Genomic DNA, 57,014 nt, shown 5'->3' with positions numbered 1-57,014 from the left:
CGCGTGTGACCACTACACTTCCGCTGCGTTCGCCCGCGAACCGGGCTGTGCACGTCGAGCGGACGGTGACCACCAGCGACGGCGTCCGGTTGGCCGTCCGCGACTACCAGCCGGCCGAGGCCGTCACCGCCCCCGAGCACACCGTCGTCCTGATGCACGGCCTGCTGCTGACCCAGGAGAGCTGGGCTAAGCAGGTCACTACGCTGCGACGGCAATGGGGCGCCCGAGTGCGCGTCATAACCTACGACCACCGCGGTCACGGCCGTTCGGCCGGCGCCGCGATGGACACTTACCGCATCGAGCGACTGGCCGCCGACCTTGCAGAGGTACTCACCGCCCTGCGCGTCAGTGGCCCACTCACGCTGGCCGGGCACTCGATGGGCGGGATGACGGCGCTCGCGTACTTCAGCCTTCCGGCTGACCAGCGGCCGGTCGAGCCGCAGGGCCTCGTCCTGGTGGCCACTGCCGGCGGGCGACTCACCGAACGGGGGTTCGGCCGGCTGCTCGGCAGTCCCGCGACGGGCATGCTGTTCGGTCTCGTGCAGCGCATGCCCCGGCGGGCTACGGATCGGGTGATCAAGGGCGTCATGCGGCCGGTCCGGGAGGCCGTGATCAACCACTGCGCCTCTGACGGCGTCGACGCCAACGGGGTAACCGCGGTGACGGCCTCGGCCCTGCGCACCATCTCGCTGGCGACCGCGGTCGGATTCCTGCCGAGCCTGCAGGGCTTCGACCAGTACCACACGCTCGCGTCGATCGCGGCCAAGACGGTAGTCATCAGCGGCGGGGCCGACTTGGCAACCCCGGCCGCGCACTCCCGCGACCTGGCGGCGGCCATCCCCGGCGCCACCCACCTGCATCGCCCCGACGCCGGGCACATGCTGCTCCAAGAAGCGCCGCAGGTGGTGGCCGCCGCGCTCAACTCCGCGATGGGCATGCGCCGACGGCAGGTATGCACCGGGAGTCGACGCAGCCGCCAGCTCGTGTCCTGAAGCGCCTCGCGAGTGGCCTCATAATGTCGGCTCGTGGCCCGCGAGCGGCCTCAAATGGTCGGCTCGGCCCGCGAGCGGCCTCAAAATGCAGGTTGGGCCCGCGAGCGGCCTCAAGATGTCGGCTATGGAGCCGCGAGTGGCCTCAAAATGCAGGCTGTAGGGCCCTTTCCCGCGAATTTGAGCGCGCTCACGCCGGGCCCCGCGAATTTGAGCGCGCTCACGGCGGGCCCCGCGAATTTGAGCGCGCTCACGGCGGGCCCCGCGAATTTGAGCGCGCTCACCGCGGGGCACCCTGCGCGGAGCGCGCTCACGGCGGGGCGTCCTGCGTTGAGCGCGCTCACGGCGGGGCGTCCTGCGTTGAGCGCCCTGCGCGGCGGGCCCTCTCCGCGCTGCACCCCCGCGACGGGCATCCGCCCTCTCCGCGCTGCACCCCCGCGACGGGCAGCCGGCCAAACCGACGCGCAACTCCGCGGCGGCAGAACGCGTTTAGGCCAACGGAACTCCGCGGGCGAGCGCCTGCACGAGGAGGTCTTTGATCTCGGCCAGGGAAGTTTCCAGCGACTTTTCCAGCGCGCCGATTCGCCGGTTCGTGTCCTGGGCGAGGTCCTCGATGTTGCCCATCCGGCCGCTGTATTCCCTCAGCGCGTCGCCGAGGACGCTTTGCGTGGCGCCGACGGTCTTGATCACCGATAGCGCATCGGCGAGCGACGCCTCCATGGTCAGGATGCGTCGCGCGAGGTTGTCCGGGGTGGTCACCCTGGCATCGTAAGCGCTGCGCAGCCCGCCCGCGGTTCTTCTCGAAGGACTACCGTGACCTATCAAGATCAATAGCGCGAGAGAGGCAATCGTGTCAGCGGCGAAGGTGGATTTCAGCTCGGTCCGATGGGGCTCGGTGGAATGGACGAACCTGGTCACCCTGTACCTGCGGGCGTACGAAAGCCGTTCCCGGCGGCCGATTCTGGGTGACACCGCGGCTGCCGAGGCGGTGGAACGCATCGATTACGACTTCAAGCGGATACACCGGTCCTCGTTGCCGGCGGCCAACCAGTTCCTGGTCGCCTTGCGCGCCAAGCAACTGGACGATTGGTGCGCCGATTTCCTTGCGCGCCATCCCGACGCTGTCGTGCTGCATCTCGGTTGCGGGCTCGACGCGCGGGCGCTACGGCTCGACCCGCCGCCGTCGGTGCTCTGGTTCGACGTCGACCAACCGGGGGTCATCGAGTTGCGCCGCCGACTCTACGGCGAGACCGCGCAATACCGGATGATCGGCTCGTCGGTGACCGATCCCCGGTGGCTGGATTCTGTTGCTGCCGGACACCCCGTGCTGGTGGTCGCGGAAGGCCTGCTGATGTATCTCCCCGAGCTCGAAGTCCGGCAGTTGCTCGACCGCCTGATCGGCCGATTCGGCTACGGGGAACTGCTTTTCGACACGATTTCACCGCTGGGACCGCCGCTGTCGAAGGCCTTCACGAAGGGCATCGTCAAGTGGGGTGTCGGCAACGCCCGCGTCATCGAGGCCTGGAATCCCGCGCTGCGATTCCTCGAACGGACGCCCGCGGTGGCCGGCTACCAGAGGATCGATTCGAGGCCGGTGCGGTGGATCTACCGCCTGATGTCGGCGCTGCCGGTGGGTGCCTATGACGTGCTCAACCGGTTCGAATTCGGTGCCGCGCCTTAGTGGATCTGCACGGACAGCTTCTTGACCAGCACGTCGTTGAGGTAGGCGTTAGCCGCTGGGCCGCCGGCGTTGAGCGCCGCGATGGTGGCCGGGTCGTCGACGATGATCAGGACACCCCGATACGCGTTGAAACTTGTTGGCAGGCCGTTGTATCCGCCACCTCCGGCGGCCGGGTCGGTGCGACACAGCACCATGACGGCGGTCGACTCGGCGCGCGCAAAATCGCCGGGGTCGTTCAGCGCCACCTCGGGCGGGTCGGTGGGGCCGCGCTTGTAGTTGGTGTTGTAGGTGAATCCCAGGCCTTCCAGATAGCTCGTCGGCGGAGACACCCGCGCCGCCACGGTGGTGGCCGCACCGGAGAAGGTGACCACGGTGGCCGATTTGCCGCCGAAGCTCGGGTGCTGCGACTTGATTTCGACCTGTTGCGCTGCCGCGTCGGAGATCGACGACGTGGCTTGGTCGGAACGTCCCAGCGCCCGCGCGATCCAGGTCAGCTGCGCCTGCCACGTCCAGTCCTGCGAGACATCGGCCGGGCGAGTCAGCGTGGGCGCGATGGCGGCCAGCTTGTCGTACGTGACCTTGTCGACGTCGCCGGTGTCGATGATCAGGTCGGGCGTGGCCGCTGCCACCGCGACCGGGTCGGGTGCGCCGAGCACCGGGGGAGACGAATGTGCCATCGATGCAAGCCAACTGGGCAGTTTGCCGGGTATTCCGCCGATGACGGCGGGCTGCACGCCCAGCGACAGCACCGCGTCGGCATCGCCAGGTCCCAGGGCCGCGATCGTCACCGGCCGGTGATCGAGCCGGACGGTGCCGTGCGCGCCGTTGAGGGTCTGCGGTTGGTACGGCGCAAGCCCGCCGGCGCGGTGGTGTCCGAGCAGCGACACCGTCACCACCGCGACGACGACGCCCACGGCCAGCCCCAGCGCGCCCAGCACCAAGCCCCGTTTACGCCGTCGGTGCGGTGGAGCATAGGGCCGGGCCGGCGCAGGGATTACGAAGGGCGGCGTGGGTGGCGGTGCGGTCGGATACGTGACCGGATCGGTTGTCCAGGGTCGCGTGTCGGCGCGGCCGCGTGTCGGCCCGTTGTGTCCGGCCAGGGCGGTAGCCGCGGCGGCGGCCAACTCGCCCGCCGTGGCGAACCGGTCGGCGGGATTCTTGGCCATCGCGCGGGCGATCACCTCGTCGACGGCGGGCGACAGGCCGGGGGCCACCTCGCTGGGTCGTGGCACCGGGCGCATCATGTGGGCCATCAGCATGGCGGGCAACGAGCCGGCGTCGCCGTAGGGTGTTCGCCCGGTCAGCAGCCAAAACAGCGAACAGCCCAGCGAATAGATGTCGGCTCGTTGGTCGACCCCCTCGCCTTCGATCGCCTCGGGCGCGGCATACGCGGCGGTGAAGACCAGCGAACCGGTCGCCGTCAGCGACGTGGCGTCGTCCAGAGCACGCGCAATCCCGAAGTCCGCCAGCAGAACTCGCTCGTCGGGGGTACCGGGCCCGGAGATCAGGAAGTTGCCGGGCTTGACGTCGCGGTGCAACACGCGGCGCGAATGGGCGTAGTCGAGCGCCTTGGCGACGTCGGTGACGATGCGCACGATCCGGGCCGGGGTCAGGTTCGCGCTCGCGAGGTCGCCGGCCGTGGTGCCGTCGACGTATTCGATGGCGATCCACAACTGGCCGTCTTCGGTCTCGCCGCGGTTGAAGACCGTGACGATGTTGGGGTGGTTCAGCGTGGCGGCCAGGTCGGCCTCGCGGATGAACCGGGCGCGAAACTGGTCGTCGAGCGACAGCTCCGTGGACAGGATCTTCAGCGCGTCGCTGCGGGGCAGCGTCGGATGCCGTGCCAGATACACCGTGCCCATGCCGCCAGAACCCAGCACGCCCTCGATCCGGTAGCCGGCGACCACCGTCCCCACAGCTAGCGGCATCGGTGACTCACCCCGTCAGTTTCAACACCCGACGATGGCCGAAGTCGACGACGTAAACGTTGCCGCTGCCGTCGACTGCGACACCATGGGGTCCCTTGAGATCGGTGAGCGGCAGCACGCTCTGCCGGGACGAGCCCGCCGCCAGCTTCAGCACATTGTTGTTGCCGTTGTCGACGAGGTAGACGGCGCCCGCGCGGTCCACCGCCACCCCGTAGGCAAGTTTGATGTCGGCAAACGGAAGCGCCGTCGATGCGGAGGCGCCCGGCGCGATCGTCACGACACCATCGTCGCTGGCGGCAACGTAGAGGATGCCGGCGGCGTCCACCGCCAGACCGAACGGAACTCCTTTGGGCCGTGAGATCGGCAGTGCCGCCGGGGCCGACGAACCCGGCGCCAGCTTCCACAGCCAGTCGTCGTCAAGGGCGTCGGTGACGTAGAGGCTGCCGTCGCTGCCCACCGCCACTCCCGACGGTGCCCGCATCCGGGAAAACGGCAGCTCGGTCTGAGCCGACGCACCCGCGGCAAGTTTGAGCACCTTCTTGCCGTCGCGGTCGGTGACGTAGACGCTGCCCGCGGTGTCCACCGCAACCCCGGCCGGGTCGTCGAGGCCGGTGAATGGCAGCACGGTGGACTCCGAGGAGCCGGCCCGCAGCGCCAACACTTTGTTGCCGCCGTCGTCGACCACGTACACCGTGCCCGCCTGGTCCACCGCCACGGCGGTCGGTTCGCGGAGACCGCTGAACGGAAGCACCGTCTGAGACTGGCGTGATGTCGGGACGGATGACTGCGGGTCCGCGGCGGGTCGCTGCTGTTTGGCGGGAGCGGAATTGCCGCAACCCGCGAGGAGGACGGCGGCGACGAGGGCGGCGCCGGCGCGCCGCACCGCGGCCTTGCACTGACGGTCCACCTCAGCCTCCCTCGCCCGCCCGTTTCAGACACGATAAACCCCTGGCCGAGTTCCCGTTACGCATCGCCGCCCGCGTAGTAGGTTGAACCCCCGAGCGGACGAATCTGAAAGGACCTGCCGATGAGCGTGCTATCAGACGATCTGCGAACGTTGAGTTACGAAGCGGCGCTTTACTTCTACCCGCTGGTGTTGATGGACATCACCCGGATGCAGGCGCTGCACGGCGACGGCCCGATGGCCGGGCCCGCGAACCGGTTCCATCACATCCGAGCATTTCCGACCGCGGATTTCCGGGGCGTGGTGCGGCCCAACTTCGACACCTTGTATTCGTCCGCCTGGCTGGACCTCACGGCCGGTCCGGTGGCCGTGCACGCCCCCGACACCGACGACCGGTACTACATGCTGCCCATGCTGGACATGTGGACCGACGTCTTCGCCAGCCCCGGCAAGCGCACGACGGGCACTGCGGCGCAAGAGTTTATCGTCGTGGGGCCGGACGATGACGCGCAGCTGCCCGCTGATCTGCCGGCGATCACCGCGCCGACGCCACACGTCTGGATCATCGGACGCACGCAAACCAATGGGCCCGATGACTACCCGAACGTGCACAAGGTGCAGGACGGGCTCAGCATCACGCCGCTCTCGGCAGACGTCGAACTGACGGTGGACACCGTCCCGGCCGGATATGACATGACCACCGAGCCGCTGCGTCAGGTCAACGGCATGGACCCACTGGACTTCCTCCGCCACGGGGCCCGGCTGCTCGCAGTCAATCCTCCCCATGCCACCGACTTTTCCATCCTGGCCCGCCTCACGGGCCTGGGCATCGTCGCCGGAAGACCCTTCAGCCCTGTCGATTTCGATGACCAGCAGCGCAGCGAGATCACGTCGGGATGGACGGCCGCACTGCAGGACCTGATGTCGTCGCTGGGCACCGCCGGCACCCGCGTCAATGGCTGGATGATTCTGAACGACAACATCGGCGTCTACGGCAATGCGTACCTGCAGCGCGCGGTGGTGGCGCTCGTCGGGCTGGGCGCGAATCCACCCGAGGACGCGGTGTATCCGCTGCTGACCGCGGACGCCGACGGCGATCCCATCAGCGGGGCGCACGATTACGTCCTGCACTTCGACGCGGGCAAGTTGCCGCCGGTCGCCGGTTTCTGGTCGGTGACGATGTATGACGGCGAGGGCTACCAGGTCGCCAACGAACTTGACCGCTTCGCGATCGGCGACCGGGACCGACTGACCTACAGCCCCGACGGCTCGCTGGATCTCTATCTGCAACACCGCAATCCCGGTCCGGAGCGGGTCGCCAACTGGCTCCCCGCGCCCACCGGCGCACTGGGTGTCACCATGCGCCTGTACGCGCCCGACCGCTCGGCGCTGGACGGCAGGTGGTCCCCGCCGCCGGTGCGCAAGGTGTCCTAATGTCCGGGGCGGACCGCGCGCGGTTGCGGTGGATACTCGCCGCGGTTTCGACGGCATTGTTCTGCGTGCAGATCGACTACTTCGCGATGAATCTCGCGCTGCCGCGCATGGCGTCCGACCTGCACAGCAGCACGTCGGACCTGCAGTGGGTAATCAGCGTCTACATGCTGGCGCTGGGCGCGTTCATGGTTCCCGCGGGCCGCATCGGCGACATCTTCGGCCGCCGCCGCGCGTTGCTCGCCGGGATCGCGTTGTTCGGCGTCGCATCGGTATTCTGCGCCGTCGCGCCCTCCGCCGCGGTGGTCATCGCATTCCGCGCGGTGCAGGGGTTGGGCGCCGCCTTCATCTTTCCGGTGTCGGTCAGCGTCCTGACAAACGCGTTTCCCGCGGAGCGTTCCAGCCAGGCCATCGGAATGGCTTACGGCATAGCCGGTTTGGGAAACGCAGCCGGCCCGCTGGTGGGCGGCATACTGACCGACACGGTCGGCTGGCGCGCCGTCTTCTGGATGTTGGTGCCGTTGGCCGGGGTCTCGCTGCTCATGGGCCTGACGACGATTCCGGAGTCCAGCGACGAAACCGTGCCGCGGCGCGTCGATCTGGGCGGCTTGGCGCTGATCGCATCCGGAATCGGGTTGTTCACGTTGGCATTTGACCGCGCGCCGACGTGGGGTTGGCTGTCCGCGCCGACGGTCGCGATGTTCGTTGCATCGCTGGGCATTCTGGCCGGCTTCGTCGCCGTCGAGACCCGGGTGCGCTTCCCGCTGGTCAACCTGGCGCTGTTGCGCAATTCGCAGTTCACCATCCTGGTGATCGCGGGGACCATCGCGAACATCGCGTACACGGTGACGGTGTTTCTGTCGACGATGAACCTGCAGCTGGTCCGCGGGCTGAACCCGATGATCGCCGGCGTCGCCTTCCTCGGCCCGTCGGCGGGCGCCGCGCTGGGCGGGGTGATCTCCGGGCGCATCGCGACCCGGTATTCACCCGTCGTTGTCATGGGGGTCGGCTGCTCGGCGGCGGCGGTGTCGCTGGGGGTGCTGACCGCGTCGCAGCAGTGGGTGCTGTACCTGACCGCGCTGACCGCCTGCGGTTTCACCATGGGCCTGGTCTATGCGTTCACGACGATCGCGACGCAGGCCGCCGTCCCGCCCGAGCGGGCGGGTGAGGCCGCCGGTGTCGCGCTGACATCGCTGGTCACGCTCGCCGGTGTCGGCGTGGCGGTGTCGGGCACGGTGCTGGAACTGCTGGCGCAGCACGGCCAGAGCACCGGCACCGGTATCCGGCTCATCCTGGCGGTGATCGCCGGACTGCTGCTGCCCGCCGGGCTGACCGTGCTGCGCGGCGCGACCCGCGCCGATTAGCTTCGGACTGGTCGCCGAGTGCCGGGTTTCGGCACGCTTGAGAGCGTTTCGCCGTGCACTAACCCGACACTCGGTGGAAGCGGCTCGCGACGCACCTGAGAGGATCCTTGAGCGTGAAGCGTCCCAACTTCCTCGTGATAGTGGCCGACGATCTCGGGTTCTCCGACATCGGCGCGTTCGGCGCCGAGATCAACACGCCGAACCTGGACCGGCTGGCCTATGCGGGCTGCCGCCTCAACGATTTTCACTCGGCACCGGCCTGCTCACCCACCCGGTCGATGTTGCTGACCGGCACCGACCACCACATTGCCGGCATCGGCACGATGCTCGAGGTCGCGGCACCCGGATTCACCGGCGCGCCCGGCTACGAGGGCTATCTGAACGACCGGGTGGTGACCCTGCCCGAGTTGCTCCGCGACGAGGGCTACCTGACGCTGATGTCGGGCAAGTGGCACCTGGGCAACACGATCGAGACGTCGCCGTGGGCCCGCGGATTCGACCGTTCGTTCGCGCTGCTACCGGCAGGCGCCAGCCACTACAGCGCCGCCAAGAATGGTTTCTCGCCCATCCCGACGCTTTACACGGAGGACGACCGGTACGCGACGGTGGGCGACGACTTCTATTCGTCGGATTCCTACACCGACACCCTGTTGGGTTACCTCCGCGACCGACCGCAGGACGACGACCGCCCGTTCTTCGCCTACCTGCCCTTCCAGGCGCCGCACTGGCCGCTGCAAGCTCCCGCCGAATCGATCGCGACGTACCGGGGACGCTATGACGACGGACCGGACGCGTTGCGGGAAGCGCGCCTGGCCGCGCTCAAACGGCTCGGGCTGTGCCCGCCCGACGTCACCCCGCACCCGGTCGTGGCCGACAACGCCCCGGAGTGGGCCGACATGACCGACGAGCAGCGCGCACTGTCTGCCCGCACCATGGAGGTCTACGCCGCGATGGTGGACCGCATGGACTGGAACGTCGGGCGGGTGATCGACTACCTGACGGAGACCGGCGAACTCGACGACACGGTCGTGATCTTCCTGTCCGACAACGGTGCCGAAGGTGCGATCGTCGAGGCGATGCCACTGCGCGGGCCGCAGATCGCCGCGCTGATCGAGCAGCATTGTGACAACAGCCTGGACAACCTCGGCGGCCCCACTTCCTACATCTGGTACGGCCCACGTTGGGCGCAGGCCGCCACCGCGCCGTCGCGCCTGCACAAGGCGTTCACCACCGAGGGCGGGATCCGGGTGGTCAGCTTCGTCACTTGGGCGGGTTTCGCGCGGCAGGGGGAGATCGGCACCGCGTTCACGACGGTCATGGACCTCGCCCCGACGGTGCTCGAGCTCGCCGGGGTGCCACACCCGGGTACGACGTACCGCGGGCGCGACGTGGCGCCCATGCGCGGACGCTCGCTGGTCGCGTACCTGTCGGGGGCCGCCGACGCGGTCCATGACGCCGAGACGGGCACGGGCTGGGAGCTGTTCGGCCGGCGCGCGATCCGGCAGGGCGATTGGAAGGCGATCTACCTGGCGGCGCCCTACGGCTCGGGCGCCTGGCAGCTCTACGACCTGTCCCGCGACAGGGGAGAGATCGACGACCTGGCCGCCTCCCACCCGGACAAGCTGGCCGAGCTGCTGCGGCTATGGGACCGTTACGTCGACGAGACCGGCGTCGTCCTGGATCCGGTTTCGTTGTACGAAATCGATCTGGCTTAAGCCATTGTGCTGAAAAGGTTTTCGGCTGGCTGTTCTGCTGGTTGCCGTCGACCCGTATGCTGAGCGCTGATGGTTGAGTCAACCACTTGCGCGATCATCGGCGGCGGCCCGGCCGGTATGGTCCTGGGGCTGCTGTTGGCCAGGGCGGGCGTGCAGGTCACCCTGTTGGAGAAGCACGGCGACTTCTTGCGCGACTTTCGCGGCGACACGGTGCATCCGACCACGATGCGCCTGCTCGACGAGTTGGGCCTGTGGGAACGCTTCGCGGCCCTGCCGCACAGCGAAGTGCACAAGGCTGCGTTCGAGGTCGACGGCCGCCCGGTGACCTATATCGACTTCCAGCGGCTGAAGCAGCCCCATCCCTATGTTGCGATGGTGCCGCAATGGGATCTGCTGAACCTGCTTGCCGACGCCGCGCAGGCGGAACCCAGCTTCACGTTGCGCATGCGCAGCGAGGTCACCAGCCTCCTGTGGGAGCGCGGCGCGGTCGCCGGCGTGCGTTACCAGGGACCCGACGGACCCGGAGAGCTGCGGGCCGAGCTGACGGTCGCCTGCGACGGCCGGTGGTCCCTCGCCCGGCGTGACGCCGGGCTGAAGGCAATCGAATACCCGGTGAACTTCGACGTGTGGTGGTTCCGGCTGCCGCACGAGGAGGACACGGAGTTCTCTTTCCTGCCACGCACCGGCCCCGGAAAGGCGTTGGGTGTGATTCCGCGCAAAGGCTATTACCAGATCGCCTACATCGGCCCCAAGGGCGCGGACGACAAGCTGCGCGCGCAGGGCATCGAGGCGTTCCGTCGCGATATCGGCGCGCTGCTGCCCGACATGAGCCGCTCGGTGGCGGCCCTGGCGTCCATGGACGACGTCAAGCACCTCGACGTCCGGGTCAATCGACTGCGCCGCTGGCACACCGACGGTTTGCTCTGCATCGGCGACGCCGCGCACGCGATGTCGCCGCTCGGCGGTGTCGGCATCAACCTGGCCATCCAGGATGCCGTCGCCGCCGCGACCATCCTCGCCGACCCCCTGCGCCGGCATCAGGTCACCGATCGCGACCTCGCCGCGGTCCGGCGCCGCCGCCTGTTTCCGACGGTGGTGACCCAAACGGTGCAACGGATGCTGCAGCGGGGATTACTCGGGCCGCTCCTGCGCGGAGAGGATCCCCGTCCGCCCGCCGCGCTGTTCCGCATGATGGAACGGCTGCCGTGGCTGTCCTTCGTGCCCGCCTACTTCATCGGGGTGGGGGTTCGTCCCGAGCACGCTCCCGCGTACGCGCGCCGCTGATCCGGAGACTGCTCGCGTCATCGAATTTCGGACAACAACCGCCGGGCCGCTTCGACACTGGGACGGAGCCGGTCGACGGGGCCGACACCGGCCAATGCCATTGTGCGTTGCGGAACTTCGATTTCGACCACGATGTCGCCGGGCAGTGCGGCGAGAATGTCGCGCAACGGCAGTTCGCCGTCCCCGGGAACCAGCCGTTCGTACATGGCTTCCTCCATGTAGTTGTCCATGCGGGATCGTAGGGTTGTGTCGTTGAGCTGGGCGTAGCCGATCCACTCGGGACTCAGTGCCGCCACGTCGGCCGCTCCGGAGCCCGACCGCACCAGGTGCATGGTGTCGATCAACAACCGGAACTCTGGTCGCGCAACGTGTTTGAGGGCGTCTACTGCGGTCGCCAGGTCGCCGACGACCAGTCCGGGCACCGGTTCGACGACGACCTGGATGCCGCGCTGGGCGGCGAATTCGGTCAGCTCGGCGAACTGGTCGAAGGTGCGGCCGAGATCCGGATCGAGGCTGACAACGTTGATCCGTGGCACATCGAGCTCCGCCAGCGTGTCGAGATCCGCGCCGTGCGTGGACATCTCGGCGTCGGGCAACACGAGAAACCCGTCGCCCAGCGTGATCGTCACCCCGCGGTGGCTCATCGCGGCGAGCAACTCGCGTCGCAAGGCTGGATCGTCGCGCAGGGAGTAGGGGGCAAACCCCAGCGACACCAACGGCGCGCCCCGCACGACCGTGGAAATGTGGCGACAGCCGAGATCCGCGGCGACATCGACGAATTCGACTGGTGGAAGCGCGAATACGCTGAGCATGCCGATGCCGAGCGGGTTCATTCGGGCTGGCCCGCCAGTCGGGCCAACTCGTCGGCCGCCGGGGCGGTTTGGGTCGTCAGCGCGATCTGCCCGGAGCTGACCCGTTCCTGGATGGTGGGCGCTTCCAGGACGAGATCGTCACGGACGAAGGCGATGTGACCGTTCAGGTGCTCGGCGGTGTAGGACTCCCACGCCGCCGTCGAAGCCGGGTCCATGGTCAGGTGCACCTCGAAGTAATCGGCCGTCAGCGGCTTGGGCGGGTCCACCCGGATCAGTATCAGCGCGAGCGCCTCGGGGCCCAACGTGTAGAGAGTGGTGCGGGCCAGGTCGCAGGTGTTGAGGACGGCGGTGGGCGCAACCGGGGCGCCGGGATTGGTGGCCGGACATTTCTCGGGCGTGGTCATCTTCGACCCCCGCACCGGTCGGACCGGCAACGGCCGGATCCGCACCACCGGCGCCGCCGACGTCGTAGGGGGCGGTGCCACCGCGCTGGGCTTTGTGGTCGTGGTCGTCGCGGGGTGCCGCGCCGAATGGCAGCCGCACAGGGCGGCACTCAGCGCGAGCACGGCGGCCAGCGCACCGGCGGGACGGGCATATCGTTGCGCACTAGCAGATGCCATTGGGAATTCCGCGGTTCGGCGCTGTTTCCTGGGTGGGCATGGTCTGCGGGTAGGGCACGCGGTAGGGGATTCCCCGCTGTAGCGTTCCTAACGCCGCGTTCGGTACGCATTGCGGCATCTTCGACAGCGCCCCCAGCAGCGGGTGGTCCAGTTTGGGCGGCGACGGATTCGGCGGTGCGGCGAAGTTGAACGCCGAGGTCATGTCGCCGGTAATGCCCCGGCGCCAGGCGGTCAGATTGGGAATCGGTACGCCGAAACGCTTCTCGATCAACCGCAGCTGCGAGGTGTGGTCGAAGGTGTCGTGGACCATCAGCCCGCCCCGGCTGTACGGCGAGATGACCAGACACGGGACGCGGAAGCCCAAACCGATCGGCCCCCGCATGCCACCGGATCCCGCAACCGAGTTGATATCCGGGACCGTGAGGTATTCGCCGGGGGTTCCGGCCGGCGGGGTCGGCGGCACGACATGATCGAAGAAACCGCCGTTCTCGTCATAGGAGACGATCAACGCGGTCTTCTCCCAGACGGCCGGGTTCGACAGCAGGATCCGCAACACGCTGACAATCGCGGAAGCGCCGACCGCCGGGGGAAATGCGGGATGCTCGGACGCCAGGATGTTCGGAACCACCCAGGAGACTTGCGGCAGTTTGTTGGCCGCGACGTCGGCGACGAAGTCCAGCGGATAGCCGGGTGCCAGACCGCGGCGCGCGAGGTCCGACCGCGGGTCGGCCGACTGCTTGAACAGGCCCACAAACGAGCCGTAGATCGAGATGACCGGCTCAAGAGCCTTGTTGCGGTACACCTTCCAGCTGACACCGGCGTCGCTGAGGTTCTGCGGCATGATGCGCCAGCCGAACTTCTGCGCCGGGGCTATCAGGGGGCTTTCCAACTGCGGTCCACCCTGTTGACCGTCGGGGTCGATGGTGGCGCCCAACCAGTACAGGCGGTTGGGCAACGTCGGACCCAGCACCGAGCAGAAGTACCGGTCACCCACCGTGAACGCGTCGGCAAGCAGGTAGTGGATCGGGATGTCCTTGCGCGTGTAATAGCCCATCGCTGTGGGCGTATGTGCGGCCGTGCGGGTTTCGGCCTGCGCCGGCAGCCAGTTGTCGTTCGCGCCGCCGTTCCACGAGTTGTGCATCAAGACCCAGGTGTGTTCCGGGTCGTTGACGCACTCGCCGCCGAGAGCGGGACCGCGCGTGGTGTCGAAGCGGTAAGGCAGCGTGACGCCGGCCGGGTCGATCCGCTGCGTCCTTGGGTCCCAGCCCCATTGTGCGAACAACGGTGAGGGGGTACCGAAGCCGTCGACTCCGGACAGCGTCCCGAAATAGTGGTCGAATGACCGGTTCTCCTGCATGAACAACACGATGTGCTCGATGTCGTTCAGGTGGCCGGAACAGGGACCCGCCCCGTAGGCCTCATCGATCACCGGTGCCGCCATCGTCAACAACGCTCCGGCTGCCGCTGTGGACAGAAGCCGCCGCCGCGAAATGCCGTGCATCGGGCTCTCGCTCACCGGTCGGCCTCCCTGTCGCTAAAAGCCCAAGGTAGATGACCGTGGCTATCGGTCAGTACGCACGAAGCGGCGTGTCGCACCGGGATTTTCAACTTCGCGGCAAACGAAAGACCCGGCGAGGCAACCGACCTTTGCCCACACTACGAATATAGAGTAGTGTCCTGAGTCCAGATCGCCGATTCACGCCCGACGCCACGAAAGCCCCGCCTGATGGCCCAGCCCACGCCCACGGCACCGCAACGACGCAAGCCCAATCCCGGCGAGCGGCGCCGCGACCTGTGCGACGCGGCGATTCAACTATTGGCCGACGACGGGGCCAAGGGCGTGAGCCATTTGAAGGTCGACCGCAAGGCTGCGGTGCCCGACGGCACCACGTCGTTCTATTTCCGCACCCGGTCGGCCTTGCTGCGCGCGGTCGCCGAGCGACTGGCCGAACTGGACCTGGCGAGCCTGCAATCGGTCGTCGACAGTGCCGACGGACGGGGGGAGAACCCCTCGCCGTCACGGTTGTCGCAGGTAGTGATCCAGGCCGGCAGCGAGCCGCAGCTGTCCCGGACCAAGGCCAGGTATGAACTCACGATGCAGGCCAATCGCGACCCCGCCCTGGCTGCGATCATGGAGCAGGCCACCGACGGGTTCACCAAGCTGCATCGGGAGATCCTGGTGCAGCTGATGCCGCACGGTGCCCAGCTGGAATCCGCTGTGGTCGAAGACCTGAGCAACGTGACGCTGACCTTCATCAACGGATTGTTGATGCGGGCGGCCCACGGCGACCGGATCGTCGAGAGCCCCGAGCAGCTCGACGGGATCCTGGCGGCGATCGCCACTGGCATTCTCCGGAGCCCGGACAAGGGTCGGCTGACGCAGGCCGACGGGTTGCGTCCGGCGCCGCGCCGCCGAACGCCGTCTCGGGCAGCGAGTAGGAGGGATTAGTGACGTGACCGGGATAGCGAGCACTGAGAGCCAGGTTCGGTTCGATCCGTACGACGTCGAGCTCATCGCCGATCCGTATCCGATGTTCAAGCGGCTGCGTGACGAGGCGCCGCTCTACTACAACGCCGAGTACGACTTCTACGCGCTCAGCCGGTTCGCCGATGTCAACCGGGCCGTGATCGACCACGGCACCTACAGCTCCGCCCGTGGCGTGATCCTGGAGCTGATCAAAGCGAACCTCGAAATCCCTTCGGGCATGCTCATCTTCGAAGACCCGCCGATCCATGACGTGCACCGCAAGCTGCTTACGCGGATGTTCACGCCGCGCAAGATCGCCGCGCTCGAGCCGATGATCCGCGACTTCTGTTCCCAGCTCCTGGACCCGCTGGTGGAATCGGGACGCTTCGACTTCGTCAAGGATCTCGGCGCGGTCATGCCGATGAAAGTCATCAGCATGCTGCTGGGCATTCCCGAAGACGATCAGGAAATGGTTCGCGATCGCGTCAATGCCCAACTGCGCACGGAGGCGGGCAAACCGATGAGCCATAAGAGGGGCCTGTCCGTCGGCGAGCAATTCGAGGCCTACATCGATTGGCGAGCCGACAATCCCTCCGACGACATCATGACCGAGTTGCTCAACGTCGAGTTCGTCGACGAGACCGGCACCACCCGGCGGCTGACCCGCGACGAGATCCTGGTGTACCTCAACGTCGTCGCGGGGGCAGGCAACGAGACGACGACGCGGCTGATCGGTTGGACCGGAAAGGTTCTCGCCGAGCATCCGGACCAGCGCCGCGAGCTGGTTCGGAACCCCGCTCTCATCCCGCAGGCGATCGAGGAGCTGCTGCGCTACGAGCCGCCCGCGCCGCATATGTCGCGGTACGTGACCCGCGACGTCGTCCTCTACGGCCAGACGGTGCCCGAAGGCAGCGTGATGATGATGCTGCTCGGCTCGGCGTGCCGTGATGAACGCCAATTCGGTCCGGACGCAGACAAGTTCGATATCCACCGCGAGGCCCGGCCACACCTGACCTTCAGCGTCGGCACGCACTTCTGCCTCGGGTCCGCGCTGGCGCGGCTCGAAGGCCGCGTGGCCCTGGAGGAAGTCCTCAAACGCTTCCCCGAGTGGGAGGTCGATCTGACCAACGCCAAGCTCAGCCCGACGTCGACGGTGCGGGGCTGGGAAACCATGCCTGCGGAGGTGGCATCATGACCGGTCGTGTGGCGGGCAAGGTCGCGTTCATCAGCGGCGCAGCCCGGGGCCAGGGGCGCAGTCACGCGGTGCGGCTCGCCGAGGAGGGCGCCGACATCATCGCCGTCGACATCTGCGGCCCGATCGAGAACATGGCGTACCCGCCGTCCACCCCGGAGGATCTCGCCGAGACCGCCGACCTGGTCAAGGCGCTGGACCGACGCATAGTGTCCGCGGAAGTCGACGTGCGGGATTACGACGCGCTCAAGGCCGTTGTCGACGGTGGTGTGGAACAGCTTGGCCGCCTGGACATCATCGTCGCCAACGCGGGCATCGGCACCGTCGGCAAGAAGCTGCACAAGATTTCGGAGAAGATCTGGCAGGACATGATCGACGTCAACCTGTCGGGGGTGTGGCACACCGTGAAAGTTGGTGTGCCGCATCTGATCGCCGGTGGCAGGGGAGGTTCCATCGTGCTGACCGGTTCGGTCGGCTCGCACAAGGCGCTGGCCCACACCGGCCACTACATCGCCGCCAAGCACGGCGTGTTGGGGTTGATGCGTTCCTTCGCCGTCGAACTGGGCCAGCATATGATCCGGGTGAACTCGGTGCACCCCAGCCAGGTCAACACGCCGATGACCATCAACGATTTGACGTTTCGGCTGTTCCGTCCGGATCTGGAGAACCCGGGCCCCGAGGACTTCGCTCCGTTCTCGCAGATGATGCATACGTTGCCGATACCGTGGGTCGAAGCGGTGGACGTCAGCAACGCGGTCCTGTTCCTCGCCTCTGACGAATCTCGTTATGTCACCGGCGTTTCGCTGCCCGTCGACGCGGGCGCCTTACTCAAATAGGAGAATAAACACATGCCAGAATATGACTACGAGAAGCTGAAGAAGGAAGCCGAGCAGTACATCAAGTTCGAGAAGGATAAGAAGAACCGAATCGCCTACATCACTTTCGACCGCCCCGAGGCGCAGAACGCGACCACGCTGGGGATGCGGCAGAACTACGCCGATCTGATCCACAAGTGCAACGTGGACGACGACGTCAAGGTCGTGGTGATCCGTGGCGAGGGTGAGGACTTCGGCAGTGGGGGGGACCTGCCCGAGCAGCGCCCGATGTTGGAAAACCCGGGCCTGCCACTGCATCACGAGCTGGCGATCAACGACGACGACGTCAAGTATCCGCCGGGCGGCTCGTATCGTTACCTGTCCACCGTCACCGACTTCTACGCCAAGGCCCGCGCGGGAAACCGCCCCCTGCAGGAGCTCCGCAAGATCAGCATCATCGAGGCCAAGGGGTACTGCTACGGCTGGCACTTCTATCAGGCCGGCGACGCCGATCTGGTGGTCTCCTCCGACGACGCGCTGTTCGGCCATCCCGCGTTTCGCTACGTGGGGTGGGGACCGCGGCTGTGGTGGTGGGCCGAGACGATGGGCCTGCGCAAGTTCTCCGAAATGCTGTTCACCGGAAGGCCGTTCAGCGCCAAGGAAATGTACGACTGCGGATTCGTCAACAGTGTGGTGCCCCGCGACAAGCTCGAGGCGGAGACGGAGAAGTACGCGCTGGCGTGCTCACGGTCCCGTCCGACTGACACGGTGGCGGTGCAAAAGACCTTCCTGGAGCTCTACAAGCAGCACAAGGGCGAGTACTTCGGCAGCCTGCTGACCGGCATGGTCGAGGGCATGCTACCGATGATCCAGAACGACGCCCAAGAGGTCGACCTCACCGAGGGCACCTTCGAAAAGGGCCTGAACAACGTCGTGAAGGACAACGACCTGAACTTCCCGCCGGAGTGGCGGCTGAGCCGCTCCGGACGCCAGAAGCCCTGATCGCCTTGGGCGGGTGGGCATGTCGGCGCTGACGGGGTTCAGGGTCGTCGAGCTGGCCGAGTCGGTCGCGGGGGAATACTGCGGGAAGCTGCTGGCCGACTTCGGCGCCGAGGTGATCAAGGTCGAGGCGCCGGGGTCCGGCAGTCGGACCCGGCGCACGGCCGCAGGCGGGGCGCTGTTCGCCTACCTGAACACCAACAAGCGCTCCGTCGTGCTCGACGCGGGCGATGTGGAGCGGCTCGTCGGCACCGCCGACGCGGTCATCGAGGGCCGCTCCACCGGCCGCTCCGATCGGTATCCCGGCGTGGTGTTCTGCTCGATCACCCCATTTGGGCACGGCGCGGCCGCCGACTTCGACAACGCCAAGAGCATCAACGTGTTCCACGCGAGCGGGTGGGGTTATCACACTCCGAGCCATGCCGATCCCGCGGACCCGCCCCTGCAGGGCCCCGGTCGATACCTCGCCGACTACGAGGCGGGGCTGGATGCGGCGCTGTGCCTCGCGTCGTCGCTGTTCGGGCGGCTACACACTGGCGCGGGAGAGTTCGTCGACATTTCGGCGCACGCCGCGCTCGTGTCCCGCGCCGACTGCATTCTGGGCCGGCTCATCACCGGCGAGGTCCCGGCAGACGGTGACCGCGGCGATTACGACCAACAGGGCCCCGCATCGTTTTTCGCGTGTGCCGACGGGTTCGTCTATCTGTACATGACCAGCCGCGCCCACTGGCTCGGCGTCAAGGCGCTGCTGGGCCATCCCGCGTGGCTCGAAGAATTCGACGACGACTGGCTGGAATTCTCCGTCACAGCCGAGAAGGTCGCGGCATTTCAGCGGGGGTTTGCGGGTTGGGTCGTTGACCTGGCCAAGGAGACCGCGGCCGAGCAGGCCCAGCGGCTCAACGTGCCGCTGGTCCCGGTCAACGACGCCGCCGACCTGCACAACTCGCCGCAGTACCGGCATCGCGGCTTCTTCCGCGAAGTGGATCATCCGGTGTTGGGCGCTGCGGCATATCCCACCGTGCCGTATGTGCTCAGCGGGTCACCGGCGGAAATCACCTCCGCCGCACCGGCTCTCGGCCAGCACACCGCGGCGGTACTGGAAGAGCTCAACGCGCGACGCACGCCGCCCCGGGTATTGTCGCCGCAATTGAAGGCACCGAAGAACCGGCGCGGTGGCCCGCTGAAAGGCGTGCGTGTCGTCGAACTGACCAAGGTGTGGGCCGGCCCGTACGCGGGCAAGTTGCTGGCGATGCTGGGTGCCGAGGTGATCAAGGTCGAAACCGCGACCGCCCCCGAGGAGATGCGCGCCTACGGTGGTACCGACATCAACCACGCGCCGTACTTCCTGAGTATCAACCCCGAGATCCTCAGCGCCGAACTTGACATCAAATCGCCCGACGGCATGGCGGGGTTGAAGGATCTGATCGCCCACAGCGATATCGTGATCAACAACCTGCGCCCGGGCGCCATGGAGCGGCAGGGGCTCGGGTATGAGCAGCTGCGGACTCTCAAGCCGGACATTATCTCGGTGTCAATCAAGATGTGGGGCAACGACGGCCCGCTGGGGCATCAGACTGGCTACGCGCCGTGTTTCTCCGCGCTGGCCGGAGTGGCGTCGCTGGTGGGTTACCCCGGTGGGCCGCCCCTAGGTGCGAGCATGCGCTACGGGGATTCGACGGTCGGTGCGGCGGCCGCCTATGCGGCCGCCGTGGCGTTGCTGCACCGCGAGCTCACCGGCGCAGGCCAATTCGTCGACGTCTCGGCGGTAGAGACACTGTCCTCGATGATCGGTGATCGCCTGCTGGAGCAGAGCCTCACCGGAATGCGCCTCGCGCCCGAAGGCAACTACCACCCCGACATGAGCCCGCACGGCTGCTACCCGTGCGCGAACGGTGCGTGGATCGCGATCGCGGTCGCCGATGACGCCGAACGTCAACAACTCTGCGCGGTGCTGGGCGCCCACGACAACGAGGAGGAACTGGCCCGCCTCACCCGGCCGCACGACGCCGAACAGCTCGCGTCTTTGCTGCGCGCCGCGGGGGTGTCGGCAACCAAGAGTGCCACCGCCGTGGATGTCATTGGCGATCAGCGGCTTTGGGATCGTGGGTTGTATAGGTTCGTCTCCGACCGCCGCGAAGGCCAGCGGCCCATCGTGGGACCGTCATGGCGGCTGGCGCGCGACCCGGCGCGGATCGAACGCGGTGCTCCCGACCTCGGCGAGGACACCGAGTATGTCCTGCGCGAGATACTCAGTGCCGAGACGGGAGCCAGGACATGACGGCAGCATTGGCGGGTACCGCGGCGTTGGTGACCGGCGCCAGCAGCGGCATCGGGGAAGCGACGGCGAAGGTGCTGGCCGGTGAGGGTGCTGCGGTGGCCCTGCTGGCCCGACGCGCCGATCGGCTGCAGGACTTGGCGGCCGAGATCGAATCCGCCGGTGGCACAGCGCTCGTCGTGACGGCGGACGTCACGGACGCGGACCAGGTTTCGGGGGCCGTGCGGCGCGCCGTTTCGGAGCTGGGGCGCCTGGACACCGTGGTGAACAACGCGGGCCTGATGCAGTCGGGGCCGGCGGCCGAGGCGTCGCTGCGGGACTGGGACGACATGGTGGCGGTCAACATCCAAGGGGTGCTCTACGTGACCCGCGCGGCGCTGCCGCATCTCATCGACGCGGCAGCCGACTCGCCCCGTGGTGTCGCGGACCTGGTCACCGTCAGTTCGACCGCCGGTTGGGTGGCGCGAGGAGGCACCGCGGTCTACTCACTCACCAAGTTCGGTGTGAACGCGTTCAGCGAGGGCCTGCGGCAGGAGGTTCTCGGCAAGCGGGTTCGCGTCGGCGTGGTGGGTCCCGGGACCGTCGACACGGAGATCTTCAGCCACCTGTCGGAGGCATCTCAGGAGGCCTTCGAGCGCCAGACGGCGGGCATGGTCAAGCTGCGACCGGAAGACATCGCCGACGCGGTGCGCTACATGGTCACCCGCGATCGCCGCGTGGCGGTCAACCACATGCTGGTGCGCGCGGCCGAACAGACCTGGTGAGCGGTGGACATTCCCGCCGATCCCGCCGCGCTGCGCGCCGGCGGCACACGGTTTCTCACGGACGCGTTTCGGGAGTCGGGCGTGCTAGGCGCGGACAATGCCGTCGCGGACATCACGTCGTTCCGCGAGGTGGCTGGTGGCAGCACCGGCCGTAAGGTCGTGCTCACGATTGAATATTTGTCGCCCGCAACCGGTTTGCATGCCGAGTTGTTCGTCAAGTTCTCCCGTGATTTCGAGAACCCTGTGCGGGACCGCGGCAGGACGCAGATGGAGCCCGAGGTGCGTTTCGCGGCGTTGTCGCGCACGCCGGGTTTTCCGATCGCGGTGCCGAGCGTGCTGTTCGGCGCCTACGAGGCCGCTACGGGCACGGGCATTCTGATCACTGAGCGAATCAACTTCGGCTGCAACGGAATCGAACGTCAATATCACAAGTGCCTGGATTACGCGATGCCCGAACCGCTCGAACACTATCGCGCGCTGCTCACCGCCGTCGCGCGCCTGGCCGGCACGCATCGGTCCGGGCGTCTGCCGGCGGAGCTCACCGAGTCCTTTCCGTTGGATGTCCGGGCGGCGACGGTGGGCGAGCGGGGCCTGCTGAACATGGACAAGCTGGATCGGCGGCTGACCCAGTTGGCTGAATTCGCGCAGGCGCATCCCGGTCTGCTGCCGGTGGGTTCAACCGAATTTCTCGCACGTTTTTGCCAAGACGCCCCCCGGATCGCGCAGTCTGAGGGTCTTATCGCGGACCAGTTGGCTGCCGATACCGACTATGTCGCACTGTGCCATTGGAACGCCAACGTCGACAACGCGTGGTTCTGGCGCGACGCCGACGGGGTGCTGCACTGCGGGCTAATGGACTGGGGCTGCGTCAGTCAAATGAACATGGGCATGGCCATCTGGGGCGCCATGTCGGGAGCCGAAACCGACATGTGGGACCGGCATCTGGATGAATTGCTGACGCTGTTCGTCGCGGAGGTACGCCGTTGCGGCGGCCCGGATCTGGACCCGCAGCGACTGGCCCGGCACACGCTGCTCTATGCCGCGTCGATGGCAGTCGCCTGGCTGTTGGACGTTCCGGCGTTGATCCGCAAGCGATTCGGCGCTGACGTGCCGGCGAATCGTGTGGACCCACGCATCGCTGCCGACGAAAGCGTCCGCGCGCCACTGCAGATGCTGTCGAACGTGCTGAATCTGTGGGACCGGCTGTAGTTAGCGCGAGCAGACGCAAAGGTCCCTCTTCCCTCGGCGTGTCGGGTCCTTTTGCGTCTGCTCGTGGTCTCCTGCGACGGCACGCGCGGGTGTACATTCGTCTGATGTTCGGCCGCCGGCAGTTGTTCCACGATCCGGCCGTGCCGCTCACACCGGCCCAGGAGTCTTCGGCACGGCACGCCGCGCGGCGGGCGGCACGGGAATCACGGCGCTCGCTGCGTACCGTCCGCGGCCAGTACCGCCGCTACCGTGACCGCGCCGGTGATAAATACCTGGACTGGCCGCGCTGGCGCGCCGAGTACCTGGATGAGTACCGCGGCCATCACGTCAACGAAGGCGGCCTCAGCACTGGCACCGACACGTCCGGCGCGGGGAGCGGGCTTTACTAGCGGTGTCGAACCGCGCGTTGGCCAACACCGCGTGCGGTTACAACTTTGAAACCCTTGCGCCACTGTGGTTTCAGTGGTCACAATCCGGCCGTTCTTGTCGGTGGGTCTCCATAGACTTTGGGGTATGTCAGCGAGCACGCGTGAGGAGATCATCGAGGTCTTCGCCGCGCTTGATGCTGAGGTGGACCGGCTGTGCGGGTTGACGTTCGACGTGTTCACCACGCCCGAACTGATGCGCGCGGTGGAGCGTTTAGAGATCGCGGCGCGCCGGCTGCGCGCCCCACAGCACGCGGTGATCAATCAGCTCGCCGCCCGGGCCGGGGAGGATGAGCTCGGAGGGACTCTGTGCGCGGCGCTTGCGGATCGGCTGCGGATCACCAAAGCCGAGGCATCACGGCGGGTCGGCGAGGCCGCGGATCTCGGTGAGCGGCGGGCGTTGACGGGCGAACCGTTGGCCCCGCGGCTGGAAGCGACCGCGGTCGCCCAGCGTGACGGGCGCCTCGGTGACGGTCATGTGCAGGTGATCCGCGAGACGCTGAAGCACCTGCCCCCCGACGTCGATGCGGGGACCCGGGCGGCGGTCGAGGCCGATCTGGCCGGCAAAGCGGCCCAGTTCCGTCCCGACGAGGTCGCCAAATACGCCCGCCGGCTGATGGATTGGTTACATCCCGACGGTGACTACAGCGACACCGAACGCGCCCGCAAGCGCGGCGTCACCCTGGGCAAGCAGCAGTTCGACGGGATGTCGCCGATCAGCGGCCTGATCACCCCCGAACTCCGCGCCGCACTGGAAGCCATGCAGGCCAAACTCGCGGCTCCGGGGGCGTGCAACCCTGCCGATGACGATCCGTTTTTAGAGCAGGAGCCCGACGCCGACGCCGTGCAACGCGACACCCGCAGTCAGGCCCAGCGCAATCACGACGGCATGCTGTTCGGTCTGCGGGCCCTCTTCGCCTCCGGAAAGCTGGGCAGCCACAATGGGTTGCCCGTGTCGATCATCGTCACCACCACCCTGCAGGACCTGGAAGCCGCCAGCGGCAAGGCACTCACCGCCGGCGGCACCCTGGTCCCCATGAGCGATGTGATCCGCTGGGCCGGTGCCGCCCACCACTACCTCGCACTGTTCGACGGCGCCAAACCCCTAGCCCTCTACCACGCCAAACGCTTCGCCAACCCGGCCCAACGCCTCATGCTGTGCGCTAAAGACCGTGGCTGCACCAAGCCCGGATGCGACGCCCCCGCCCACCACAGCCAGGTCCACCACGTCAGCGGCTGGACCAACACCCACCGCACCGACATCACCGACCTCACCCTGGCCTGCGGCCCCCACAATCGACTTGCCGAAAAAGGCTGGACCACAAGAAAAAACACCAACGGCGACACCGAGTGGCTACCCCCAGCACACCTCGACCACGGCCAACCGAGAATCAACACGTTTCATCATCCCGAAAAACACGCGGCTCCACACGAAGACGACGACGTACCGTAGCTTCATGCCGGGCCGGTGGTGAGCACGTCGGCGCCGTCACCAGTGATGTGGACGGTGTCGCGGCGCAGGACGGCGCCGACGCCCTCCTGCCACACGTAGCCGGTGACGGCGAGCACCATCCCGGGTTCCAAAGGCTCGTGTTCGCCGGCGGCCGAGAGCATTTCGGAAACCACGGGTGGATCGAAGCCGAGGCCCAGCCCGTGGGCGATCGGCATCGGCGGAATCGGTTCGCCCGCGGCCTCGTAGGCGGCGAGCAGCTGCCGCGTGGATGTGCCCGGTCGACAGGCCGCAAGCAGCCTGTCGTACAACGCATCCGAACGCCGGAATAGCCGCCGCGCGTCGGGTCCGACATCGCCCACCGAATGGGTGCGGCCCACCTCGCCGACGTAGCCGCCGGCCAGGGCGCCGGCGGCGAACGCGACCAGGTCGCCGTCGCGTAATTCGCCGTCAGGTTGTGCGCGCCGCCAAGGATGTTCGCGCGACGTCACCCATGCGGCGTCCTGGGTGGCGGGCGTGCTGACCCCACCGGCGGCCATGGCTTCCAGCACCGCACCGGCCAGCTCGCGCTCGGAGCGCCCGGCGACCAATTCGGCGACGCCCGCGGCCAAACCACCTTCGGCGATACGGATCGCGGCGCCCATGGTCGCGATCTCGTCGGGTGTCTTGATGCGCCGCGAATCACGCATGGCGGGTTCGCCGTCCACCAACTCCGCGTTGGGGAACGCGTCGGGCAATAACGCGGCGAAAGTGGGTGTGATCGCGTCGGTTCCGACTCGCCGCGCCGTCTCGGCGCCGTCGATCTTCTTCAACACGTCGATCAGCGTCACCGGGTTCCACGTCAATCCATATAGGTGATCGTGACCGATCTCCTCGGGGACGCCCTCGTCGTCGGTGGTGTTGAGGTAGATGTCGCCGCCGGCGCGCACCACGACGCAGACCGGACCGAACGGCCGCGTCCCGGCGATCCACAGCTGCGGTGCCCCGGTGACGTAGCGGACGTTGGCCTGCCGCCCGAGCACCAGGATGTCCAGGTCGCGTGCCGCCATCGCCGCCAGGGCCCGCTCCCGACGCCCGATTCGCAATCGCAGGGCGTCGGGCAGAACCTCAGTCACCGTAGGGGGAGTAGGGGTAGTCGGTGATCGGCGTGTAGCCGTCCTCGGTGATCACCACGATCTCCTCACTGCGATAGCCGCCCGTGCCGTCCTCCCACACCACCGGTTCCAGCACCAGGACCATGCCGGGCGGGAAGACGAAGGTGTCGTCGAACTCCTCACCCAGATCCGTTCCGATCATTGGCATTTCGGCGGGATAGGTGCCGATGCCGTGGCCGAGGTAGAAGTGCGGCAACCAGGGCCTGCGACCGCCGTTGGCGGCGATCGCCGCGCGCGCCAGATCCCCGGAGGTGGCACCGGCGCGGGTCACCGCGAGCACCGCATCGAGGATGGACCGCCACCGCCGGAACTGATCCTGCTGCGCCGGCGTCGGCTCCGCGCCGACCAGCCAGGTGCGGCCGAAATCCGAGCAGTATCCGGCATAGCTGAAGCTGATGTCGGTCCACAGCACGTCGCCCGCCGCCAGCTCACGGTCGGTCGGCAACAGCGGCAGGGCCAGATCGCCGTGGGTCGTCCATACGCCGGCCTCGCGGGACGCGGGCATCACCTGCCAGATGGCTTCGAGCATGTTGGCGGTGGCGCCCAACTCGAACGCGCGCCGTACCAGCCTGGCCGACAGGTCAATCTGCCGCACTCCCGGTGCCAGCGCCCGTTGCACGTCCGCCATGGCCTGCTCGGTGATCCGCGAAGCGCGGCGTATGCACGCCACCTCGTCGCGTGTCTTGACCAACTGCGCCGCGCCGATGATGACCGCCGCGTCCGACGGCGGGCCCGACGGAAACAACGTGGCCGACGAACGGCGCATGGCACCGGTCAGCTCGTCGACGGCAACGGCCGCGCCGGGCGGGATCAGCGCAGCCAAATCGCGAGCGAAAGCCGCTACTCCATAGTCGAATTCGAGGTAGACCGGGCCGTGCAGGTGGTCGTCGGGAACCGAGGGCGCCCAGGCGGCGCCGCTGCGGTACGGCAGGAACAGATGCGGATGCACGTCGGAGGCCAGCACGACGGCCACCGGACGTTCCGCGTGTGAGAGGCCGGCGTCCAGCAACGGCCAGCTGAAACCCGTCGCATACTGGACATGACCGTTCATCAGCAGGATCAGGGCGTCGACGCCGTGTTCGTTCATCGCGGACCGCACCCGCGCCCCGATCTCCAAACGCATGCGCGACCAGTCGGGTTCGTCGGGAATGTCCAGAACCGCGCCGCGGGCGGTCAGCGTGTCGGCCACCTCAGAGCCCCAGGAACGCTCTGACGTTCCCGCCGACGACCCGCGCCGCGTCCGCGGGCCCGACGGCGTCGACCACCGCCGCCAGGGATCGCTCCGAATAGCCGAATGTGCTTTCGTTGTGCGGATAGTCCGACGACCACATCACCTTGTCGATTCCTATCTCGTCGATCTGTTGCAGGCCAAGGCCGTCGACCATGAACGAGGCGTACATGTGGGTGTCCCAGTAGTGGCGGACGTCGTGTTCGGGGTGGCCACGCAGCATGTGCCGGTACGACGCGAGGACGTGTTCGGCATCCTGCAGCGCAGGCGGAACCCAGGCGATGCCACCCTCGAACCAGCCGATGCGCAGCCGCGGGTGGCGGTCCAGGATGCCGCCGAAGATGTACTTGGAGAACATCTCCCGGAACGAGTCGATGTTCACCATCATGGCCACGGCGACGCTGTTGACCTCGCTCGGGCACTTCGGCTGGCTTTCGCCGATGTGGTGCGTGACGGGCAGGCCGGCCTCTTCGATCTCCGCCCACACCTCGCTCATCGCCGTGCTGGAGAAGTCGATGACGTCGCCGTTGTCGTCGACACCCGGCATCAGCGGCATCAGAAATGTCTTCAGCCCCAACGATTTCAGTTCTTCCAGTGTGCGCCGCGCGCCGCGCGGGTCCCACCAGTTGATCAGGCCCACCCCGTAGAGGTGGCCGTCGGAGCGTTCCTGCACCTCGGCGATGTGCTCGTTGTAGACGCGGAAAACCCGCTCCCGCAGGTCTTTGTCGGGCAGGTGGAACAGCGCCAGCACCGCGTTCGGGAAGGCCAGTTCCTTGTCGACGCCGTCTTCGGCGAGTTCGCGGACGCGGGCCTCGATGTTGTTGCTGGCGGCGCCGGCCAGGTCGTCGTACTGCATGAGCACCGCGCTGAAGTCACCGACCACCATCGATTGTCCCGGCGGTCCAAGCAGATACGCGCCATCCTCGTACCAGATTCGCGGCGCCCGGTCCTTGAGGTGATCGGGGAAGCGCTCGTAGAAGATGTCGTCGGCCAGCGAGATGTGGTTGTCCGCCGAGAACACCTCCGTCCCGGCGGGCAGGCCCACATCCGCCCCGGCCGCCTGACCGTGACGATCCTTGGGGGCGCCGATGACGCCCGCCGGGTAAGGGTTGCGGCTCACCATGTGACGGGCAGCTCGTACACACCGTAGGCCAAGGTGTCGTGCTTGAACGGGAGCTCTTCGACCGGCACCGCCAGCTGCAGCGTAGGGATCCGGCGGAACAACGTGGGCAGCGCGATCTGTAGTTCCATGCGGGCCAACTGCTGTCCGACGCATTGGTGGCGGCCGTAGCCGAACCCGACGTGCGGGCCGTCCTCGCGCCCCAGATCCAGGCGACCCGGGTCGGTGAATTGGCGGCTGTCCCAATTGGCCGGGGCGATGTCGAGGATGATGCCCTCGCCGGCCCGGATGGTCTCACCGCCAACGTCGATGTCCTCTACGGCGATCCGCCGCTGACCGGTCTGGATGATGCTCAGGTAGCGCATCAGCTCCTCGACCGCGGCGGCGATCACTTTGGGATCCTGGGCGTCGCGGATCAGCGCCAACTGATCGGGATGTTCGAGCAGTGCCGCGATGCTCAGGCTGATCATGTTCGCGGTGGTCTCGTGGCCGGCGATGAGCACGCCGAGCGCCAGCTGCGTCGCCTCCCGCACGCTGATCTCCTCGGCGTTGACCCGCTCGGCCAGGTCGGACACCAAGTCCTCGGTGGGACTGGGCATCTTCGTGCGGATCAGGTTGGCGATGTATTTCGCCAGCGACGCGGCGCCTTGGGCGGTGTCCTCTTCGGTGGCGTACCGGCCGGTGCCGCGCTGAGCCTGTTCCTGAAAGAAATCTGCGTCCTCGTAAGGCACGCCCAACATTTCGCTGATGACCAGCGACGGGATGGGCAGCGCCAGGGTGCTGACGATGTCGCCGGGCCTGGACCCCGCGAGCAGGGCGTCCACGCGTTCGTCGGCGATCTTCTGCACTGCCGGGCGCAGCGCCTCGACACGCTTGAACGTGAACGGTTTTGACAGCATCCGGCGGAAGCGGGTGTGCTCCTCGGCGTCGGAGGTGAACACCGAGCGTGGTCGTTTGTGCACCGTCGCCAGCATGCCCGCGTTCCAGTGCGGGTAGCCCGGCAGGCGGTCGTCGACGCTGGTTCGCGAATCGGTGAACAGCGCACGGATCGCGTCGTAGCCGTGGATCAGCCACGGTGTGCTGCCGTCCCAGATCCGCACCCTGCTGAGCTGGCGGGTGTCGTTGAGCGCCAGAACGTTTGGTGGTGGTGCGAATGGGCAGCCCGGCGCCCGGGACATCGGGAACTCGGGGATCTCGGTCCTGCCGGGTGAAGCGGTGTCGGTCATCGTGCTCCCGTGGTTTCCGGCGGCCGGACGCCGGCCATGTTGACGTGGACGGGCGCTCGCCACAACCCGACGATGGCGTCGATCAGCCCCTCACCGGCCACCGGCCAGCTGGAACGTGACCGGGGGCCGTGTTCGGCCAGCGCGCCTTCGTGTTCGGCGCAGGTGTGCATCAGCAGGTTGCGTGCCATCACGATCCGTTCGGAGCGCACGCGTTTGGGCAAGTCGGGCAGGCAGCGGTTGATGCCGTCGATGGTCCGCACCAGCATCGGCGACGACAGGGCGTCCTTGGTGACGACGTGGCGATACGCGGGATCGGCCATCGCCTGGGCGGCGAAGCGCGCATACCAGCTCGGCGTGCCCAGCGCAGCCAGGTGGTCGGTGAGCGGGCGCACCAATGTGCCCACCCAGTCGCGCAGCTCGTCGGAATCGCCGATGTCGTCGACCATCTGGGCGCGCAGTCGCTCGATCGGTTCCCGATGGCGGCCCTCGATCGCCCGGAGCAGGTCGATCCGGGAACCGAAGTGATAGCACACGGCCGCGTTGTTCCGCTGCCCCGACGCCTCGCTGATCTGCCGGTTGGAAACGGCATACATCCCACGTTCGGCGAACAGCAGTTCCGCGGCCGACAGGATCGCCTCGCGAGTGCCCATCGATCTGTCCGAGCGAATCTCTCGCTCAGCGGTCATCGTCCCAGTGAACATCGCCGCACGGATTAAATCAAGCGGCTTATTTAATTGGCCGGACGCCGCACCCGGCCGCTAGTTGGGCTTGCGCAGGTGCGGCCCGAGCAATTGTTTCCAACCCCGGGTCATGTTCTGGTATTCGTCTTCGCAGTTGCCGGCCCGGTCCTCGGGCAGGTCTCCAGAGGTGACGATGCTGGCGTTGGCCGCCGGGTTCGACCCGTAGATCCAGCACTGCCAGTTGTACATCCGCTGGATGTCCATCGGGTGCCCGTCCCAGAAGGGGAGCTCGTTGGCGTCGTTGGACTCCTTGGCGCTCAGCTTCCAGTCTTCGGCGGTGTGCATGGCGATGCGCACGCCGTTGGGATACGGCTTGCCGTCGGCGCCAGGGTTGAGCAGTGTGAACGCTGACAGCTGGTCGGCGACGTCCTCTTCGCGGCCGGTGAACGCCAGCTGGTAGATCGCCAGCGTGGCGTGTCCGAGCTCGTGATAGAAGCCGGAGGTTTCCGAGTCCAGCGCGGCGGTCACCGGATCCGGGTTGCCGCTGCCCACGAAGTTGTGCTCGCTGTGCTCGATGGACTCGTAGCAGAGTTCAATCTCGTTGCTGTTGGGGTCGTACATGTCGTTGACCGTGTCGCACTGCTTACCGACGATGCCCAGGTCGCCCGGCAGTACCAGAGTATCCTCGACATGGCTGGCCAGCCCCTCCAAAAGCTTTGCCTCCTCCATGATCTGGCGGCCGCGCTGCGCCTCCGGGCTGCGCGCCTCCTCATAGCGGACTTTCACTTTTCCCGACGGGGCCGCCGGCGCCGCGCGCTGATTCCTGCCCGACGGTTGCGCCGCCGACGATTCGGTGTCGGCCTGCCGGCCGCCGGATCCCTGGCATCCCGCGGTGATCAGCAGCGCAGCACCTGCTGCGACGACCACGATTGCTTTCCTCAACGCGCAAACCCCCATTTCGGCGCGGTCCCCGTGTCACGATAACCGGTTGCTACCCCAGCCGCAGCGGCAGTGACGAGACGCTGAAAGTAGCTGACGGCCATACGATCTCCGCTTGATACCCCGGCGCGAGTTCGAAGGACGTTATGCGGCGCAGCCATTCGGAGACGACGAGATTGAGCTCCATGCGCGCCAGATGCGATCCCAGACAGCGGTGTGTGCCGCCCCCGAACCCCCAGTGCCGGTGCACCTTGCCGTCGAGAACCAGCTCGTCGAGCGACGTCGCATCGCTGCCGTCGCGATTGATGGCGCCCAGGCACAGCCATACGCGTGCGCCCGCGGGAATGGTGACACCGGCGACGTCGGTGTCCCGGGTGGTCACCCGCGGAACGATCGGGGCGGGCGTCTCCAGCCTGACGATCTCTTCGACGAAAACGTTGATCTGGTCCGGGTTCTCGCGCAGTCGTGTGCTCAGCTGCGGGTTCCGGGCCAGTTCGAGCAGCGCTGAGCCGATCGCGGAGGTCACGGTGTCCAACCCGGCCAGCACGAACACGTAGCTCAGCCCGAGCGCTTCGCTGTCGTTCAGCGGATCGTCGCCCTGCAGCACTTGCGAGAGGATGTCGGCGCCGGGATTCTCCCGATGGGCAGCGATCGCTTCGAAAAGGTACGCGCTCAGCTCGATCGCCGGGGTCAGGTCGGCGCCCTCGAGGGTGTCGAGCAGGCCGAGATCGATGATGGCGTCCTTCCACCGGATCAGCCGGTCGCGATCCTGCAGCGGCAGACCGAACAGCGTCAGAAAAACCTGCGAGGGATAGGGGACCGCCAGCTGCGCCATGGCGTCGCAATGGTCGTCGGCGGCGATCGCCTCGATAATCTCGGAGGCCTGCGCCTGCAGGGACGGCAGCATCGCACCGAGCGTGTGGGGGCTGAAGTACGGCTGCAGGATCTTTCGGAAGCGGGTGTGCTCTGGCGGGTCGTAGGCGAGCGGAACCAGCGGCAAGGGACTGCCCAGGATATCGAAGGCGCGCTTCGACGAATAGATCTCCGGGTGGCGCAGGGCCTCAAGCACATCCTCGCGCCGGGTCAGGTAATAGAAGTCGTCGGCCGCGCCGCGAACCACCGGGCCGGCGTCCCGCAGCACCGACCATCCGACGGCCCGATCGGCGGCCATGGGCAACTCCATGTAGTCCATGTGTGGCAGATCGCGGGTTTCATGCTGCATCGTCATCTCCGGTCGGACGTTACCGGCCGCCGCGGGTTTTGTGGCCGCATCAGCCGATCCGGCGCCGCTCAGGGAGCCGATCAAGCCTCTAGCCGCCCAGACCCTTCCTGACCGCCGAGTCCTGCTTCTGACCCACGTCGGTGACGAAGTCCGGCGGTGCCAGCGACTCGATCGGGCCGTCGAATTCCAGCGTGACGAACGCCTTGCCCTCGGTGAACATCAGGAACGACACGCCCTTGGAGCCGTCCGGCGCGTCGCCCAGCAGCGTCGTCCCGGCGGCACCGATGTCCGCCGGTTGGCTGACCGGATTTTTCAGCGCGGTGGTCTGCGCCGCCTTCGCCGCATTCAGCGCGCCCATAGCGGCGGCGGGATCCGCCAGAACCTGGATGGTGTCGCGGATGACGTGGCTGCCATCCTGAGTACTGAACGTCGTCGCGGCGCCCGGCTGGCCGTTCGGATTACGGATCGGCGGGCTGGCGGTGAAGGGCTCGGGCGCCTTGAGGTCGGATGCCTGGATCAACCATGCGGTGTAGTCCGCGCCTTGGCCTGGTGCGGCAGAGGTGGCCGAGCCCGACTGGGCCGCCGGCGACGCGGGCTTGGCGCCGCAGCCCGCCACCGAAACCGCCGCCGAAACCGCCACCGCCACCGCCGTCGCGCTAATGCTCGTCACGGACCGCACAGTACCTCGCATGCGTGGTGGGGTGGTTGTCTTAGCGGGGAGCCGATGATGGGAGGGCAAAGATGACGGGGTCGCTGGCCGGTCGTGCGGCGGTGGTAGCCGGGGGCAGCCGTGGGATCGGACGGGCCGTCGCCGAGCTGCTGGGCCAACTCGGCGTCGGCGTCGTGATCAACGGGCGCGACCCCGAAGCGGTCGACGAGGCCGTCGGCGCCGTGACCGCGTCGGGCGGTCGGGCCGTCGGGGTGGCGGGCGCGGCCAACGACGAGCGCGTCGCCGAAGCCCTGATCCGCGAATGCACCGGCGCATTCGGGCGGCTGGACATCCTGGTTAACTGCGCCGGGATCCCCGAGCCGCCGGGTTCGTCGATCCTGAACATCACCCCAGCGGCATTCGACCATCTGATCGCGGTCCACCTCGGAACGGCCTTTCACACCTGCCGGGTGGCCGCGCCGGTGATGGCCGCGCAGGGTCACGGGTCGATCATCAACACCGGATCGGTGGCCTTTCTCGGCGACTACGGCGGTACCGGCTATCCGGCGGGCAAAGGTGCCGTCAACGGGTTCACGCTCGCGGTGGCGGCGGAATTGAAGTCCGCGGGCGTGCGCGCGAATGTCGTGTGTCCCGGCGCGAAGACACGGCTGTCGACGGGGGCGGAGTACGAAGCGCACATCGAAAACCTGCGCCGCCGCGGAATACTCGACGACATGACCGCGAAGGCGTCCCTGGACGCCGCGCCGGCCGAATTCGTGGCACCGCTCTACGCATATCTGGCCGGCGACCTCGCTCGCGATGTCACCGGCCAAATCTTCATCGCCGCAGGGGGATTCGTCGGCCGCTTCGATCGTCAGACACCGCGGGTGCTGGGCTACCGCGAGCACCGGGACGCCGGACCGTGGTCGATCACCGAACTGCACGCGATGATCGACAGCTGACTAGCCGAGCAGGGTGAAGGTCGTCACCGACGCGGCGTAGAGGGCCGCGATCACCGCGGCGCCGGCGAGGCTGATGCGGCCGGGAGCCCCGTCGACCGGGTCGATCCAGCGGCGGAACGGCCGCGACACCGTCGGGACCAGCACCCATTGCAGCAAGCTGACGCTGGCGACGTTGCCGACGAAAACCGACAGCGCCTGGTTGGCGCCGAGCCGACCCAGTTCTGGCGCCAGTGACTTGGACAGCAGCATCACGGTCGGATAGAGGCAGAGCACCACCAGCATCGCGGACTTCCACGCCGGGGTGATCTTCGTCTGACCGTCCGTGACTCGGACCGTGGACCCGAACGGCGCGCTACGCGGCAGCTCGGCGAAGTCGCGGGTCAGCTCACCGCGCAGGCGCGGCAGTGCGTCCTGGCGTTCGCGGGACCGGATCCATTCGGCGAGCTGACGCGCCGTCCGGAAACGCAGCACCGACATCCACTGGCCCGACGAGTCCGCCGGAAACAGCGCGGTGCCTTCGTATCCCGGGAAGGCGGAGCTAATCACCGTCAGATCGCGCTGGGCCGCTACAAATTCGGTTTCCTTGCCGGGTGTCACGCTGTGCAGGAAGACGCCGACGTTCGCGGGTGGCGGTTCTCCGGGGGCCAGGATCAGGTCGGAGGCCGACCGCAGGTATCCCTGCGCCTGACCGGCAACGAGTTGCTCGAGACGCTCGGCGCTGTCGATCCACGCATGGAGCAGCTCCGCGTCCTCGAAGGTCACCTCGACGGCCCAATCGCCGTCCTGAACCGATTGGCGTGCCGACACGTGTCCACTGCAATGGCGCGCCGAAGCAAAGTATCCGGCCACCCACCGGCCGAATCGCTCAGGATCGGAGGGCGGATGAAAGATTGTGATCGCGGTTGCGCCAACAGTCATATCAGTTGTCTACCATCCACGTTGAGCGCCGCCCCGGCAGGAAGCTGATGCCGGGGATGCCGGATACCCGCAAATCCGCCAGGCTTGCGCCGCGCCGCCGGCCGTTGCGGGTCCTCGTCATCGGCGCCGCGGTGGCCGGACTTTCGGTTGCGCGGGGATTACTGCGGGACGGGCACGACGTCACGGTCTTCGACCAGCGGGCGGACGTGCGGGCAGGTGGCGGCGCAGTCACCATCTGGTCCAACGGCGAGACCGTGCTCCGACAGCTGGGTGTGGACATGGACGGGGCGGGCCAGCTGCTGTCCGGTGTGCGGGTGATCACCGCCCGCGGGCGACGGCTCGCCAACCTGGACCTGACGACGATGCGGCACCGGCTGGGCGCGCCCGTGCGGATGGTGCCGCGGCGCGTCTTGTTGGCGAGGTTGCGGGAGGGCTTCCCGGAGGATCGGATTCGGTGCGGCTCCCGAGCGGTCGGGGTGACCACCTGGCGCGACGGGGTGCGTGTCGAATTCGCGGACGGCTCTTCGGCCGAGGGGGACCTGCTGATCGGTGCGGACGGCCTACATTCGGTGATCCGCGATGTCGTCGGGGCGCCGGCCCCTGAGCCGACTGGGTGGTGCAGCTGGCAGGGACTCGTCGACTTTCCGGAAGTCTCGAATGTTCAGGACCGTGAGGTCGGGCTGATCGTGGTCGGCGAGCACGGAAACCTCGGCATGTGGCCGGCGGGCGGCCTAGATCTGCAGTGGTGGTTCGACTTGCCGTGGTCCCATGACTTCGTCCGACCGCAGCGGCCGGTCGACGTGATCCGGTCCAACTTCAGCGGCTGGACCGATTCGGTCGACCTGCTGCTCGCGAAATTGACCGACGACGACCTGGCCGCGTCGCCGTTCCCGCACTTCCGGCATCCGATCCCGGCACCGGCGTGCGGACCGCTGACGTTGCTCGGCGACGCCGCGCACACGATGCCTCCGACGCTGGCGCAGGGCACCAATCAGGCGTTGCTCGACGCGATGGTGCTGTGTAAGGCGCTCTCGGACCTAGACCCGACGGCCGCGCTGCGGTGGTACGAGAAGACGCGGCGGCGCCGGGTTTCGGCGGTGTCGCGGGTGGCGTCGCTGCAGGTCGCCCATGGGGAGTCGATGTTGCGGCCGGCGGCGCTGTTCCCGGACCGCGTCCACACTTGGGCGCTGACCACGTTTCTGGGCTGCACCAGCCATCGCCGGCTGGCCGCCCGAATCAGCCGAGATGTGGCTTCCGTGCCCAACTCGGCTTGCCCGTCGGAGCCATGAACATGGACGAACCGGCCGAATTCGTGCGCGTGCGAGGCGATTTCGACGCGCCGTCGCGCTGGCTCTGGATCGTCAAGTGGTGCGTGCTGGCCGTTCCGCACTACCCGATCCTGATACTGCTGTACCTGGTGTATCCGCTGCTGACGGCCGCCGCCGGCGTCGCCATCCTGTGCACCGGGCGGTATCCGCGGCCCGTCTTCGACTTCAACGTCGGCGTGCTGCGCTGGTCCTGGCGGGTGATGAACTACCGGTTCCCGATGAACAGCACCGACCGGTACCCGCCGTTCACGCTGGCGTCCCGGCCCGACTACCCGGGTGACCTCGACGTCGACTATCCGGAACGGCTGTCGCGCTCGGGCGTGCTGGTCAAGTGGTGGTTGCTGGGGCTGCCGCAGATTCTGCTGTGCTGGGCGATGGAACCGCTGTTGCAGGTCCTCACGGTGATCGCGGCAGCGGCGCTGCTGTGCACCGGGACGATCCCGCGCGGCATGTACGACCTGCTGATGGGCATCGTCCGCTGGCGCTATCGGGTTGCCGTGTACGTGTCGTTGATGCGCGACGAGTATCCCCCCTTCCGCCTCGATCAGCAGCGGCAATCGTGAGCGCGGCGGAGCCGGGCGAAACGGGTTGCCGCCATTAGCAGCGGCAATCGTGAGCGCGGCGGAGCCGGGCGAAACGGGTTGCCGCCATTAGGCCCAGCGGCAATCGTGAGCGCGGCGGAGCGGGGCGAAACGGGTTGCCGCCATTAGGCCCAGCGGCAATCGTGAGCGCGGCGGAGCGGGGCGAAATGGGTTGCCGCCATTAGGCCCAGCGGCAATCGTGAGCGCGGCGGAGCCGGGCGAAACGGGTTGCAAGTACGTCGATCCGCCGAAATGCCTGCGTAGGCCCCATACTCGACGAACGGCCGCGCGCCTAGTCGACGCTGACGGCCTCGATGATGTTGAGTCGCGCCGCGCGTCGCGCGGGGGGCACCGAGCCGAGCAGGCTGACGGCCAGTGCGCCCACCGTGAAGACGAGCACCATCGCGCTCGGCCGGAACCTGACTTGAAAACTCATCATTTCCCCACTGACGAGGCTGAATAGCCACTGGTCCGTCACGCCGAACGCCAACCCCAGGACGCCGCCGACCATGCCGATTCCTACCGCCTCGACCAGGACCATCCGCAAGGTGAACCGCCGGCTGGATCCCATGGCCCGCAGCACCCCGATTTCGCGTCGGCGTTCCAGCACCGACAGCGTGAGTGTGTTGAGCAGCGCCACCGCCGCCACCAGTACGACGATGATCCAGACGGCGTTGGCGATGAACATGCTCTGGCGCATCGGGGCCTCGAGTCCCGCCAGCCCCACGTGGCCGTCGTAGACATAGCTCGGCGCGGGCACCACCCGGCGGACCTCGTCCAGCAGGCGCTTCGGATCGGCGCCCGGTGCCCCCGGATTCCCAGAAACCTGCAGCACGGTGGCCGCCGGACGGTCGAACCAGCCGCGCAGCCGATCGAGGCTCATGCCGACGGTCCCGATGACCGTCGAGAAGTAGGGGACCAGGGCCAGCACGGTTGGCTGTTGCGCCCCGCGCGGCGTCTGCATGCGCAGTCGGTCGCCGGCCCGGACGTGCAGCGTCTTGCCGAGATTCTGGGTCAGCACCACGCCGCGGCCCGCGAGCACCTCGTCGCGCACCCGGTTGTCGAGCGCGCGGAAGAGCGGGTCGGCGGTTCCGGCGGAGAACCCGTCGAGCATCACGCGGGTGCCACCGACCTCGGCGAACCCGAACGCGCCCTCGGTGACGCGCGCCACGCCCGGCACGGCGGCCACCCTTTCGGCAAGCCCCTGCGGCAGTGCGTCGGTGGGGTAGCTGTCGGGCGGATTCGCGCTCACCCACACCGGGACGTCGGCCACCGGCGCGAAGATGCCCCGCGCCGACCGGATCATGTCGGTGTTGGTGCCGGTGATCGCGATGGTGGTGACGACCGCGATGAGGACCGTCATCACCGTCGCCCACACCCGGCGCGGGGCGCGTTCGATCGTCGCGGCCGCGAGCGCCCCCGCGGGGCCGAAAATTCGGGCGGTCGTGGCGGTCGCCCTGACGATGAATGAGGTAAGCGCGAAGCCGAGCGCGATCTCGGCGCAGAACACCGCGGACATCGCCGCGAACGCCACCACACCGCGTTGGGTGACGACAACGACGATCGAGGTCGCCAGCAGGGTGAGCGCGCCGACCCCCGTCGCGGTGCGCAGCCAGCGTGGCACCCGGTCGGCCGCCGAAACCCCAGCGGGCGCCAACGCCTCGATCGGAGAGACCTTGTAAACCTGCCGGGTGGCCATCGCCGAAGCGACCACGCTGGTAAGTGCGGTGGCCGCCAGCGCTGCCGGGATCGCATAGCCCGGCAGCCAGTATTCGACGCGAGCCTCCAGCCCCTGCGTCATGGCCGCGGGCAGCCGCCCGATCGCGTTGCGGCCCAACACTATGCCGATCGCCGATCCGATGCTGCCGCCGAGCAGGCCCAGCAGCGCAGCCTCGGCGAGCATGTCGCGGACGATGGTGGCGCGACGGCCGCCGATCGCCCGCAACATCGAGATGACCGGTCGGCGCTGCGTGATCGCCATGGTCATGGTGGTGTAGATCAGGAACGCCCCGACCATCAGTGCGACCATGGCGCCCATCAGGGCCATGTAGTTCATCATCTTGACGCCGTCGCCGGCCCGCGTCGCCCGCATGCTGGGGTCCGCGACGACGGCCCGGCCGTTCACCGCGGCGGTGACGTCGCTGCGAACCTGGGCCAGGTCCGCGCCGGGCTTGACGGTGATCAGGATCGAGTCGAGCCGGCCGTGGCGGCCGGCGAGGTCCTGCGCGAGAGCGAGCGGCGCCAGCACATAGTGCCCGCCGTTGAGGTCGGCGAGACGCTTGCCGCCGAGTACCTCGATGACCGTCACCGACCCCGAACCCAGTTGGAACACGTCGCCTTTCGCGTGGCCGACGCCGGGCCCGACGCGCACCCCGTTGGCGGGGTCCGACGGATTTGCCAGCTGACCCGACACGGCGTCTTTCAGCGCACCGCCCAGGGCGGTGATGCTCGCGTCGGCACCGAACAGCAGCACCGGTCCCGATGCGGTGGATGCCGACGTCCGGATCATCGGCGCCGCGACGGCGACCCCGGGCACCGCGGCCACTTCGGCCGTCACCGCGTCGGGAAAGCCGGCGTCGGTGATGCCCGACACTTCCAGGGACGCGATGCCCGCGACGCCGTCCGCCAGCCGGTTGACGGACCCGGCGATGGACCCGAAGATGCCGAATACTGCCACCAGATACATTGCGGAGACCGCCATTACGGCGACCGAGGCGACGGTGCGGCGACGGTGGACGGCGAGCTCGCGCAGGCTGAAGATCCGTAACCGGCTGGCCGCGGCGGCCATCGCCGGGCCCTTTCGTGCCGTGCGGGTCAGCACGGGACCAGTGTCAGCTCGTCGGAACCGACTCTGCCGTCCTGCAGTGTGATGATGCGGTCGGTGGCCCGCGCGGCATCGGGATTGTGGGTCACCATGACGACGAGCCGGCCGCGGCCCTCCTCGTGCGCGACCGCGGCGAGCAACTCCAAGATGGCCGCTCCCGTGGTGGAATCGAGGTTGCCCGTGGGCTCGTCGGCGAGGATCAGCGGCGGGTCCATCATCAACGCGCGCGCCACCGCGACGCGCTGCATCTGGCCGCCCGACATTTCCGACGGCCGATGTTCGGTTCGGTTGCCCAGCCCGACCCGCTCGAGCAACCGGACCGCGTCCGGCCTGGCCTTACCCAGCCGCACGCCGTCCAGCAGCTTCGGCACGGCCACGTTCTCCCACGCCGACAGCGTCGGCAGCAGGTTGAAAAACTGGAATACGAATCCGACCCGAAGATGCCGAAACTGGGACTGCTGTTCGTCGCCTAGGCGAGCGATCTGTTCGCCGTCGAAGGTGATCGACCCCGAATCTGGGGAGTCCAGCGCGCCGAGCAGATGCAGCAACGTGCTCTTGCCCGCCCCAGACGGCCCGACCATCGACACGAACTGGCCACCCTCGAGCCGCAGGCTGATGTTGTCGAGCGCCCGCACGGATTGGCCGCCGACCCGGTACTGGCGCACCACGTCGCGAAGCTCGATGGCCAGCCCGTGTCCGGGCGGATCGACGCTGGACCTCGTCGGGCCCGAACTCCCCAGCGCGTGACGACCGCGACTCATAGGAAGGACACGAGCGCGCGGCCCGAACGGTTCGACGCCGATATTTTGCGCTCACAGCAACGCCCAATCTGTCTGGTAGAAAGGGCCTTAGCCGCAGGTGCTCGACAACCCGCTGTTCCGCTTGATGTTTGAGACGAAAACGAGTGGGCAACTTTTTCTGCGTGAATCCACGCAACATGGTTCGCGTCGCCTTTGCCGCGGTGATTACCTCCGCGGCACTGGCTGTCGCGTTGGTCCCTTCCTCGTCCGCGGCCCCGTCGGTGGCATCGGGTCCCTGTCCCGATGTCGAGGTGGTCTTCGCGCGCGGCACCAGTGAACCGGACGGCGTCGGGTTCATCGGCCAGGCGTTCGTCGACGCGCTGCACTCCAAGATCGGCCCCAGATCCATGGGCGTTTACGCGGTGAATTACCCCGCGACCATCGATTTCCCGACGGCCCTCGACGGCATCAACGACGCCGGCATGCATGTCGAACACATCGCGGCCACCTGCCCTAAGACCAAGATGGTGCTCGGCGGCTTTTCCCAGGGTGCGGCCGTGATGGGCTTTGTCACCTCCGCCGCGGTACCGGACGGCGCGCCGTCGGGCGCCCCCCGGCCCATGCCCCCCGAGGTGGCCAACCACGTTGCCGCGGTGACTCTTTTCGGAACGCCATCCAGCAATTTCATGAACTCCGTCGGTGCCCCGCCGCTCACGATCGGTCCGCTGTACCTGGCGAAGACCACGGAATTGTGCGCAGCCGGCGACCCAGTGTGCTCCGACGGCGGTGATTGGGCCGCCCATAACGCGTATGTCGACGACGGAATGGTCGACCAAGCCGCGACTTTCGCTGCCGCTCACCTCAATTGATTCGTCCGCGGGACGTCAGCCGTAGCGGCGGCCCGACGTTACTTCTGGCTGAGGCCCCGACGGGCGAATTTCGTCCGTAACACTTCGAGGGTGCCCGACTAGAGCGCCACGTCAGCGCTCTGCGATGGCTCACGCAGTTGACCGGCCGCGCGACCCGCATTATTGAACACCGCGCGAAAGATGTTTATTTTCTCCCGCCTGCGGGGAACAACCCCCGCGTTCGGGGTTCGCCACAGTGCTGTGGCCCCGGGGGTGTGGTGCGAGTTGGTTCGACGGGGGCACCCGCTGCGAAGTCTGCACCTGATGTAAACCGCGATTTAGCACAGCGACAACAACATTGACGAAGACTGACGCGGGAAGGGTGGGTGGCCCCGGTGGGAGCCATGAGTCGAGCGGACACCGATGGAACGACTTAGTGGATTTGATGCTTTCTTTCTCTATCTGGAGACGTCGACGCAACCGCTGAACGTGTGCTGCGTCCTGGAACTGGACACCTCGACGATGCCGGGCGGCTACTCGTACAGCCGGTTGCGTGCGTCGCTGGAGAAGCACGTCAAGGCGGTGCCCGAGTTCCGGATGAAACTCGCCGACACGCAGTTCAACCTGGATCACCCGGTCTGGGTCGACGACGAGGACTTCGAGTTGCGGCGGCACGTGCACCGCGCGGGGGCGCCGGCGCCGGGCGGCCGGCGCGAGGTGGCCGAGATCTGCGGCTATGTCGCGGGATTGCCGCTGGACCGTCATCGCCCGCTGTGGGAGATGTGGGTGATCGAAGGCGGTGCTCGAGGCGACGCGGTGACGGTGATGCTGAAGATCCACCACTCGGTGGTCGACGGTGTCGCCGGCGCGAACCTACTGGCCCACCTCTGCAGCATGGAGCCCGATGCTCCGGCGCCGGAGCCCGTCGTCCAGGGTGCGGGCGGCGGAAGTTCGCTGCAGATCGCCGCAAGCGGGTTGAAGGGTTACATCATGCGGCCGCTCCGGCTCGCCACCATAGTCCCGGCGACAATACTGACCCTCGCGCAGACGGTGCTTCGCGCCCGCGAGGGCCGCACCATGGCCGCGCCGTTCGTGGCCCCGACGACCGCGTTCAACGCGCCCTTCAGCGGTCTGCGCAACGTCGCGTACACGCAGCTGGACATGCGCGACATCAAACGGGTCAAGGACCGGTTCGGGGTGACCGTCAACGACGTCGTGGTGGCGCTGTGCGCCGGGGTGTTGCGGCGCTACCTGCTCAAGCGCGACGAACTGCCGGACAGCCCGCTGGTTTCGGCGGTACCGGTGTCGGTGCACGACCAGTCGAATCGCCCGGGCCGCAACCACACCACCTGGATGTTCTGCCGGTTGGAGAGCCAGATCAGCGACCCCGCCGAACGCATTCGCACGCTTGCCGCGGGAAATGCCGCCGCCAAGGATCACACCGCCGCCATCGGGCCCACGCTGCTGCATGACTGGACGCAGTTTGGCGGGCCCACGGTGTTCGGTGCGGCGATGAAGATCCTGCCGCGCATGCCGATATCCCTGAGCCCCGCCTACAACCTGATCCTGTCGAACGTGCCCGGCCCCCAGGACCAGTTGTATTTCCTTGGCTGCGGGATGGAAGCGATGTATCCGCTCGGCCCGCTGCTGGCGGGCGCGGGGCTGAACATCACCGTGATGTCGCTCAACGGGGCGCTCGGCATCGGCGTGATCTCCTGCCCGGACCTACTGCCGGACCTGTGGAGCATCGGCGACGAGTTTCCCGAAGCGCTTAAAGAACTGCTGGAATGCCGCGACAGGGTGCCAGCGGATCAGAACCCGTAACCGGTGCTGGTACCGAGCATCTCGACGGCCGCATTGATGTTCGGGATGACCGCCGCGCCGTACCGGGCGACGACCTGCCCGAGTGCCCGGGCGATGTGCGGGCCCACGTCGTTGGCCAGCAGGATGTCCTCGGCGATCACGATGCCGTTGATCAGGTGCGCCGCCAGCAGGCGTCCGTCGCGGCTGATCTCGTAGCGCCAGTCGCCGATCTGGATGCGCTCCGGCTGCGACCGCAGCAGGCCGCGTTTTGCAGGTGTGTGCATTACGCCCGGAAGACCGGCGAACACATTGACCACCAGCGCGACTCCGCCCGGGCCGGAAAGCGCCGCGCTCACGGTGCGGCTGACCCGTTCGGCGTCGAACTCGGCCATCAGTTGTCCATCGGCAACACGAACGACGGTGTGATGGTTTCTCCGCTGCCGGTGCGTCGCACCGCGGTCCCGGCCGTGTAGAACTCCACCGTGTGCAGCCCCCACGCGTAGTTGGAGATGGCGAAGTGCACGCCGACGACGCCGGTCGCGCCGTCGCGTTCCGCCTCGGTTTGCATGCGCGACATGGCCAGCTCGCGCGCCTGGTAGTTGCCCTGTGTCCACTGCGGCATCTCCATGTTGCGGCCCATCTGCTTCAGGGTTTGCATGAATCCCTGCACGGCGATGTGGAAGACGCAGTTGCCCATCACGAAGGCCACGGGGGCGAAGCCCGATCGCAGCAGGGTCACCATGTCCTGACCGGACAGGTGGCTGGAGAACGCCTGGCCGTTGGGACGCCGAAACGATCCTGGCTTGGCGGTGTAGCGCACCGCCGTGCCGACCGCCATGAACTCGAGGTGCTCGCCCCCCTCGCCGTGATGGCGCCAGTTCAGCCGGACGCCGACGATCCCGTCGGCCTGCAGCGCGTCGGCCTCGGCCTGCATACGCGCCATCGCGTTCCAACGCGCCCGGTACGTCGCCTCGGTCAAAACGCCCAGTTCCTGTTGCTGGCGCATGTTGCTGAACTGGAAGCCGACGTGATAGACGGAGACCCCCATCACCAGCTCGATCGGCTCGAACCCGGCCCCGTGCAGCAGGGCGAACTCGTTGATCGACAAGTCGGACGTCCACGACTTGGCGGCGTGCGCCAGCCGTTCGCTGGCTACCGGATCGAGCGAGTTCGGTTCCATTGGCGAGCGTCCCTTCTGTGGTTTGCGTCAGCGTACGACCAGCGAGCGGCAAGCGTCTGTCATATTCACACGCTTTTGCTGGCGTGGGTAGAGTCCCGCGCGGGCGGATGTCGTACGGATTCGGGCCGGCCCGTCAGTCACGCTGTGCGACAACCGCACTCAGGGCGCGAGCGTGATCGCCTGCTCCGGGCAGTTCTGTTCGCCGGTGCGGGCGTGCCGCTCGGAATCGCCGGACACGTCCTGAACCAGCAGGACCGCGTGTCCGACGTCGTCGGCGTCGAAGATGTCGGGCGCCAGCATGTAGCAGCGTCCGTGTCCCATGCAGCGGTCCGAGTCGACCGAGATGTGACTCATCGCGACGCGACCGGGAACACCAGCGGCAATGCCTCCACCGACCGCAGTGCCGCGGTGTAGGTCAGCTGGGTGCCGGGTTTGATTTCGTAATCCGGTATCCGCCGGTGGAATTCGCGCAACGCCACCCGTAACTCCATGCGGGCCAGGTGCGATCCGAGGCACCGATGCGGACCACCGCCGAAGGCACGGTGCCGGTTCGGGTTACGGGTGAAGTCGACGAGTTCGGGATCGGGGAACTCGGCGGGATCGGTGTTGGCCGCGCCGAGGAGGGGGCTGACCCGCTCGCCCTTGCTGATGGGGCAGCCGGCCACCTCGGTGTCCTGCATGGCGACGCGGACGACCCCGGGCACCGGCGTCTCCCAGCGCAACAACTCCTCGATCGCGTGGGGCAGCACGTCAGGCGGCTCGATGAGCTGGTGGCGGTGGTCGGGGTGCCGGGCCAGGTACACGAAGAAGCAGTCGAGCGAGTCGGTGACGGTGTCCAGCCCGGCGATCAGGAACAGGAAGCAGATGTCGAGCAGTTCCTCGCGCGTCAGCGGACGCCCGGCCTCGCCCTCGACCTTCGCCGCGATCATGGCGGACAGGACGTCGTCGCGGGGGCTCGCGATGTGGTCGTCGATGGCGTGGTCGAAGTACTCGTAAATCTGTTGCGCCACCGGCGCCGAGGCGTCGTGGCGGCCGTCCCAGTCGGCGCCGGCCCCCTCGGGTCGGATCACGCCGTCCTTCCATTCCAGGAACTGGCCGAGGTCCTCCAGCGGCAGGCCGAGCAGCTGCAGGAACACCGTGCACGGCAGGGGAACGGCGAACTCCTCGTGAAAGTCGCACTCGCCCCGGCCGGCGAACCCGTCGATCATCTGGTTGACCAATTCGGCGACGCGCGGCTCGCGGCGCGCCATCTCGCGCGGCGTGAACAGCGGATCCAGGATGCGGCGGTACTTCGCGTGGTCGGGCGGGTCGACCTGCAACGGGATCAGCGGGCGGATGTTACCCAGGTCGACCGCGTCCATGTTCGACGAGAACAGCTCGGTGTGCTTGAGCGCCATCTCGATGTCGGCCAGCCGGCTGAGCACCACCGCCTGTGGTGCGCGAAACACCGGCGCCGATTCGCGCAGTGCCTTGTACATGGGTTGCGGCTCGGCCAGGCCCATCACGGCCTGGTCGACGAACGCTTCGGCTTCCGTCATGCAGCTAGCGTGACACCGCGCCGGTCGCTGGGCAATGTCCTCGGGCGGCTTGTATTACAAAAATAGGTAATTTAGGGAAGTTATTGCTCGACCGGGAGTTCGCCGGGAGCGTGCGGCGGGCCGGGAAGATGCGGCTCCGGTGGCGCGACTACAGGTAGCGGCGCCGGCGGCGGCAAAACGGGTGCTGCCGGGGGCGGCGGTGCTGCCGGGGGCGGGACGGCCGGCAGCCGGCTCGCGGCGAAGTCGGCGGCCTGCTCGACCATTCCGGCCTCCACATACTGGCTGTGCGCGGAGAAGTCGCCCGCGCCGGAGCACACCGCATCGTTGGGAACGCACAGCTCGATGGTTTTGGCGGCGTACAGCGGGCCGACGGTGATCGGCGGCTGGTGGATGGTGTCCATGAACCGCTCCGAGGGCTTTCCGAACAGCGCGACCGCGGCGACGTGCTCGGCCACACCTGGTGGCATCGGGTCCGGGATGTCCACGGCGTGCGCTCCCTCCGGCACCCGGTCCACGGTGACGAAGCCCATCACCGCCGCGCCCTGGGAGTAGCCGCCGAGCACCATGCTGGTCTTCGGGCAGTTCGCCGCCATCGCCTCGACATGGGTTCCGGCGTCGATGATTCCGTCCATCGCGGTGGGAAAGTCGGTGCTGGCCGGATAGTCGACTGCATACACACCGAGCGACCGTGCGCCGAGCCGCGAGCGCAATGCATCGACGAATGGTTCGCCGACGTCGCCGAGCCCAGGGGCCTCGGTGGTACCGCGGGCGAACACCACTTCGACGTCGGGACACGGTTCCGCCGACGCGGCGGGGACGGGCGCGGCGAGCAGAACCCACGCCGGCGCGATCGCACAACCCAGGACGCGTGGAATGGGGTAGTGACCCACGCCACAATGCTGTCACATTCGCCGGCAGCGAGGGTCTACTTCGGACTCGCGGGACCGTGGCGCCTGTGTTGCGCCAGCGAAAGCGCCGAGTGAATCGCGCCCCGGACCGCGTAGCCCGCGGCGACCACCGACAACACGATCAGCACAATGAACGTCGGCAGCCAGTTCGCCCGATCGTGTTTGACGTTCCACCACACGATCGTGAAGAGCACGGTGCACAGAAATAGCACGACGTCGCGCCAATTGCCGTGGTACGACGTCGCCGCCTTGCGCATCGCGCGTCCCTTGTCGGCGGCGTCGATCAGGTCGTCGATGCGGTCGTCGATCGAGCGCTGCAGATTGGCGCGTCTTTCCGTGGCATCCGCGGGGAGCCGATCCAGCAGGTCCATGTCCTGCTTGATCATCCCCCGAAAGTCTCCGCCCCGAAATTGTCCGGCCGCGAAGGCCAGCATCGCGCCGCCGAAAACGGGTGCCGCGTTCATCGCCGCCTGTCCGATACCGACCACGTCCGCTTCCTCCTTCGGATAACCCCTTAACCATCGCCCGTTGAGGATTATCGAACCTGAGCAGAGCAGATGCGAACGCCTTCGACAACAAGGTGTTTCGATAGCCCGGTCGGGTTCGGCGCCGCCGGATGTGCTCGTCGGCGCCTATGCCGCCACCGGGTCCGTTCTCAGGCATCGAAAGCGATGGGAAGCGTTGTCGGGCCGGACAGTTCGGTGGGCAACTTCCAGGGTGCCGGGCCGTCACGCCGGGCATTGGGCAGGCGCTGAGTGATCACCCGCAACGCCTCGACGAGTTCGACCCGGGCCAGGTGCGCTCCCAGGCAGTAGTGGACGCCGCCGCCCAGTGTCAGCATGCCCGGCGCGCCCTGACGAGTGATGTCCAGCCGGTCGGGGTGCTCGAATACCGTTTCGTCGCGGTTGGCCGACGCCGTATTCGCGATGACGCACGTGCCCGCCGGCATCAGGACGCGGTCGAGCACGACGTCCTCGGCAGCGACGCGCAGCGCGCTGAAGACGGTCGGGGAGTGGCGGATCAGTTCCTCGACGGCCTGCGGCGCCAGCTCGGGATGTTCGGCGAGTAGCGCCCACTGGCTGGGATGCTCGCACAGCACCTGGACGGCGGCGGCCAACTGGTTGCGGGTGGTGTCGGTGCCGGCGTTGAGCAGGATGGCGACCAGGTTGACGAGTTCGTCGTGGGTCAGCCGGTCGCCCGGAAGTGTCGGGTCCTCGGCGCGAATGAGCTCGGAGATGAGGTCGTCGGACAGGGATCCGCGCCGGCGTTCGATCAGCTCCGCCACATAGGTCTCGAGTTGCCCCCACGCCCGCAGGATGGCCGATTGCTCCTCGGCGACATGCGCTCCGAACGCTTTGCTGATGTCGCCCGCCCAGGTTGCGAACAGTTGCCAGTCCTTCCGGGGTGCACCCAGCAGCTCGCAGATGATCGGTACCGGGTACGGCTGCGCGATATCGGTGACGATGTCGCAACGCCCGGCGGCGGCGTGCCCGTCCACCAGCGCGGTGATGACAGTGGTGCACGCGCCGCGCAGCCGGGCGGCGGCCCGCGGGGTGAACGCCCGGGACACCAGCCGGCGCAACCGCCGGTGTTCGGCGCCATTCAGGCTGATCAGCAGCTTGCACACCTTGTCCCAGACAGGCCCCGAGGTGATGCCCTGCACCACCAGGCCGATCCCTTGCGGCATGACGAAGCGCGGGTCTCGCAGCACGGTGCGGGCGAGGTCGTAGGTCAGCACCTCGGGTCCGTACGGCCCCATAGCAATGGGCGACTCGTGGCGCGCGCGCCCGATCAGGCGGTGGATCTCGTCGGGATCGCGCGATTCGTGGTACGCGATCGGCGGCAGGGGGAGGTCGAAGACGGTCACGAACCGAATATCCGGCGGTTGCGGTGCGGAACCATCGGCCAATCTGCCGATTTGCGCGGCACCCGACGATGCGTAGGCGGGCAGGGTGCGACGCAAACTATCCGCCATTTGGCCAATGTTCTGCGATCTGCGTCACGCGATGCTGGCTAGCATGAGCACCACGGAGTGGAACGAGGCGGGCGTGAGCGAGCTACCGAGCGGGCTGCCGACCGGAACAGTCACGCTGCTGCTTGCCGACGTCGAGGGCTCGACGCGGCTTTGGGAGACCCAGCCCGAGGTGATGGCCGCCGCAGTGGCGCGTCTGGACCAGGCGCTGTGTGCGGCGGCCACCGCCCACGAGGGCGTGCGCCCAGTAGAACAGGGCGAGGGCGACAGCTTCGTGATCGCATTCGGCCGGGCATCCGACGCGGTGGCCTGTGCCCTGGACCTACAGCGGGCGCCGCTGGCGCCCATCCGCTTGCGCATCGGAATCCACACCGGCGAAGTGCGGTTGCGCGACCCCCAAGATCCGACCAACTACGTCGGCCCCACCATCAACAGGACTGCGCGGCTGCGTGACCTCGCGCATGGCGGGCAGACCGTGCTGTCGGGCACGACGGACGACCTCGTCGTCGACTCGTTGCCCGACGACGCCTGGCTGACCGACCTGGGCGCCCATCCGCTGCGCGACCTGGCCCGCCCCCAGCGGGTGGTGCAGCTGTGTCATCCCGATCTGCGCAATGACTTCCCACCGCTGCGGGTATCGAGCGGCGTTGCCGCACATAATCTTCCGGCTCAGCTCACCAGCTTTGTCGGGCGTCAAGCCGAAATCGCAAGCGTGCGCGCCGCTTTGACCGGAAACCGGCTCGTCACCCTGACCGGGACCGGCGGGGTCGGCAAGACCCGCCTGGCCGTGCGGGTGGCCTCGTCCGTGGCGAACGAATTCGGCGACGGCGTGTGGTACGTCGACCTGGCACCGATTACCGCGGCCGAGGTGGTACCGCTGACGGTGGCCAGAGCAGTGGGCCTGCCCGACCAGCCGGGCCGCTCCACAATGGACACGTTGCTGCGGTTTGCACGCGACCGGCACCTGCTGATCGTGCTGGACAACTGTGAGCACCTGTTGGACGCCTGCGCGACGCTGCTCGCCGAACTGCTGGGAGCGGCACCGCGCGTGACCGTGCTGGCCACCAGCCGTGAGCCGGTCAATATTGGGGGCGAGGCGACCTGGCAGGTGCCGTCGCTGTCGATAGCCGACGAGGCCGTCGAGCTGTTCGCCGAACGCGCCCGGCTGGCGCGGCCGGACTTCGCTGTCACCGACGGCAACGCGAAGGCCGTCGGGGAGATCTGCCGGCGGCTGGACGGCATGCCGTTGGCGATCGAGCTTGCGGCCGCGCGGGTGCGGGCGTTGTCGTTGACCGAGATCGTCGACAGCCTGTATGACCGCTTCCGGTTGCTGACGGGCGGTTCACGCACCGCGGTGCGTCGCCAGCAGACGCTGCGCGCGTCGGTGGATTGGTCGCACGCGCTGCTGACCGAGACGGAACGGATACTGTTCCGGCGGCTGGCCGTGTTCTACGGCGGATTCGATTTGGCAGCAGCACAATTCGTGTGCGGTGGCGATGAGATCGAGCGATATCAGATACTGGATCAGTTGTCGCTGCTCGTCGACAAATCGCTGGTGGTGGCGGACGAGACGAGTGGTCGGACCCGATATCGGCTATTGGAGACGATGCGTCAGTATGCGCTGGAGAAGCTCGGTGAATCCGGTGAGGCGGATGCCGTGCGTGCGCGCCATCGTGACCACTACACGTCAGTTGCGGCGCTGTTGGACGCCCCCGCGCGCACCGACTACGAGCAGAGACTCGAGCAAGTCGAGGTCGAAATGGACAACCTGCGCAACGCGTTGGGTTGGAACCTGGAAAACCACGACACCGAGCGGGCTTTGGCGCTGGCTTCGTCGCTGCAGCCGGTGTGGATGTCGCGTGGCCGCATCCTGGAGGGGCTCGCCTGGTTCCACACCATCCGGGCTGACTTGGACGAGCACATCGACATCGCACCGGCGGTGTACGCACGAGCACTCTCCGATGACGCCGTACTCAACATGCACATCGGCGGTCCGGTGGACCGCGCCCAGCGCGCGGTGGAGTTCGCCCGCAAACTCGAAGATCCCGCGCTGCTCGCCCGCGCTCTCTCGGCGTACGGGTTGATCGCAGGTGCCCACTACGACGCCGAAACGGCCAGCGCCTGCCACGCCGAGGCGATGGAATTGGCTCGGGTGGTGGACGATCGGTGGACTATCAGCCAAATCCTCGCATGGCAGTCCAATAGCGCGTTGACCACGGGCGATCCGATCGCGTCCGGCGACGCGGGCAGGCAGGGACGGGATATCGCCGATGCCATCGGCGACCGCTCCTGCTCCCGGCAGAGCCGGATCGGCATCGGCTATGCACAGCTGCTGCAAGGCAACCTCGCGGGGGCGATCGCCGAATTCCGCGCGGTGGTAGCCGAATCCGAGGAGGCTCACGACGAGGTTTACGGGGCAAGCGCATCGATGGGCCTGGGGCTGTCGCTGGCGTATCACGGTGAATTGGACGCAGCCAGTTCGGTCGCCCAGACCGCCTTGGCCGTGGCCACCGATCTGAGCGAGTATTTCCTGGGCATAGCCCACGCCCAGGCGGCGCAAGCCAGTATGGCCGCCGGTGACCTCGACGCCGCAGAAATCAGCGGGGAGGCGGCCTTCGAGGGTTTATACAATGGCCAACCCCAGGTCGCTATCGCACAGCGTGCGTTCAATTTGATCGAAGTCGCCTTGGCGCGTGGCGATCTCGCGACGGCCCGGGAGTGGGCCGACGAAGCGCTCGAGTTCGCGGTGGGCTGGCATCGGGTAGCGGTCCTGGCGGTACGCGCCCGCATCGCGATCGCGGAGGGCCGGTCCGACGAAAGCGAACGGGATGCGCATGACGCACTGGCGCTCGCCGCCGGCAAAGGGCTCTACCTACACGTACCCGATATTCTCGAATGCCTTGCCGGACTGGCTGTCCGAGCAGGCAACCACCCTGGGGCCGCACGCCTCTACGGTGCGGCCGGGGGGCTTCGACAGCGCATGGGCCTGGTGCGTTTCAAGATTCACGAGGACGCGTATAACTCGTCGGTGGCGCAGCTGCGAGAAGGGATGGAAGAGGCTGCCTTTGACGCTATGTGGGCCGAGGGAGCGACGCTGCCAGTGAAGGACGCGATCGCCTACGCGCAGCGCGGCCGGGGAGAACGCAGGCGACCGGCGAGTGGCTGGGGGTCGCTGACGCCGGCCGAGCGCGACGTCGCGCGACTGGCCTGTGAAGGGTTGGCCAATAAGGAGATTGCGACCCGCCTGTTCGTGTCACCGCGAACCGTGCAGGCTCACCTCAGTCACGCCTACACCAAACTCGGCATCGCCTCCCGTGTCCAGCTGGTGCAGGAGGCGGCGCGAAACCCCGACTGCTAGGGGTGTTTCGGATGCCGGTGCGAACCGGGAGAGGGTCCGTGTGACACCGGCCCGCAGTTCAGGCCGATGATGCAGCCTCCGCGCAGGGGGCGTACCGGGGCGTCACCGACGGATGGCCTGCCCGGGTCGGGAGGCGGGCCGGTCGAGGCGGCCGGCGCAGTGCCTTGACCGAGGCCGAACACTAACGCCGCCGCGGCGCTACCCGAGGCAATCGCTGCCTTGGCCCAGCCGATTGTCACGGCCCCCAATTCTAATCCGAGAGCGGCGTACCCGCAGGCCGTGCTCACTGACCCGGCTCACGCGACGGAGGCTCCCAGGATCAGATGGACCGCCTCGTCGAGTTGCCCGGCGATCTCGTCGTAACTGACGAATCGAGCGGTCATCAGCGCGCCGGCGAACGTCATCAGCAGCGTGGCCTGCACCGCGTGTGGCCAGCCCGGTCCGAGCGCGGCGCCGATCCGCCGCGCCACTTCGTCGCCGATCTGTTGGCGCAGTGGCGTGACGGCCGGGTCGTCGGCCATCAGGGCCGCACCGCACCCGGCGGTCAACTCCGGCTCGTCGGCAACGACGAGTGCCATGTCCCGCATGGTGGCGCTGACCCGGGTCTTGGTGGTGTCGTTGACGTCGGTGTGCAGCGGAAGATCCCGCAGGAAGCGCAGGTAGACCGCGGCGACCAGCGCACTCTTCGAAGGAAAGTAGGTGTAGGCGCTCGCCGGCGAGACCCCGGCGCGGGCCGCGACGGCACGCATCGTCAGGTTGGCGTAGGACGATTCGCGCAGCTCTTCCAGTCCAGCGTCCAGGACCTTTCGGATCGTCTGCCCCGGCCGCCGGTCTGATCGGCGCCCCGCGGCGGGGACACCGTCGGCCGGAACCGCCTCGGAAGCTGCATCTCTAGACACCCGTCCAGTCTAGGAAACAAAGTTCACGCTCGACAAGCAATTCCAAAATACGTCTTGAGCAGGCAATTAGCGGCAGTCCACAGCTCAGCCGGCCCCGCTGAGGCTTGCCCGGCCACCCATGACGTGACTACTCTCGTAACAAATACAGACATCTGTCCAGAAAAATTCGGGGGATCTGCCGTGACCGTTGATCGGGTACTCGTCACCGGGGCGTTCGGCTTGGTGGGCTCCGCGGTCGTGGCCGAACTGGCCGCTCAGGGCCGTCGGGTCGTGGCGACCGACCTGGAGGTTCCCGCCAACCGCAAACGGACGCGGGTGTTCACCGCGCTGCCCGGCGTCGAGGTGCGGTGGGCGGATCTGACATCGTCCGCAGACGTTGGCGCATTGCTGGAAAGCGTTGCGCCCTCTGCCATCATCCACCTGGCCGCCCTCATTCCGCCGTTCTGTTACGCGCGCGGTGAACTCGCCCGCAAGGTCAACGTCGACGCCACTGCGACTTTGGTCGAGGCCGCCTCCGCGATGGCGACTCCGCCGCGATTCGTGCAGGCCTCGAGCATCGCGGTGTACGGGGCGCGCAACCCCCACCACACGGACGCGCCGCTGACCGCCTCGACACCGGTCCGGCCCACCGAGCTCTACGGCGTGCACAAGGCGCTGGCCGAGAAGCACGTGACGAGCTCGGACCTGGAATGGGTCATCTTGCGGCTCGGCGGCGTGCTGACCGCCGAACCACGCTGGAAGATCGACCCCGACTTGATCTTTTTCGAAGCGGTACTGCCGTCCGACGGTCGCATCAACACCGTTGACGTACGGGACGTCGCTCACGCGTTCTGCGCAGCGACGGTCACCGACGAGACCCGCGAAGTCTTCCTGATCGGCGGCGACGCGACCCACCGCATCAGACAGGCCGACATCGGCGCCGCGTCCACGGACGCCATGGGCCTGGTGGGCGGGCTGCCTCCGGGACGGCCCGGCGATCCGGACGACGACCTGGCGTGGTACGCCACCGATTGGATGGACACCGACCACGCGCAGAATATCCTTGCCTTCCAGCGTCATTCGCTTCCGGAGATGTTGGCGGAGACCCGGGCGAAGGTCGGCTGGCGGCGGTGGCTGCTGCGTCCGGTGGCGCCGATCCTGCGCTGGTATCTGCGTCGGAAATCGCCGTATCGTGCGATACCCGGCGACTTCGCTGATCCGATCCGGGCGATCGGGGAGCGGTGGGGAGATCCTCGCCCCTTGCTGAACTCTGACAGCGGTCAGGCGCGTAAATAGGCGAACCCGCGCCGCCCCGGCCACCTATTGTTGTCGTCGGGCATCCGCGCGCAGATATTGCGCAGAACGGCTAAGGGCATGTGACACAAGAGGACCGGCACCGCTGGGATGAGCGGTATGAGAGCGTGGGAGCGGCATCCGGTGATTCCGTTTCGCCACCAGCTGTATTCGCGTCCTACGCAGATGTATTCCCTACCGTCGGAACGGCGCTGGATCTCGCCTGCGGGCAAGGGCATGGAGCGATGTGGCTGGCCCGGCGGGGCCTGTCCGTGCTGGGGCTGGACGTTTCCACGGTCGCGATCGACCAGGCACGAGATCTGGCCCGGCGCAGTGGCGTTGGCGACCGCTGCCGGTTCGAGGTCTGCGACCTCGACGACGGGCTGCCCGACGGCCCGCAGGTCGATGCCATCCTGTGCCACAGATTCCGGGATCCCCGCCTATACCGGCCCATCGCCGAACGCCTAACTCCGGGCGGGGTATTGGCCATCGCCGTGCTCAGCGAGGTCGGCGCCACCCCAGGGCCGTTTCGCGCCAAGCCCGGCGAGTTACCCACCGCGTTCGCCGAATTCGCCGCGATCGGCGCCGGCGAGGGCGACGGTCAAGCCTGGCTGCTCGCGCGCCGTCTCACCCACTCTTGACCTGCACCGAAAGCCGGGGCTTCGGGCCGTCATTCGGCCCGGCGACGCGATCCCACGTCGCATCGACCAGCGGCTCTAGCAGCAGTTCACCCAGCTGTCGCACCAGTACCGCGACGACCTGGGTCGATTCCCGGCGTCGGGTGGAGGCGAGTTTGGCGTCACGCAGCACGCCGATCTCGTTGCGGGTGAGGTCGATCAGAACGTCCAGGAGGTGCTTGCGATCGTCGGACGATTCCAGGACCGAGCGCCGAATGTAGTTGACCACCGGGGGATTCTCGACGAGCATGCGCCGTACCGCCGTATCTCGGGCGGCTGCCAACCGCCCGCGGCCGCCGTGCGGCGGAACGTCGGCGATGGCCCGCGCGAAATGGTCCACGACGAGCTGATCGACCGCGTCGCGGAGGCCGGCCTTTGTCTTGAAGTGGTGCTGGACAAGACCGAGCGTGACGCCCGCCTCCGCCGCGACGGCGCGCAGCGAAACCCTGTCTTCGCCGAACTTCGCGTAGAGGTCCAGCGCCGCGTTGCGGATTCGGGCCTTGGCCGTCAGGTCCTCGTTCGTCGCCCGCGGATGGGCCACGCCTACCTCCCTCTGCGGTGCAGTTGACCGGGAAACTATACATTTGTATCGTGCATCGGGAGGGGAGGCAACCATGTCCGAGCTGTTTGCGACCTACCGGGCCAGCTGGGAGACCGAGCAACATCGCGAACTGCGCAAGCACGCCGCCGAATTCCTGCGCAAGGAGTCGACACCCCACCAGGAACGGTGGGCGGCGCAGCACCACGTCGACCGCGAGTTCTGGAACAAGCTCGGCAGCGCCGGACTGCTCGGTCTGGACCTGCCCGAGGAATACGGGGGTGCCGCCGGCGACTTCGGCTACTCGGCCGTCGTCGCCGAGGAACTGTCCCTCGCGAATGACACCGCGTCCGGGTGGATCGTGCACTCGCCGATCGTGGCGCACTACATCAACAGCTACGGCAGCGACGAGCAGAAGCGGCGGTGGCTGCCCCGCATCATCAGCGGCGATGCCGTGCTGGCGATCGCCATGACCGAACCGGGGACCGGCTCGGATCTGCAGGCGGTGCGCACCACTGCCGTGCGCGACGGCTCGCACTACGTGATCAACGGGTCAAAGACCTTCATTTCCAACGGCACCCACTGCGACCTGCTGGTCGTCGTCGTGAAAACGGATCCCGACCGGGGCGCGGCGGGCACCTCGTTGATCGTCGCGGAAACCGACAGCAACCTGCGAGGTTTCGAGCGCGGGCGGGTGCTGGAGAAGGTGGGCCAGCACGGGCAGGACACCCGCGAGTTGTTCTTCTCCGACATGCGGGTTCCCGCGGCGAACCTGCTCGGCGACCGCGAAGGGCTGGGCTTCTATCAGCTGATGGAACAGCTGGCACGCGAACGGCTGATCATCGCCGCGGCCTGCGCCGGCATGGCCGAAGCCGCAGTGCTGGAAGCGATCCGCTACACCAAGCAACGCGAGGCGTTCGGGCGGCCACTGATCGACTTTCAGCACAACAGGTTTCAGCTCGCCGAATTGAAGGCCGAAACGCTGTCTATCAAGACCACCGTCGACTACTGCGTCCAGCATTACATCGACGGCAACAACGACCCGGCCACGGCGTCGATGGCCAAGCTCGTCGCCGCGGACAAGGCGGTCGCGGTGGTCGACCGGTGCGTCCAGTTCTTCGGCGGCTACGGCTACATGATGGAATACCCCATCGCGCGCGCGTACGCGGCCGCGCGGGTCAACAAGATCTACGGTGGCACAAGCGAAATCATGAAGGAAATCATCAGCCGGTCGCTGTGAACGGGGCCGTGAAGGTAATGTCACCGGCATGGAGCGACGTGAGCTCGAGGCGGTCATCTACGAGCGCGAACCGCCGATAGCGCGGATCATCCTGAACCGGGTCGACAAAGCCAACACCAAGGACGCGGTCCTGGTCACCGAAGTCGACGACTGCCTGCACGAGGCCGACCGCGACAAAGAGATCAAAGTCGTGATCCTCAAGGCCAACGGCAAGGGCTTCTGCGGTGGCCACGTGGCCCGCTGGGGCCCGGACGAGAACCCCTACCCGGACTTCGGCGACACCTTCGAGGACCTGTACAAGGGCACCGCCGACCTGTTCCTGTGGCCGACGCTGTACCTGTGGGAATTCCCGAAGCCGACGATTTCGCAGATCCACGGTTACTGTATGGGCGGCGGCATCTACCTGGGCCTGCTGACCGACTTCTGCGTGGCCTCCGAGGACGCGTATTTCCAGATGCCACTCGCTCAGAGCCTCGGCGAGCCCGGCGGGCACACGATGATCGAGCCGTGGCTGCTGATGAATTGGCACCGCACCATGGACTGGCTGCTGCTGGCGCCGACGCTGTCCGCGCAGCAGGCCCTCGAGTGGGGCCTGCTCAACCGGGTGGTGCCGCGGGAAGACCTCGAGGCGACGGTCGAGGAGATGGCCCGCAAGATCGCGCAGATCCCGCTGACGACGCTGATGGCGGTGAAGAGCAACGTCAAGCGGGCCTGGGAGTTGATGGGCATGCGGGTGCACCTGCAGGTCAGCCACATCCTGACGAATATGGTCGGCGCGGCATCGGATGTGCAGGCGCGGCGGGCCGAGTTGATGCAGTCCGGCAAGAAGCCCCGGGATTTCATCGAGGGCACCGAATAGCGCGAGCAGACACATAAGCCCCCAAAT

The 57,014-nt window shown here is 67.5% G+C and carries 51 protein-coding genes; 25 read left to right on the top strand and 26 right to left on the bottom strand.

What is annotated here, in order from left to right:
• Positions 1–5 precede the first annotated feature (5 nt).
• Positions 6–992 carry an alpha/beta fold hydrolase gene (locus AC5Y5V_RS22420; RefSeq protein WP_499940083.1) on the top strand — a complete coding sequence of 329 codons (987 nt, stop codon included), beginning with the start codon at positions 6–8 and terminating at the stop codon, positions 990–992.
• 486 nt (positions 993–1,478) lie between these two features.
• Here AC5Y5V_RS22420 and AC5Y5V_RS22415 read toward each other — a convergent pair whose 3' ends face one another.
• Complete coding sequence (locus tag AC5Y5V_RS22415; protein ID WP_499940079.1) at positions 1,479–1,748, bottom strand: hypothetical protein; 270 nt, start codon at positions 1,746–1,748, stop codon at positions 1,479–1,481.
• A gap of 88 nt (positions 1,749–1,836) precedes the next feature.
• Between AC5Y5V_RS22415 and AC5Y5V_RS22410 the strand changes: the two genes are divergently transcribed.
• Positions 1,837–2,670, top strand: coding sequence for a class I SAM-dependent methyltransferase (locus tag AC5Y5V_RS22410; protein WP_499940146.1), 834 nt, complete (start codon positions 1,837–1,839; stop codon positions 2,668–2,670).
• Here the strand turns inward: AC5Y5V_RS22410 and AC5Y5V_RS22405 are convergent.
• Both AC5Y5V_RS22405 and AC5Y5V_RS22400 read right to left on the bottom strand, forming a co-directional pair.
• Positions 2,667–4,598, bottom strand: coding sequence for a serine/threonine-protein kinase (locus AC5Y5V_RS22405; RefSeq protein ID WP_499940076.1), 1,932 nt, complete (start codon positions 4,596–4,598; stop codon positions 2,667–2,669). The two genes, AC5Y5V_RS22410 and AC5Y5V_RS22405, sit on opposite strands and share 4 nt — an antisense overlap.
• A 7-nt stretch (positions 4,599–4,605) precedes the next feature.
• A complete protein-coding gene (locus AC5Y5V_RS22400) occupies positions 4,606–5,505 on the bottom strand; it encodes an NHL repeat-containing protein (protein WP_499940072.1) in 900 nt (299 codons plus the stop codon).
• A 120-nt stretch (positions 5,506–5,625) separates the two neighbouring features.
• On the opposite strand from AC5Y5V_RS22400, the gene AC5Y5V_RS22395 reads away from it, so the two are divergent.
• From AC5Y5V_RS22395 to AC5Y5V_RS22380, 4 genes are all read left to right on the top strand, one after another.
• Entirely contained in the window at positions 5,626–6,936 is a 1,311-nt protein-coding gene (locus tag AC5Y5V_RS22395; RefSeq protein WP_499940069.1) for a DUF1254 domain-containing protein, read from the top strand.
• Positions 6,936–8,297: an MFS transporter gene (locus AC5Y5V_RS22390; protein WP_499940067.1), complete on the top strand. Its 1,362-nt coding sequence runs from the start codon at positions 6,936–6,938 to the stop codon at positions 8,295–8,297. The genes AC5Y5V_RS22395 and AC5Y5V_RS22390 overlap by 1 nt, the downstream gene beginning before the upstream one ends.
• A 113-nt stretch (positions 8,298–8,410) precedes the next feature.
• Positions 8,411–10,012, top strand: a complete 1,602-nt coding sequence (locus AC5Y5V_RS22385; RefSeq protein ID WP_499940065.1) for an arylsulfatase — start codon at positions 8,411–8,413, stop codon at positions 10,010–10,012.
• Between the two features lie 69 nt (positions 10,013–10,081).
• Complete coding sequence (locus tag AC5Y5V_RS22380) at positions 10,082–11,296, top strand: FAD-dependent oxidoreductase (protein WP_499940063.1); 1,215 nt, start codon at positions 10,082–10,084, stop codon at positions 11,294–11,296.
• A 17-nt stretch (positions 11,297–11,313) separates the two neighbouring features.
• Here AC5Y5V_RS22380 and AC5Y5V_RS22375 read toward each other — a convergent pair whose 3' ends face one another.
• The 3 genes from AC5Y5V_RS22375 to AC5Y5V_RS22365 are packed head-to-tail and all read right to left on the bottom strand — an operon-like array spanning position 11,314 to position 14,229.
• Positions 11,314–12,129 carry a sugar phosphate isomerase/epimerase family protein gene (locus AC5Y5V_RS22375; protein ID WP_499940061.1) on the bottom strand — a complete coding sequence of 272 codons (816 nt, stop codon included), beginning with the start codon at positions 12,127–12,129 and terminating at the stop codon, positions 11,314–11,316.
• Complete coding sequence (locus AC5Y5V_RS22370; RefSeq protein WP_499940058.1) at positions 12,126–12,728, bottom strand: SecDF P1 head subdomain-containing protein; 603 nt, start codon at positions 12,726–12,728, stop codon at positions 12,126–12,128. Before AC5Y5V_RS22370 ends, AC5Y5V_RS22375 begins: the two co-directional genes overlap by 4 nt.
• Positions 12,715–14,229, bottom strand: a complete 1,515-nt coding sequence (locus tag AC5Y5V_RS22365) for a phospholipase C (RefSeq protein WP_499940145.1) — start codon at positions 14,227–14,229, stop codon at positions 12,715–12,717. Before AC5Y5V_RS22365 ends, AC5Y5V_RS22370 begins: the two co-directional genes overlap by 14 nt.
• Positions 14,230–14,454: 225 nt before the next feature.
• Here AC5Y5V_RS22365 and AC5Y5V_RS22360 point away from each other — a divergent pair, with 225 nt between their 5' ends.
• From AC5Y5V_RS22360 to AC5Y5V_RS22320, 9 genes are all read left to right on the top strand, one after another.
• A complete protein-coding gene (locus AC5Y5V_RS22360; RefSeq protein ID WP_499940056.1) occupies positions 14,455–15,177 on the top strand; it encodes a TetR/AcrR family transcriptional regulator in 723 nt (240 codons plus the stop codon).
• Positions 15,178–15,259: 82 nt separating this feature from the next.
• A complete protein-coding gene (locus AC5Y5V_RS22355; RefSeq protein WP_499940144.1) occupies positions 15,260–16,390 on the top strand; it encodes a cytochrome P450 in 1,131 nt (376 codons plus the stop codon).
• Complete coding sequence (locus AC5Y5V_RS22350; RefSeq protein ID WP_499940054.1) at positions 16,387–17,223, top strand: mycofactocin-coupled SDR family oxidoreductase; 837 nt, start codon at positions 16,387–16,389, stop codon at positions 17,221–17,223. The genes AC5Y5V_RS22355 and AC5Y5V_RS22350 overlap by 4 nt, the downstream gene beginning before the upstream one ends.
• A 12-nt stretch (positions 17,224–17,235) precedes the next feature.
• Positions 17,236–18,204 carry an enoyl-CoA hydratase/isomerase family protein gene (locus AC5Y5V_RS22345; protein ID WP_499940052.1) on the top strand — a complete coding sequence of 323 codons (969 nt, stop codon included), beginning with the start codon at positions 17,236–17,238 and terminating at the stop codon, positions 18,202–18,204.
• A gap of 19 nt (positions 18,205–18,223) precedes the next feature.
• A complete protein-coding gene (locus AC5Y5V_RS22340) occupies positions 18,224–20,479 on the top strand; it encodes a CaiB/BaiF CoA transferase family protein (RefSeq protein ID WP_499940050.1) in 2,256 nt (751 codons plus the stop codon).
• Entirely contained in the window at positions 20,476–21,240 is a 765-nt protein-coding gene (locus AC5Y5V_RS22335) for an SDR family NAD(P)-dependent oxidoreductase (RefSeq protein ID WP_499940048.1), read from the top strand. Before AC5Y5V_RS22340 ends, AC5Y5V_RS22335 begins: the two co-directional genes overlap by 4 nt.
• A 3-nt stretch (positions 21,241–21,243) precedes the next feature.
• Positions 21,244–22,449 carry a hypothetical protein gene (locus AC5Y5V_RS22330; protein WP_499940046.1) on the top strand — a complete coding sequence of 402 codons (1,206 nt, stop codon included), beginning with the start codon at positions 21,244–21,246 and terminating at the stop codon, positions 22,447–22,449.
• A 104-nt stretch (positions 22,450–22,553) separates the two neighbouring features.
• A complete protein-coding gene (locus tag AC5Y5V_RS22325; protein WP_499940044.1) occupies positions 22,554–22,838 on the top strand; it encodes a hypothetical protein in 285 nt (94 codons plus the stop codon).
• A 124-nt stretch (positions 22,839–22,962) separates the two neighbouring features.
• A complete protein-coding gene (locus tag AC5Y5V_RS22320; protein ID WP_499940042.1) occupies positions 22,963–24,327 on the top strand; it encodes an HNH endonuclease signature motif containing protein in 1,365 nt (454 codons plus the stop codon).
• Positions 24,328–24,329: 2 nt separating this feature from the next.
• Here AC5Y5V_RS22320 and AC5Y5V_RS22315 read toward each other — a convergent pair whose 3' ends face one another.
• The 8 genes from AC5Y5V_RS22315 to AC5Y5V_RS22280 all read right to left on the bottom strand — a co-directional run bounded on the left by AC5Y5V_RS22315 (position 24,330) and on the right by AC5Y5V_RS22280 (position 32,584).
• On the bottom strand, positions 24,330–25,373 hold the full coding sequence (locus AC5Y5V_RS22315; RefSeq protein WP_499940143.1) for a M24 family metallopeptidase: 1,044 nt from the start codon (positions 25,371–25,373) through the stop codon (positions 24,330–24,332).
• Positions 25,374–25,431: 58 nt separating this feature from the next.
• Positions 25,432–26,601, bottom strand: a complete 1,170-nt coding sequence (locus tag AC5Y5V_RS22310) for a M24 family metallopeptidase (protein ID WP_499940142.1) — start codon at positions 26,599–26,601, stop codon at positions 25,432–25,434.
• Between the two features lie 67 nt (positions 26,602–26,668).
• Entirely contained in the window at positions 26,669–27,829 is a 1,161-nt protein-coding gene (locus tag AC5Y5V_RS22305) for an amidohydrolase family protein (RefSeq protein WP_499940040.1), read from the bottom strand.
• Positions 27,823–29,052 (bottom strand): cytochrome P450, encoded by a 1,230-nt coding sequence (locus tag AC5Y5V_RS22300; RefSeq protein WP_499940037.1) that lies wholly within the window; start codon positions 29,050–29,052, stop codon positions 27,823–27,825. The genes AC5Y5V_RS22305 and AC5Y5V_RS22300 overlap by 7 nt, the downstream gene beginning before the upstream one ends.
• Entirely contained in the window at positions 29,049–29,753 is a 705-nt protein-coding gene (locus AC5Y5V_RS22295) for a TetR/AcrR family transcriptional regulator (protein WP_499940034.1), read from the bottom strand. The genes AC5Y5V_RS22300 and AC5Y5V_RS22295 overlap by 4 nt, the downstream gene beginning before the upstream one ends.
• A 57-nt stretch (positions 29,754–29,810) precedes the next feature.
• Positions 29,811–30,674: a DUF4344 domain-containing metallopeptidase gene (locus AC5Y5V_RS22290; RefSeq protein ID WP_499940032.1), complete on the bottom strand. Its 864-nt coding sequence runs from the start codon at positions 30,672–30,674 to the stop codon at positions 29,811–29,813.
• Between the two features lie 49 nt (positions 30,675–30,723).
• Positions 30,724–31,899 carry a cytochrome P450 gene (locus tag AC5Y5V_RS22285; RefSeq protein ID WP_499940028.1) on the bottom strand — a complete coding sequence of 392 codons (1,176 nt, stop codon included), beginning with the start codon at positions 31,897–31,899 and terminating at the stop codon, positions 30,724–30,726.
• Between the two features lie 82 nt (positions 31,900–31,981).
• Positions 31,982–32,584, bottom strand: coding sequence for a hypothetical protein (locus tag AC5Y5V_RS22280; RefSeq protein WP_499940026.1), 603 nt, complete (start codon positions 32,582–32,584; stop codon positions 31,982–31,984).
• A gap of 50 nt (positions 32,585–32,634) precedes the next feature.
• Between AC5Y5V_RS22280 and AC5Y5V_RS22275 the strand changes: the two genes are divergently transcribed.
• Entirely contained in the window at positions 32,635–33,504 is an 870-nt protein-coding gene (locus tag AC5Y5V_RS22275) for an SDR family NAD(P)-dependent oxidoreductase (RefSeq protein ID WP_499940023.1), read from the top strand.
• Here the strand turns inward: AC5Y5V_RS22275 and AC5Y5V_RS22270 are convergent, their stop codons facing one another.
• Positions 33,505–34,311 (bottom strand): antibiotic biosynthesis monooxygenase, encoded by an 807-nt coding sequence (locus tag AC5Y5V_RS22270; protein ID WP_499940021.1) that lies wholly within the window; start codon positions 34,309–34,311, stop codon positions 33,505–33,507. It lies immediately after the preceding gene.
• A 167-nt stretch (positions 34,312–34,478) separates the two neighbouring features.
• Here AC5Y5V_RS22270 and AC5Y5V_RS22265 point away from each other — a divergent pair, with 167 nt between their 5' ends.
• Positions 34,479–35,711 (top strand): FAD-dependent oxidoreductase, encoded by a 1,233-nt coding sequence (locus AC5Y5V_RS22265; protein WP_499940141.1) that lies wholly within the window; start codon positions 34,479–34,481, stop codon positions 35,709–35,711.
• A 29-nt stretch (positions 35,712–35,740) separates the two neighbouring features.
• Positions 35,741–36,313: a DUF4389 domain-containing protein gene (locus tag AC5Y5V_RS22260; protein WP_499940140.1), complete on the top strand. Its 573-nt coding sequence runs from the start codon at positions 35,741–35,743 to the stop codon at positions 36,311–36,313.
• Between the two features lie 310 nt (positions 36,314–36,623).
• Here AC5Y5V_RS22260 and AC5Y5V_RS22255 read toward each other — a convergent pair whose 3' ends face one another.
• Together AC5Y5V_RS22255 and AC5Y5V_RS22250 are read right to left on the bottom strand one after the other, a co-directional pair.
• A complete protein-coding gene (locus tag AC5Y5V_RS22255; protein ID WP_499940139.1) occupies positions 36,624–39,119 on the bottom strand; it encodes an ABC transporter permease in 2,496 nt (831 codons plus the stop codon).
• A 26-nt stretch (positions 39,120–39,145) separates the two neighbouring features.
• On the bottom strand, positions 39,146–39,916 hold the full coding sequence (locus AC5Y5V_RS22250) for an ABC transporter ATP-binding protein (RefSeq protein ID WP_499940018.1): 771 nt from the start codon (positions 39,914–39,916) through the stop codon (positions 39,146–39,148).
• Positions 39,917–40,119: 203 nt separating this feature from the next.
• Between AC5Y5V_RS22250 and AC5Y5V_RS22245 the strand changes: the two genes are divergently transcribed.
• Together AC5Y5V_RS22245 and AC5Y5V_RS22240 are read left to right on the top strand one after the other, a co-directional pair.
• Positions 40,120–40,764 carry a cutinase family protein gene (locus tag AC5Y5V_RS22245; RefSeq protein ID WP_499940138.1) on the top strand — a complete coding sequence of 215 codons (645 nt, stop codon included), beginning with the start codon at positions 40,120–40,122 and terminating at the stop codon, positions 40,762–40,764.
• A gap of 402 nt (positions 40,765–41,166) precedes the next feature.
• Complete coding sequence (locus AC5Y5V_RS22240; RefSeq protein ID WP_499940016.1) at positions 41,167–42,567, top strand: WS/DGAT/MGAT family O-acyltransferase; 1,401 nt, start codon at positions 41,167–41,169, stop codon at positions 42,565–42,567.
• Here the strand turns inward: AC5Y5V_RS22240 and AC5Y5V_RS22235 are convergent.
• The 7 genes from AC5Y5V_RS22235 to AC5Y5V_RS22205 all read right to left on the bottom strand — a co-directional run bounded on the left by AC5Y5V_RS22235 (position 42,555) and on the right by AC5Y5V_RS22205 (position 48,039).
• Positions 42,555–42,938: a DUF5073 family protein gene (locus tag AC5Y5V_RS22235; protein ID WP_499940014.1), complete on the bottom strand. Its 384-nt coding sequence runs from the start codon at positions 42,936–42,938 to the stop codon at positions 42,555–42,557. The two genes, AC5Y5V_RS22240 and AC5Y5V_RS22235, sit on opposite strands and share 13 nt — an antisense overlap.
• On the bottom strand, positions 42,938–43,726 hold the full coding sequence (locus AC5Y5V_RS22230) for a heavy metal-binding domain-containing protein (protein WP_499940012.1): 789 nt from the start codon (positions 43,724–43,726) through the stop codon (positions 42,938–42,940). The genes AC5Y5V_RS22235 and AC5Y5V_RS22230 overlap by 1 nt, the downstream gene beginning before the upstream one ends.
• 159 nt (positions 43,727–43,885) lie before the next feature.
• Positions 43,886–44,080 (bottom strand): ferredoxin, encoded by a 195-nt coding sequence (locus AC5Y5V_RS22225; RefSeq protein ID WP_499940010.1) that lies wholly within the window; start codon positions 44,078–44,080, stop codon positions 43,886–43,888.
• Entirely contained in the window at positions 44,077–45,264 is a 1,188-nt protein-coding gene (locus tag AC5Y5V_RS22220) for a cytochrome P450 (protein WP_499940007.1), read from the bottom strand. The genes AC5Y5V_RS22225 and AC5Y5V_RS22220 overlap by 4 nt, the downstream gene beginning before the upstream one ends.
• A gap of 80 nt (positions 45,265–45,344) precedes the next feature.
• Positions 45,345–46,154 (bottom strand): cutinase family protein, encoded by an 810-nt coding sequence (locus AC5Y5V_RS22215; RefSeq protein ID WP_499940005.1) that lies wholly within the window; start codon positions 46,152–46,154, stop codon positions 45,345–45,347.
• 35 nt (positions 46,155–46,189) lie between these two features.
• Positions 46,190–46,636: a hypothetical protein gene (locus AC5Y5V_RS22210; protein ID WP_499940137.1), complete on the bottom strand. Its 447-nt coding sequence runs from the start codon at positions 46,634–46,636 to the stop codon at positions 46,190–46,192.
• A gap of 191 nt (positions 46,637–46,827) precedes the next feature.
• The gene (locus AC5Y5V_RS22205; protein ID WP_499940001.1) at positions 46,828–48,039 is read right to left on the bottom strand and encodes a cytochrome P450; all 1,212 of its coding nucleotides are present in this window, start codon (positions 48,037–48,039) and stop codon (positions 46,828–46,830) included.
• Between the two features lie 151 nt (positions 48,040–48,190).
• Here AC5Y5V_RS22205 and AC5Y5V_RS22200 point away from each other — a divergent pair, with 151 nt between their 5' ends.
• A complete protein-coding gene (locus tag AC5Y5V_RS22200) occupies positions 48,191–51,502 on the top strand; it encodes a helix-turn-helix transcriptional regulator (RefSeq protein ID WP_499939999.1) in 3,312 nt (1,103 codons plus the stop codon).
• A 296-nt stretch (positions 51,503–51,798) separates the two neighbouring features.
• Here the strand turns inward: AC5Y5V_RS22200 and AC5Y5V_RS22195 are convergent, their stop codons facing one another.
• Complete coding sequence (locus AC5Y5V_RS22195; RefSeq protein WP_499939997.1) at positions 51,799–52,401, bottom strand: TetR/AcrR family transcriptional regulator; 603 nt, start codon at positions 52,399–52,401, stop codon at positions 51,799–51,801.
• 180 nt (positions 52,402–52,581) lie between these two features.
• Here AC5Y5V_RS22195 and AC5Y5V_RS22190 point away from each other — a divergent pair, with 180 nt between their 5' ends.
• Positions 52,582–53,676 (top strand): NAD-dependent epimerase/dehydratase family protein, encoded by a 1,095-nt coding sequence (locus tag AC5Y5V_RS22190; RefSeq protein WP_499939995.1) that lies wholly within the window; start codon positions 52,582–52,584, stop codon positions 53,674–53,676.
• A gap of 80 nt (positions 53,677–53,756) precedes the next feature.
• On the top strand, positions 53,757–54,314 hold the full coding sequence (locus AC5Y5V_RS22185) for a class I SAM-dependent methyltransferase (protein ID WP_499939993.1): 558 nt from the start codon (positions 53,757–53,759) through the stop codon (positions 54,312–54,314).
• On the opposite strand, the gene AC5Y5V_RS22180 is transcribed toward AC5Y5V_RS22185, so the two are convergent.
• Positions 54,301–54,891: a TetR/AcrR family transcriptional regulator gene (locus AC5Y5V_RS22180; protein WP_499939990.1), complete on the bottom strand. Its 591-nt coding sequence runs from the start codon at positions 54,889–54,891 to the stop codon at positions 54,301–54,303. The two genes, AC5Y5V_RS22185 and AC5Y5V_RS22180, sit on opposite strands and share 14 nt — an antisense overlap.
• Before the next feature lie 73 nt (positions 54,892–54,964).
• On the opposite strand from AC5Y5V_RS22180, the gene AC5Y5V_RS22175 reads away from it, so the two are divergent.
• Both AC5Y5V_RS22175 and AC5Y5V_RS22170 read left to right on the top strand, forming a co-directional pair.
• The gene (locus AC5Y5V_RS22175) at positions 54,965–56,128 is read left to right on the top strand and encodes an acyl-CoA dehydrogenase family protein (RefSeq protein ID WP_499939988.1); all 1,164 of its coding nucleotides are present in this window, start codon (positions 54,965–54,967) and stop codon (positions 56,126–56,128) included.
• A 28-nt stretch (positions 56,129–56,156) separates the two neighbouring features.
• Positions 56,157–56,987 (top strand): enoyl-CoA hydratase-related protein, encoded by an 831-nt coding sequence (locus AC5Y5V_RS22170; RefSeq protein ID WP_499939986.1) that lies wholly within the window; start codon positions 56,157–56,159, stop codon positions 56,985–56,987.
• The last annotated feature ends 27 nt before the right edge of the window (positions 56,988–57,014 follow it).

The organism is Mycobacterium sp. NGS68 (genome assembly GCF_059812195.1).
Note: the sequence above shows the minus strand (reverse complement) of the source record. Positions and strands in the feature narration are given on the sequence as shown.

Excerpts from the sequence above, each read along its gene's own strand:
- AC5Y5V_RS22405 (WP_499940076.1), bottom strand. The coding sequence starts at position 4,598 with ATGCCGCTAGCTGTGGGGACGGTGGTCGCCGGCTACCGGATCGAGGGC.
- AC5Y5V_RS22395 (WP_499940069.1), top strand. The coding sequence starts at position 5,626 with ATGAGCGTGCTATCAGACGATCTGCGAACGTTGAGTTACGAAGCGGCG.
- AC5Y5V_RS22390 (WP_499940067.1), top strand. The coding sequence starts at position 6,936 with ATGTCCGGGGCGGACCGCGCGCGGTTGCGGTGGATACTCGCCGCGGTT.
- AC5Y5V_RS22380 (WP_499940063.1), top strand. The coding sequence starts at position 10,082 with ATGGTTGAGTCAACCACTTGCGCGATCATCGGCGGCGGCCCGGCCGGT.
- AC5Y5V_RS22375 (WP_499940061.1), bottom strand. The coding sequence starts at position 12,129 with ATGAACCCGCTCGGCATCGGCATGCTCAGCGTATTCGCGCTTCCACCA.
- AC5Y5V_RS22370 (WP_499940058.1), bottom strand. The coding sequence starts at position 12,728 with ATGGCATCTGCTAGTGCGCAACGATATGCCCGTCCCGCCGGTGCGCTG.
- AC5Y5V_RS22365 (WP_499940145.1), bottom strand. The coding sequence starts at position 14,229 with ATGCACGGCATTTCGCGGCGGCGGCTTCTGTCCACAGCGGCAGCCGGA.
- AC5Y5V_RS22360 (WP_499940056.1), top strand. The coding sequence starts at position 14,455 with ATGGCCCAGCCCACGCCCACGGCACCGCAACGACGCAAGCCCAATCCC.
- AC5Y5V_RS22355 (WP_499940144.1), top strand. The coding sequence starts at position 15,260 with ATGTTCAAGCGGCTGCGTGACGAGGCGCCGCTCTACTACAACGCCGAG.
- AC5Y5V_RS22350 (WP_499940054.1), top strand. The coding sequence starts at position 16,387 with ATGACCGGTCGTGTGGCGGGCAAGGTCGCGTTCATCAGCGGCGCAGCC.
- AC5Y5V_RS22345 (WP_499940052.1), top strand. The coding sequence starts at position 17,236 with ATGCCAGAATATGACTACGAGAAGCTGAAGAAGGAAGCCGAGCAGTAC.
- AC5Y5V_RS22340 (WP_499940050.1), top strand. The coding sequence starts at position 18,224 with ATGTCGGCGCTGACGGGGTTCAGGGTCGTCGAGCTGGCCGAGTCGGTC.
- AC5Y5V_RS22335 (WP_499940048.1), top strand. The coding sequence starts at position 20,476 with ATGACGGCAGCATTGGCGGGTACCGCGGCGTTGGTGACCGGCGCCAGC.
- AC5Y5V_RS22325 (WP_499940044.1), top strand. The coding sequence starts at position 22,554 with ATGTTCGGCCGCCGGCAGTTGTTCCACGATCCGGCCGTGCCGCTCACA.
- AC5Y5V_RS22320 (WP_499940042.1), top strand. The coding sequence starts at position 22,963 with ATGTCAGCGAGCACGCGTGAGGAGATCATCGAGGTCTTCGCCGCGCTT.
- AC5Y5V_RS22315 (WP_499940143.1), bottom strand. The coding sequence starts at position 25,373 with ATGGCGGCACGCGACCTGGACATCCTGGTGCTCGGGCGGCAGGCCAAC.
- AC5Y5V_RS22310 (WP_499940142.1), bottom strand. The coding sequence starts at position 26,601 with ATGCGTTTGGAGATCGGGGCGCGGGTGCGGTCCGCGATGAACGAACAC.
- AC5Y5V_RS22305 (WP_499940040.1), bottom strand. The coding sequence starts at position 27,829 with ATGGTGAGCCGCAACCCTTACCCGGCGGGCGTCATCGGCGCCCCCAAG.
- AC5Y5V_RS22300 (WP_499940037.1), bottom strand. The coding sequence starts at position 29,052 with ATGACCGACACCGCTTCACCCGGCAGGACCGAGATCCCCGAGTTCCCG.
- AC5Y5V_RS22295 (WP_499940034.1), bottom strand. The coding sequence starts at position 29,753 with ATGTTCACTGGGACGATGACCGCTGAGCGAGAGATTCGCTCGGACAGA.
- AC5Y5V_RS22285 (WP_499940028.1), bottom strand. The coding sequence starts at position 31,899 with ATGACGATGCAGCATGAAACCCGCGATCTGCCACACATGGACTACATG.
- AC5Y5V_RS22280 (WP_499940026.1), bottom strand. The coding sequence starts at position 32,584 with ATGCGAGGTACTGTGCGGTCCGTGACGAGCATTAGCGCGACGGCGGTG.
- AC5Y5V_RS22275 (WP_499940023.1), top strand. The coding sequence starts at position 32,635 with ATGACGGGGTCGCTGGCCGGTCGTGCGGCGGTGGTAGCCGGGGGCAGC.
- AC5Y5V_RS22265 (WP_499940141.1), top strand. The coding sequence starts at position 34,479 with ATGCCGGATACCCGCAAATCCGCCAGGCTTGCGCCGCGCCGCCGGCCG.
- AC5Y5V_RS22255 (WP_499940139.1), bottom strand. The coding sequence starts at position 39,119 with ATGGCCGCCGCGGCCAGCCGGTTACGGATCTTCAGCCTGCGCGAGCTC.
- AC5Y5V_RS22250 (WP_499940018.1), bottom strand. The coding sequence starts at position 39,916 with ATGAGTCGCGGTCGTCACGCGCTGGGGAGTTCGGGCCCGACGAGGTCC.
- AC5Y5V_RS22240 (WP_499940016.1), top strand. The coding sequence starts at position 41,167 with ATGGAACGACTTAGTGGATTTGATGCTTTCTTTCTCTATCTGGAGACG.
- AC5Y5V_RS22235 (WP_499940014.1), bottom strand. The coding sequence starts at position 42,938 with ATGGCCGAGTTCGACGCCGAACGGGTCAGCCGCACCGTGAGCGCGGCG.
- AC5Y5V_RS22230 (WP_499940012.1), bottom strand. The coding sequence starts at position 43,726 with ATGGAACCGAACTCGCTCGATCCGGTAGCCAGCGAACGGCTGGCGCAC.
- AC5Y5V_RS22225 (WP_499940010.1), bottom strand. The coding sequence starts at position 44,080 with ATGAGTCACATCTCGGTCGACTCGGACCGCTGCATGGGACACGGACGC.
- AC5Y5V_RS22220 (WP_499940007.1), bottom strand. The coding sequence starts at position 45,264 with ATGACGGAAGCCGAAGCGTTCGTCGACCAGGCCGTGATGGGCCTGGCC.
- AC5Y5V_RS22210 (WP_499940137.1), bottom strand. The coding sequence starts at position 46,636 with ATGAACGCGGCACCCGTTTTCGGCGGCGCGATGCTGGCCTTCGCGGCC.
- AC5Y5V_RS22200 (WP_499939999.1), top strand. The coding sequence starts at position 48,191 with ATGAGCACCACGGAGTGGAACGAGGCGGGCGTGAGCGAGCTACCGAGC.
- AC5Y5V_RS22175 (WP_499939988.1), top strand. The coding sequence starts at position 54,965 with ATGTCCGAGCTGTTTGCGACCTACCGGGCCAGCTGGGAGACCGAGCAA.
- AC5Y5V_RS22170 (WP_499939986.1), top strand. The coding sequence starts at position 56,157 with ATGGAGCGACGTGAGCTCGAGGCGGTCATCTACGAGCGCGAACCGCCG.